Source organism: Cohnella algarum (assembly GCF_016937515.1).
Taxonomy (GTDB): domain Bacteria; phylum Bacillota; class Bacilli; order Paenibacillales; family Paenibacillaceae; genus Cohnella; species Cohnella algarum.
In genome coordinates, this window is sequence record NZ_JAFHKM010000002.1 from 6,043,995 (window position 1) to 6,101,665 (window position 57,671).

The 57,671-nt window shown below is 59.5% G+C and carries 50 protein-coding genes, 2 tRNA genes and 1 pseudogene (1 of these 53 only partly in view); 7 read left to right on the forward strand and 46 right to left on the reverse strand.

The genetic code is table 11. From position 1 onward, the window contains the following. Window positions 1–254: the start of a LysM peptidoglycan-binding domain-containing protein gene (locus JW799_RS27425; RefSeq protein WP_205432680.1), read on the reverse strand. Its footprint begins 1,258 nt before the window's first position; only the first 254 of its 1,512 coding nucleotides appear in the window; its start codon is at window positions 252–254; its stop codon lies beyond the left edge, outside the window. Window positions 255–429: 175 nt separating this feature from the next. Next, on the reverse strand, window positions 430–1,731 hold the full coding sequence (gene hemL, locus JW799_RS27430) for a glutamate-1-semialdehyde 2,1-aminomutase (RefSeq protein WP_205432682.1): 1,302 nt from the start codon (window positions 1,729–1,731) through the stop codon (window positions 430–432). Between the two features lie 89 nt (window positions 1,732–1,820). Between hemL and JW799_RS27435 the strand changes: the two genes are divergently transcribed. After that, window positions 1,821–2,483, forward strand: coding sequence for a Crp/Fnr family transcriptional regulator (locus JW799_RS27435; protein WP_080836994.1), 663 nt, complete (start codon window positions 1,821–1,823; stop codon window positions 2,481–2,483). Between the two features lie 38 nt (window positions 2,484–2,521). On the opposite strand, the gene hemB is transcribed toward JW799_RS27435, so the two are convergent. From hemB to JW799_RS27555, 24 genes are all read right to left on the reverse strand, one after another. Then, complete coding sequence (gene hemB, locus JW799_RS27440; protein ID WP_205432683.1) at window positions 2,522–3,514, reverse strand: porphobilinogen synthase; 993 nt, start codon at window positions 3,512–3,514, stop codon at window positions 2,522–2,524. 17 nt (window positions 3,515–3,531) lie between these two features. After that, the gene (gene cobA, locus JW799_RS27445; RefSeq protein WP_205432684.1) at window positions 3,532–5,097 is read right to left on the reverse strand and encodes a uroporphyrinogen-III C-methyltransferase; all 1,566 of its coding nucleotides are present in this window, start codon (window positions 5,095–5,097) and stop codon (window positions 3,532–3,534) included. A gap of 4 nt (window positions 5,098–5,101) precedes the next feature. Beyond that, complete coding sequence (hemC, locus tag JW799_RS27450) at window positions 5,102–6,040, reverse strand: hydroxymethylbilane synthase (RefSeq protein ID WP_205432685.1); 939 nt, start codon at window positions 6,038–6,040, stop codon at window positions 5,102–5,104. 30 nt (window positions 6,041–6,070) lie between these two features. Next, window positions 6,071–6,718, reverse strand: coding sequence for a precorrin-2 dehydrogenase/sirohydrochlorin ferrochelatase family protein (locus tag JW799_RS27455; RefSeq protein WP_080836988.1), 648 nt, complete (start codon window positions 6,716–6,718; stop codon window positions 6,071–6,073). Window positions 6,719–6,799: 81 nt separating this feature from the next. After that, window positions 6,800–7,615, reverse strand: a complete 816-nt coding sequence (gene ccsA, locus JW799_RS27460) for a cytochrome c biogenesis protein CcsA (RefSeq protein ID WP_205432688.1) — start codon at window positions 7,613–7,615, stop codon at window positions 6,800–6,802. A 54-nt stretch (window positions 7,616–7,669) separates the two neighbouring features. After that, window positions 7,670–9,076: a glutamyl-tRNA reductase gene (gene hemA, locus JW799_RS27465; protein WP_205432690.1), complete on the reverse strand. Its 1,407-nt coding sequence runs from the start codon at window positions 9,074–9,076 to the stop codon at window positions 7,670–7,672. A gap of 267 nt (window positions 9,077–9,343) precedes the next feature. Next, a complete protein-coding gene (speD, locus tag JW799_RS27470) occupies window positions 9,344–9,742 on the reverse strand; it encodes an adenosylmethionine decarboxylase (protein ID WP_080836981.1) in 399 nt (132 codons plus the stop codon). Between the two features lie 379 nt (window positions 9,743–10,121). After that, window positions 10,122–10,712 (reverse strand): non-ribosomal peptide synthetase module, encoded by a 591-nt coding sequence (locus JW799_RS27475; protein WP_080836979.1) that lies wholly within the window; start codon window positions 10,710–10,712, stop codon window positions 10,122–10,124. 154 nt (window positions 10,713–10,866) lie between these two features. Next, on the reverse strand, window positions 10,867–11,511 hold the full coding sequence (yihA, locus tag JW799_RS27480) for a ribosome biogenesis GTP-binding protein YihA/YsxC (RefSeq protein WP_080836977.1): 645 nt from the start codon (window positions 11,509–11,511) through the stop codon (window positions 10,867–10,869). A gap of 18 nt (window positions 11,512–11,529) precedes the next feature. Beyond that, window positions 11,530–13,965 (reverse strand): endopeptidase La, encoded by a 2,436-nt coding sequence (gene lon, locus JW799_RS27485; protein WP_080836975.1) that lies wholly within the window; start codon window positions 13,963–13,965, stop codon window positions 11,530–11,532. Window positions 13,966–14,108: 143 nt separating this feature from the next. Further along, window positions 14,109–15,902, reverse strand: coding sequence for an ATP-dependent protease LonB (gene lonB, locus JW799_RS27490; protein WP_080836973.1), 1,794 nt, complete (start codon window positions 15,900–15,902; stop codon window positions 14,109–14,111). A gap of 280 nt (window positions 15,903–16,182) precedes the next feature. Next, window positions 16,183–16,644: a DUF2269 family protein gene (locus JW799_RS27495; RefSeq protein WP_080836972.1), complete on the reverse strand. Its 462-nt coding sequence runs from the start codon at window positions 16,642–16,644 to the stop codon at window positions 16,183–16,185. Further along, window positions 16,641–17,255: a TetR/AcrR family transcriptional regulator gene (locus JW799_RS27500; protein WP_205432692.1), complete on the reverse strand. Its 615-nt coding sequence runs from the start codon at window positions 17,253–17,255 to the stop codon at window positions 16,641–16,643. Before JW799_RS27500 ends, JW799_RS27495 begins: the two co-directional genes overlap by 4 nt. A gap of 184 nt (window positions 17,256–17,439) precedes the next feature. Continuing rightward, window positions 17,440–18,003: a PCYCGC motif-containing (lipo)protein gene (locus tag JW799_RS27505; protein WP_080836967.1), complete on the reverse strand. Its 564-nt coding sequence runs from the start codon at window positions 18,001–18,003 to the stop codon at window positions 17,440–17,442. A gap of 10 nt (window positions 18,004–18,013) precedes the next feature. After that, window positions 18,014–19,111, reverse strand: coding sequence for a flavodoxin-dependent (E)-4-hydroxy-3-methylbut-2-enyl-diphosphate synthase (gene ispG / locus JW799_RS27510; RefSeq protein ID WP_080836965.1), 1,098 nt, complete (start codon window positions 19,109–19,111; stop codon window positions 18,014–18,016). Window positions 19,112–19,229: 118 nt separating this feature from the next. After that, on the reverse strand, window positions 19,230–20,486 hold the full coding sequence (clpX, locus tag JW799_RS27515; RefSeq protein ID WP_080836963.1) for an ATP-dependent protease ATP-binding subunit ClpX: 1,257 nt from the start codon (window positions 20,484–20,486) through the stop codon (window positions 19,230–19,232). Window positions 20,487–20,498: 12 nt separating this feature from the next. Next, window positions 20,499–21,089, reverse strand: coding sequence for an ATP-dependent Clp endopeptidase proteolytic subunit ClpP (clpP, locus tag JW799_RS27520; RefSeq protein ID WP_080836960.1), 591 nt, complete (start codon window positions 21,087–21,089; stop codon window positions 20,499–20,501). A 191-nt stretch (window positions 21,090–21,280) separates the two neighbouring features. After that, the gene (gene tig, locus JW799_RS27525) at window positions 21,281–22,570 is read right to left on the reverse strand and encodes a trigger factor (protein WP_080840874.1); all 1,290 of its coding nucleotides are present in this window, start codon (window positions 22,568–22,570) and stop codon (window positions 21,281–21,283) included. A 169-nt stretch (window positions 22,571–22,739) separates the two neighbouring features. Next, the gene (locus JW799_RS27530; protein ID WP_080836958.1) at window positions 22,740–23,648 is read right to left on the reverse strand and encodes a hypothetical protein; all 909 of its coding nucleotides are present in this window, start codon (window positions 23,646–23,648) and stop codon (window positions 22,740–22,742) included. 163 nt (window positions 23,649–23,811) lie between these two features. Beyond that, a tRNA-Gly gene (locus JW799_RS27535) sits at window positions 23,812–23,885 on the reverse strand. Between the two features lie 234 nt (window positions 23,886–24,119). Further along, entirely contained in the window at window positions 24,120–24,344 is a 225-nt protein-coding gene (locus JW799_RS27540; RefSeq protein WP_080836956.1) for an alpha/beta-type small acid-soluble spore protein, read from the reverse strand. Window positions 24,345–24,450: 106 nt separating this feature from the next. Next, the gene (locus JW799_RS27545; RefSeq protein WP_080836954.1) at window positions 24,451–26,319 is read right to left on the reverse strand and encodes an ABC transporter ATP-binding protein; all 1,869 of its coding nucleotides are present in this window, start codon (window positions 26,317–26,319) and stop codon (window positions 24,451–24,453) included. Then, window positions 26,303–28,045 (reverse strand): ABC transporter ATP-binding protein, encoded by a 1,743-nt coding sequence (locus tag JW799_RS27550; RefSeq protein WP_205432694.1) that lies wholly within the window; start codon window positions 28,043–28,045, stop codon window positions 26,303–26,305. The genes JW799_RS27545 and JW799_RS27550 overlap by 17 nt, the downstream gene beginning before the upstream one ends. A gap of 140 nt (window positions 28,046–28,185) precedes the next feature. Continuing rightward, a complete protein-coding gene (locus JW799_RS27555; protein ID WP_205432696.1) occupies window positions 28,186–29,655 on the reverse strand; it encodes a cobyrinic acid a,c-diamide synthase CobB in 1,470 nt (489 codons plus the stop codon). 188 nt (window positions 29,656–29,843) lie between these two features. On the opposite strand from JW799_RS27555, the gene JW799_RS27560 reads away from it, so the two are divergent. After that, window positions 29,844–29,920: transfer RNA gene (locus tag JW799_RS27560), tRNA-Arg, on the forward strand. A gap of 104 nt (window positions 29,921–30,024) precedes the next feature. On the opposite strand, the gene JW799_RS27565 is transcribed toward JW799_RS27560, so the two are convergent. Further along, window positions 30,025–30,222, reverse strand: a complete 198-nt coding sequence (locus tag JW799_RS27565) for a hypothetical protein (RefSeq protein ID WP_080836948.1) — start codon at window positions 30,220–30,222, stop codon at window positions 30,025–30,027. A gap of 175 nt (window positions 30,223–30,397) precedes the next feature. On the opposite strand from JW799_RS27565, the gene JW799_RS27570 reads away from it, so the two are divergent. Further along, window positions 30,398–30,682, forward strand: coding sequence for a hypothetical protein (locus tag JW799_RS27570; RefSeq protein ID WP_080836946.1), 285 nt, complete (start codon window positions 30,398–30,400; stop codon window positions 30,680–30,682). A gap of 37 nt (window positions 30,683–30,719) precedes the next feature. Here the strand turns inward: JW799_RS27570 and JW799_RS27575 are convergent, their stop codons facing one another. Together JW799_RS27575 and JW799_RS29855 are read right to left on the reverse strand one after the other, a co-directional pair. Then, on the reverse strand, window positions 30,720–31,070 hold the full coding sequence (locus tag JW799_RS27575) for a copper amine oxidase N-terminal domain-containing protein (RefSeq protein ID WP_139787237.1): 351 nt from the start codon (window positions 31,068–31,070) through the stop codon (window positions 30,720–30,722). A gap of 99 nt (window positions 31,071–31,169) precedes the next feature. After that, window positions 31,170–31,482 (reverse strand): annotated as a pseudogene (locus tag JW799_RS29855) (M23 family metallopeptidase); the annotation flags it as partial. Between the two features lie 311 nt (window positions 31,483–31,793). On the opposite strand from JW799_RS29855, the gene JW799_RS27580 reads away from it, so the two are divergent. Further along, window positions 31,794–31,898, forward strand: coding sequence for a sporulation protein YjcZ (locus JW799_RS27580; protein ID WP_139787353.1), 105 nt, complete (start codon window positions 31,794–31,796; stop codon window positions 31,896–31,898). A 499-nt stretch (window positions 31,899–32,397) separates the two neighbouring features. On the opposite strand, the gene JW799_RS27585 is transcribed toward JW799_RS27580, so the two are convergent. From JW799_RS27585 to JW799_RS27620, 8 genes are all read right to left on the reverse strand, one after another. Then, window positions 32,398–33,387 carry a Gfo/Idh/MocA family protein gene (locus tag JW799_RS27585; RefSeq protein WP_080836939.1) on the reverse strand — a complete coding sequence of 330 codons (990 nt, stop codon included), beginning with the start codon at window positions 33,385–33,387 and terminating at the stop codon, window positions 32,398–32,400. Between the two features lie 283 nt (window positions 33,388–33,670). Then, window positions 33,671–35,308 (reverse strand): extracellular solute-binding protein, encoded by a 1,638-nt coding sequence (locus JW799_RS27590; RefSeq protein WP_080836937.1) that lies wholly within the window; start codon window positions 35,306–35,308, stop codon window positions 33,671–33,673. Next, the gene (locus JW799_RS27595; RefSeq protein ID WP_080836935.1) at window positions 35,305–36,702 is read right to left on the reverse strand and encodes a response regulator transcription factor; all 1,398 of its coding nucleotides are present in this window, start codon (window positions 36,700–36,702) and stop codon (window positions 35,305–35,307) included. Before JW799_RS27595 ends, JW799_RS27590 begins: the two co-directional genes overlap by 4 nt. Continuing rightward, a complete protein-coding gene (locus tag JW799_RS27600; RefSeq protein ID WP_205432698.1) occupies window positions 36,659–38,443 on the reverse strand; it encodes a cache domain-containing sensor histidine kinase in 1,785 nt (594 codons plus the stop codon). Before JW799_RS27600 ends, JW799_RS27595 begins: the two co-directional genes overlap by 44 nt. A gap of 120 nt (window positions 38,444–38,563) precedes the next feature. Beyond that, window positions 38,564–40,354 carry a type 2 periplasmic-binding domain-containing protein gene (locus JW799_RS27605; RefSeq protein ID WP_240353432.1) on the reverse strand — a complete coding sequence of 597 codons (1,791 nt, stop codon included), beginning with the start codon at window positions 40,352–40,354 and terminating at the stop codon, window positions 38,564–38,566. A gap of 101 nt (window positions 40,355–40,455) precedes the next feature. Then, window positions 40,456–41,349: a carbohydrate ABC transporter permease gene (locus JW799_RS27610; RefSeq protein WP_205432699.1), complete on the reverse strand. Its 894-nt coding sequence runs from the start codon at window positions 41,347–41,349 to the stop codon at window positions 40,456–40,458. Between the two features lie 22 nt (window positions 41,350–41,371). After that, window positions 41,372–42,328, reverse strand: coding sequence for an ABC transporter permease (locus JW799_RS27615; RefSeq protein WP_205432700.1), 957 nt, complete (start codon window positions 42,326–42,328; stop codon window positions 41,372–41,374). 176 nt (window positions 42,329–42,504) lie between these two features. Then, window positions 42,505–43,362, reverse strand: a complete 858-nt coding sequence (locus JW799_RS27620; protein WP_205432701.1) for a serine/threonine protein kinase — start codon at window positions 43,360–43,362, stop codon at window positions 42,505–42,507. Window positions 43,363–43,504: 142 nt separating this feature from the next. On the opposite strand from JW799_RS27620, the gene JW799_RS27625 reads away from it, so the two are divergent. After that, window positions 43,505–43,711: a hypothetical protein gene (locus JW799_RS27625; RefSeq protein WP_205432702.1), complete on the forward strand. Its 207-nt coding sequence runs from the start codon at window positions 43,505–43,507 to the stop codon at window positions 43,709–43,711. Window positions 43,712–43,886: 175 nt separating this feature from the next. Here JW799_RS27625 and JW799_RS27630 read toward each other — a convergent pair whose 3' ends face one another. Continuing rightward, complete coding sequence (locus JW799_RS27630; RefSeq protein WP_080836925.1) at window positions 43,887–44,780, reverse strand: fumarylacetoacetate hydrolase family protein; 894 nt, start codon at window positions 44,778–44,780, stop codon at window positions 43,887–43,889. Between the two features lie 113 nt (window positions 44,781–44,893). Between JW799_RS27630 and JW799_RS27635 the strand changes: the two genes are divergently transcribed. Next, complete coding sequence (locus JW799_RS27635; protein WP_205428726.1) at window positions 44,894–46,342, forward strand: transposase; 1,449 nt, start codon at window positions 44,894–44,896, stop codon at window positions 46,340–46,342. Between the two features lie 29 nt (window positions 46,343–46,371). On the opposite strand, the gene JW799_RS27640 is transcribed toward JW799_RS27635, so the two are convergent. From JW799_RS27640 to JW799_RS27670, 7 genes are all read right to left on the reverse strand, one after another. Then, window positions 46,372–47,142 (reverse strand): SDR family NAD(P)-dependent oxidoreductase, encoded by a 771-nt coding sequence (locus JW799_RS27640; protein WP_080836923.1) that lies wholly within the window; start codon window positions 47,140–47,142, stop codon window positions 46,372–46,374. Window positions 47,143–47,181: 39 nt separating this feature from the next. Then, window positions 47,182–47,946, reverse strand: a complete 765-nt coding sequence (locus JW799_RS27645) for an SDR family NAD(P)-dependent oxidoreductase (RefSeq protein WP_080836921.1) — start codon at window positions 47,944–47,946, stop codon at window positions 47,182–47,184. Between the two features lie 68 nt (window positions 47,947–48,014). Further along, window positions 48,015–48,671 (reverse strand): RraA family protein, encoded by a 657-nt coding sequence (locus tag JW799_RS27650; RefSeq protein ID WP_205432703.1) that lies wholly within the window; start codon window positions 48,669–48,671, stop codon window positions 48,015–48,017. A gap of 37 nt (window positions 48,672–48,708) precedes the next feature. After that, on the reverse strand, window positions 48,709–49,707 hold the full coding sequence (locus tag JW799_RS27655; RefSeq protein WP_205432704.1) for a Gfo/Idh/MocA family protein: 999 nt from the start codon (window positions 49,705–49,707) through the stop codon (window positions 48,709–48,711). Further along, window positions 49,704–50,705 carry a Gfo/Idh/MocA family protein gene (locus JW799_RS29860; protein WP_338026336.1) on the reverse strand — a complete coding sequence of 334 codons (1,002 nt, stop codon included), beginning with the start codon at window positions 50,703–50,705 and terminating at the stop codon, window positions 49,704–49,706. The genes JW799_RS27655 and JW799_RS29860 overlap by 4 nt, the downstream gene beginning before the upstream one ends. A 73-nt stretch (window positions 50,706–50,778) precedes the next feature. After that, window positions 50,779–51,771, reverse strand: coding sequence for a zinc-dependent alcohol dehydrogenase (locus JW799_RS27665; RefSeq protein WP_205432706.1), 993 nt, complete (start codon window positions 51,769–51,771; stop codon window positions 50,779–50,781). Between the two features lie 1,203 nt (window positions 51,772–52,974). Beyond that, entirely contained in the window at window positions 52,975–54,408 is a 1,434-nt protein-coding gene (locus JW799_RS27670) for an extracellular solute-binding protein (RefSeq protein ID WP_080836914.1), read from the reverse strand. 178 nt (window positions 54,409–54,586) lie between these two features. Between JW799_RS27670 and JW799_RS27675 the strand changes: the two genes are divergently transcribed. After that, window positions 54,587–55,564: an aromatic ring-hydroxylating oxygenase subunit alpha gene (locus JW799_RS27675; protein WP_205432707.1), complete on the forward strand. Its 978-nt coding sequence runs from the start codon at window positions 54,587–54,589 to the stop codon at window positions 55,562–55,564. Between the two features lie 328 nt (window positions 55,565–55,892). On the opposite strand, the gene ggt is transcribed toward JW799_RS27675, so the two are convergent. Further along, window positions 55,893–57,443, reverse strand: a complete 1,551-nt coding sequence (gene ggt / locus JW799_RS27680) for a gamma-glutamyltransferase (RefSeq protein ID WP_205433128.1) — start codon at window positions 57,441–57,443, stop codon at window positions 55,893–55,895. Window positions 57,444–57,671: the final 228 nt, after the last annotated feature.

A 57,671-nucleotide genomic window follows, 5' to 3' on the forward strand; every position in this document is an offset into this window, starting at 1 on the left:
ACCCGGCTGAGCGGCAGCGAGATTTCCACGGGAATCCAGTGCTCCAGCTGGCTGAGCGCGGAAGGCTCTTCCTGCGATCGGTAAACGCCCGTCAGCAGCAAATGGCCTTTCAGCAGCACCTGATCCTCCTGGGGCAGCGCCTGCATGTGGGGAACGAGTTCGATCTCTTCCAGCTGATCGATGGACGCCGCGTCTTCAGACAGTTGAATCCGTTCGTAAATATCGAATCGCAAGCCGTTTAACGATTCCGTCACGACTTCAGTCCTCCTTTCGGGGTTAAAGCGCCCCGCAAAAGGACGGGGCCTGCACAGCTCATTAGTTATCTATATGCTGTCCGAAGTCGGGCATGCCTGCGGAAACGAAAAACAACACCCCGGCGCGCGGCAGCGAAGCCAAAACGCACGGGGTGTCGACGGATTTCAAAAAAAATTAAATTTTCGCCAGCGCCGCCGCGAACGCCTCGACGGTAAAATCGATATCCGCCTCGGTATGCGCGATGGAAAGGAACCAGCCTTCGAACTGCGAAGGGGGGATATTGACTCCCGCGTCAAGCAGCCGCGCGAATACGGCGCGAAACCGCTCCAGATCGGATCCTTTGGCCGCTTCGTAGTTGATGACGGTCTTGTCCGTAAAAAACGGGCAAACCATCGAGCCGACCCGATTGATCGTCAAGGCGACGCCGCGATCGGCCGCCGCTTGCTGCAAACCGTTTTGCAGACGGATCGCAAGCCGTTCCATGTACGCGTAGGACGCCTCGTTCAACAGCTTCAAGGTGGACAATCCCGCCGACATCGCGAGCGGATTGCCCGACAGCGTTCCGGCTTGGTAGATCGGCCCGACCGGGGCCATCTTTTCCATGATGTCGCGGCGGCCGCCGTACGCGCCGACCGGAAGCCCGCCGCCGATCACCTTGCCGAGACACGTCAAATCCGGCGTAATGCCGTACAGGCCCTGCGCGCAGTTCAGATGCACGCGGAAGCCGGTCATCACTTCGTCGAAAATAAGCAGCGCCCCGTATTTCGAAGTCACTTCGCGCAGGCCGGCAAGAAACCCCGGCAGCGGAGGGACGACGCCCATGTTGCCGGCGACCGGCTCCACGATGACCGCGGCGATCTCTTCGCCGAATTTCTCGAACGCGACCTTGACGGCATTCAGATCGTTATACGGCACCGTCACGGTATGGCTCGCCACGCTGTCCGGCACGCCGGGGCTGTCCGGCAGGCCGAGCGTCGCGACGCCCGAGCCGGCCTTGATCAGCAGGCTGTCGGCATGGCCGTGGTAGGAGCCTTCGAATTTCAAAATTTTGCTGCGTTGCGTGTAGCCTCTCGCCAGGCGCAGGGCGCTCATCGTCGCCTCGGTTCCGGAATTGACCATCCGAACGACCTCGACCGACGGCACCCGCTCGCACACGAGCTCCGCCATTTCCGTTTCCAGCTCGGTCGGAGCGCCGAAGCTCGTCCCCTTTTCCGCCGTCCGCTTGATCGCTTCGACGACTTCGGGATGCGCGTGGCCGGCGATCAGCGGCCCCCACGACAAGACGTAATCGACATACGCCTGTCCGTCGATATCGTAAATGCGGCTGCCTTCGCCGCGTTCGACGACGAGCGGCGTCAAACCGACCGATTTGAATGCCCGGACCGGGCTGTTGACGCCGCCCGGAATCGAGCGCTTGGCTCTTTCGAACGCTTGCTTCGAGCGCGAATCGGAGCGAATTCGACTATTTTCGGTCATTTTCGGCACATCCCCACTATCTGATTTGGAAAAGCCTGTGGTAAACTATTCAGGATATGATTGGATACTGACATTACGGAGGAACCCCGATGATCCAATGGATCAGAAACGTCGCCCTGTTCGACGGCCTTAGCGACAAGCAGCTCGAACATGTGTACAAAATCGCAAACAGCCGCAGTTACGCTCCGGGCACGGTGCTTTTTCACGAAAAAGAGCCCGGCTCCACGTTCTATATCGTGCTCAGCGGCTCGGTCAAATTGTTTACCCGCAGCTCTTCCGGCGAAGAAAAGGTGCTCACCGTCGCCGCGGCCGGCGACAGCTTCGGGGAGCTCGCCCTGCTGGACGGACGTCCCCGCTCGGCTTCCGCCCAGACGCTGGAGTCGACGCTGGTGCTCGAAATCTCTTATCACGATTTCATGGCGTTGCTGGAAGCTCATTTCGACATTACCCGAGGCATTTTGAGCGAGCTGTGCAACCGGCTGCGCGAGACGAACGAACACGTGAACGACTTGACGTTTCTCGACGGCCGGACCCGCGTCCTTAAAAATCTCATCCAGCTCGCCAACAAGCACGGAAAACGAGACGGCCTCCAAATTTCCATCCACGTGGCTCTCAATTTCGACGAGCTCGCCCAGAAGGCGGGCGTTACGAAAGCGCTGCTGTCCGACGTGCTGCGAGAGCTCGAAAGCAAAGGCGTGCTTTCGTTCGGCATCAACGAATACAAGCTGAACCTCTCCAAGCTCAAATCCTGATTCCCTGCCGGGCGGCCGGGAGAGCCGGGCCTTCCGGCTTACTCCCCCCGCAGCCAGCGGGCCGCGTCCTTCGCGTGGTACGTGATGATCATGTCCGCCCCCGCCCGCTTCATGCCGGTCAGCGTCTCCAGGACGATCGGCTTTTCGTCGATCCAGCCGTTTTGCGCGGCCGCCTTGACCATCGAATACTCCCCGCTGACATTGTAAACCGCGAGCGGCAAGTCGAACCGTTCCTTCAGAAGCTTCACAAGGTCCAGGTAAGCGAGGCCCGGCTTGACCATCAGCATGTCGGCGCCTTCGGCTGCGTCCGACTCGGCTTCCCGCAGCGCTTCCCGCGCGTTGGCCCAGTCCATCTGATACGATTTGCGGTCCCCGAACTGGGGCGCCGAGTCGGCGGCCTCGCGGAACGGACCGTAGTAGGCGGACGAATATTTGACGGCATACGACAAAATCGGAATATGGTCGAATCCCGCCGCATCGAGGCCTTGGCGAATCGCCGCGACGAACCCGTCCATCATATTGGACGGGGCGATGATGTCGGCCCCCGCCGCGGCCTGCGAAACCGCCGTGCGCACGAGCAGCTCCAAAGACGCGTCGTTGTCGACGAAGGCATGATTGCCGCCGTCATGGCGCAAAACGCCGCAGTGCCCGTGATCGGTGAACTCGCAAAGGCACGTATCGGCGATGACGACAAGCTCGGGGGCGATTGCCTTGATTTTGCGCGTCGCAAGCTGTACGATGCCGTTTTCCTCGAACGCTCCCGTGCCGACGTCGTCTTTATGCGAAGGAATGCCGAATAGAAGGACGGCCTGAATGCCGAGTTCCTGGATCGAACGGATTTCTTCTTCGAGCCGGTCGACCGACCAGTGATAAACGCCCGGCATTGACGGAATTTCGTTTTTGACGTTTTCCCCGTGAATGACGAAAATCGGAGCGATCAGGTCGTGAACGTGCAAATGCGTCTCCCTGACCAGATTGCGCAGCGCTTCGGTGCGCCGCAACCGGCGGTGACGATGAATCGGAAAAGCCATAATGGACACGCCTCCTGCTAGTTGATGGTTCGGGACTGCCGAAGCAGCTCCCGTCTGCGGTCGACGATCGCTTGAACGAGCCCGTCGATCGTCGCTTCCTTTGGCGCGATCGTCACCTTAAGCCCCAGTCCCTCCGCCGTCATGGCGGTGACCGGGCCGATGCAGGCCGCTTCGACGCCTTCCAGCAGCGCGAGCGGGTCGTCGATGCCGGCTTGGCGCAGGGCGGCAAAAAGGTTGGTCACCGTCGACGAGCTCGTAAACGTCACGATATGAATGGCGCCCTCCCTCAGCAGTTCGGGCAGCAGCTCGTCCTGCACGACCGGCAAAACCGTTTCGTAAAGATCCAGCTCGACCGTTTCGATGCCCAGCGCCTTCAGCTCCTTCGGAAGCTGCTTGCGGGCCAGATCGCCGCGAGGAAGGAGCGCCTTTTGCCCGGAAACGAGCCTGCTCTTCAAGCTTTCGAGCAAATGCTCCGCCTGAAACTTTTCGGGCAGCACGTCCGCCACGATGCCCCGGGCTTGCAGCGCTTCGGCCGTTTTCGGGCCGACCGCGGCGAACGACGCCCGGTGGAATCTCCGGATATCGACCCGATTGGCCTCCAGCCAGCGGAAAAAAAATTCGACGCCGTTGACGCTCGTCAAAATGATCCAGTCGTAAGTTTCCGCTTCCGCAAGCGCCGCCCCGATCCGTTCGACCCTTCCCGGATTCTGCTGCGGCCGGGTTTCGATCGTCGGAAACTCGTACGCTTCCCCGCCCAGCTCGTCGATTTTGCCGGCGAGTTCGCTCGCCTGCGATCTCGCTCGCGTCACGAGAATCCGGCAGCCGAACAGCGGCTTGTCTTCGATCCAGCGCAGCGTCTCCCGCTGGCGAACGACTTCGCCCACGACGATAACGGCCGGCGGCTCGAAGTTCGCCTCGATCACCTTCCGCTCGATATCCTCGAGCGTGCCGACTAGCGTCTCCTGTTCGGCCCGCGTTCCCCAGCGCACGAGCGCGACGGGCGTATCGGGCGAGCGTCCGTGCTTGATCAACTGCTCGCTGATGTAGCCGATCTTGGCCACGCCCATCAGAAAAAGCAGCGTGCCGGTCGCGTTCGTCACTTTATCCCAATAAATCGACCGGTCCAGCTTGTCCGGGCTTTCATGGCCGGTCACGATCGAAAACGAGGAAGCCAGGTCGCGGTGCGTGACCGGTATGCCGGCATAGGCGGGCACCGCGATCGCGGACGTGATGCCGGGAACGATCTCGTAGGCGATCCCGTTCTGCTTCAGCAGCTCCGCCTCTTCGCCGACCCGGCCGAACACGGTCGGATCGCCGCCCTTCAGCCGGCAAACGGTTTTGCCCTCCAGCGCCAGCCTCACGAGCAGCCGGTTGATCTCTTCCTGCTTCATCGTGTGGCGGTCCGGCCGTTTGCCCACGTAAATTCGCTCGGCGTCGGCCCGCGCCTGCCCGAGCAATTGCGGTCCCGCGAGCCGATCGTAGACGATCGCGTCGGAGCGCCGCAGCGCTTCCAGCCCGCGCACCGTAATCAGCTTCGGATCGCCGGGGCCCGCTCCGACCAAGTAAACTTTCCCCACGCCCATCGTCCTATTCCCTCGCTTCCGCCAGCAGCTTGTCCGCTCCCCGTCCGATCAGCTGCCGTGCGACGTCGTCGCCGACCGCAAACGGGTCGGCGCCGTCGGCTTCGGCGCGCAGCAGCGTCGCGCCGTCGGGCGAAGCCACCATGCCCGTCATGCGGATGCGGGCATCCGGCAGGTCGGACTCGGCTTCCGCATAGGCGCCGATCGGCACCTGGCAGCCGCCGTTCAGCCTGCCGAGAAAACGCCTCTCGGCCCGCACGGCGCGCTCCGTTCGCGGATCGTTCAGCCGCGACAGCAAGTTCAGCAGCGCCTCGTCGTCCCCGCGGCATTCGATCGCAAGCGCTCCCTGTCCGACGGCGGGCAGGCATTCGTCCGGCTCGACGTACGCCGTGATCCGCTCGCCCCAGCCCATCCGGCGCAGTCCCGCCGCGGCCAGCACGATCGCGTCGAGGCCTTCGGTTTCCAGCTTGCGCAGCCGGGTATCGATATTGCCGCGGAGCGACTCGATGCGCAGATCGGGCCGAAGCGCCGCCAGCTGCGCGGCGCGGCGCAAGCTGCTCGTGCCGACGCGCGCGCCCTGCGGCAGCGTGGCTACCGTATACCCGTGCAGATTGACGAGACAATCGCGCGGGTCTTCTCTCGGCGGCACGGCCCCGATGACGAGCCCCTCCGGCAGATCGAACGGCATATCCTTCATGCTGTGGATGGCGCAGTCGATTTCGCCGTCCAGCAGCGCCTGTTCGATCTCTTTGACGAACAGGCCCTTGCCCCCGACTTTGGAGAGCGTGACGTCCAGAATGCGGTCGCCCTTCGTGACGATCGGTTTGACTTCGAATTCGAAGTCAAGTCCGGAGGCGGCGGATGCCGCTTTCAGAAGTTCGATGGTTTGTCCGGTTTGGGTCATGGCGAGCGCGCTTTGACGGCTGCCGACGATAATGGTGCGCATGGCGTCCTCCCGTTGCTTAGGCGATAAGTATTAGGTTTCGGATATCCGTTCAAGGTGGCGCAGCAGCGAAGCCGCGTCCGGTTCTTCTTCTCCGTCAGCGAAGCGCCGCCATAGCTCGAGCGCCTCGTCGCTGACGGCCGCCCGCAGCAGCCGGCGGCGCTCCGCCGCGTCTTCGACGGCGGATTTGACTTCGCCGCGGACCGTTCGCAAAAGCCGCGCGATTCCTTCATATTCCGCCCCGTAACGGGCTTCGAGCTCCTTCGCGATCCGCGACGACAGCGCGGGCCCGGCGCCGGTCGCGCTGACGGCCAGCACGAGATCCCCGCGGCGAACGACGGCGGGCGTCAAAAAATCCCCGCTTTCCCCGTCGCTCGCAACGTTTGCCGGGATTCCGCGCGCGCGGGCGTGCTCCGCGATCCACCGGTTCGTCTCCGGCCGATCCGTCGCCGCGAATACGAAATCCGCCTCGTCCAAATCCGCCGCTTCGACCGGCCGCTCGCAAGCTCGAATCGCGCCCGCGGCCGCCCATTCCCGCAGCTTCGGGGAAAGGGCCGGGCCGACGACCCGCACGTCGGCGGCGGCGTCGAGCAGGCCCGCGGTTTTTCGCTCCGCGACCGCCCCTCCCCCGGCGACGAGGCAGCGTTTGCCTTGCATGTTCAGCATGACCGGATACCACATGCCGGCTTTCCTCCGTCCGAACGCAAAATCGATTACCTCTCATCTTAGCCTATGACGTCGCCGGGAAGCAACGCGTTCCTCTTATTTATGAAACGAAGAGAACGAATTGACGAAAACACCGGCGATCAAAATCAAGTAGCCCGTCAAATTCCAAACGGCCGACCTGGGGGCGTCGTCGCGGCTCGCGCCTCTCGCGAACAAATAATAGGCATACACGCAAGAAGTCGCGACGGTCAATAGCACTTTCGCGTCGAGCAGCTGCGCGTACTCCCCTTGCTCCAGCAGCGCCGCAAGCCCGGTCGACAGGGAGAGCAGCAGCAGCGGAACGCCGAGCAGCACGGTGCGGAACGAATAGCGGTCGATCGCCTCCAGGCTCGGCATCCGGTTCATGACGTCGCCCCACTTTTTCTTTTTCAGCCTCCAGTGGAGAAACAGGTACATGCCGGCGAGAATGGCCGCAACCGTCAGTATCGCAAAGGACAGCGTGATGAGTCCGATATGCGCGTACAGCAGTCTTCTCGCCACTTCCCACGATTCGAGGGCGATTTTCCGGTGCGGGCGCTCCAGCAAATTCAAAAACAGCACCGCGAAGCCCGCTACGTTCACGAGCAGGACGAGCACCTCCGCCCTCACGAAGCGCAACAGCGCAAGCGAAAAGCTGACCAGCAGCCAGGAGATAAAAAAGACGAAATCCCTTAGCGCCACCTCGGCGGAAGCAAACCGGGTGACAAGCAGATCCAGCAGAAAGCCCGTCTGCAAAATCCATACGAAAACAAGCAGCCCTGTTCCTATCCGTTTCCCGTTCCGTTTGCCGTAGGCGGCATCCGATACGAAAAACAGCAAGCTCAGGGCGTAAATATACAATACGGCATCCGTTAACCAATCGTTTGTCAGCATGGGGGCATCGCCTCCCCGTTTCCATTCCGCTTCGGATCGATTGCGAACCGGCTGCTAACGCAGCGCTCCGGCCAATTGCGCCAGCAGCGAGGACGGATCCGCGTGCTTCTCCGGAGTTTTCGCTTCCGCCGCTTGGGCGGTAACGTCGAGACGCGCGCGCTCCTCCGCGTTCATTTCCTTCTGGATACGGTCGACATCTTCCTCCAGATCGAACAGCTGGACGAACAAATTCATCGCGGCCTCGCCGCGCTTGTCCGCGGACATATCCTTGATCCGCAATATCGGATCGTGAATGACTTGATTCAGCATGCTCTTCGTCAGTTTGCGTATGACCTTGATTTGCCGGTCGTCCAGTTCCGGAAGCTTGCGCAGCAGGCTTTCGAACGTCGCCTGATGGATGGCGGCCGTCTTTTCCTGCAAGCCGCGAATGAGCGGCGTCACGCCGAGCGTCGCATACCAGTGAAGATATTCGTTCTCTTCCTCCGCGATCATCCGTTCGATGACGGCGGCTTCCTTTTGGCGTTTTGCCAGGTTCGTTTCGACGATGCCTTCCAGATCGTCGATATCGTACAAATAGACGTTCGCCATCTCTTCGCAGGACGGCTCGATATCCCGCGGCACGGCGATATCGATCAGGAACAACGGCTTCTTCTTCCGCTTCTCCATCGCCCGCTCCACCGTCTTGCGCGTAAGGACGAACCGGTCCGCGCCGGTGCTGCTGATGACGATATCCGCTTCGTGCAGCCGGTCCAGGGCTTCGTTCATCTCCATCGCCTTGCCGTCGAACTTGGCCGCCAGCTCCCGGGCCCGTTCCAGCGTGCGGTTGACGACCCAAACTTCCTTTGCGCCGTTCGCGCTTAAATGCTTCGCCGTCAGCTCGCTCATTTTGCCGGCTCCGAGAATCATCACCCGCTTGTTGTCAAAGCGGCCGAAAATCCGTTTGCCGAGCTCTACCGCGGCATAGCTGACCGATACGGCGTTTTCCCCGATGGACGTTTCGGAGTGCGCGCGTTTTGCGAGGGTGACCGCCTGCTTGAACAGCTTGTTGAACAAAGTTCCGGTCGCTTTCTGCTCTTGCGCGAGCAGGAAAGCGTCCCTGACCTGGCCGAGAATCTGGGTTTCCCCGATGACCATCGAGTCCAGTCCGCAGGCGACCCGGAACAGATGCTCGATCGCCCTTTCGTCTTCGTGCATGTATAGATGATGGTTGAATTCCGCTCGCGGAATGTTGAACCATTGTTCCATAAAGGACCGGATATAATGACCGCACAGCGTATGGCGGTCCACGACCGCATACAGTTCCGTCCGGTTGCAGGTGGCGACGATGACGCCTTCCAGAATGCCCGTCGTCCGCTTGAGCGCCTGAAGCGCCGATGCGAGGTCTTGCTCCGATATGGCGAAACGTTCCCGCACTTCGACGGGAGCCGTACGATAGTTGAGACCGACCACGATCAGATGCACGGATCATTCACCTGCCTTTCTGCCATATTCCCGATGAAAAAAAACCGGCGGAAAATCAAGTAGCTTCGAAATTCCGTAACCCATTATATCACAGTTAAACTGCCTGTTCGACAATATTTATGAACACTTTGCGAACGCGCTTTCCTTTTATTGTCGTCCAGTTCGGTTTGCGATATTCCCGATTTTTTCATGTTTTTCCGGGTGAAAATAGGAAAGCCATGGGGCACGCCCCATGGCGGATTAGCTTCATATCGCGTTTGCCGCGCCTTACACCAACTCGGCTTGCTTGATCGGCGCTTCTTCCACTTTCAGCTCGCCGAGACCGCGAACCAGTTTCTTGGCGAAGCAACGTTCCGGTTTGAGGACGCTGACCATGTAGTCGATCGCGAGCTGCGGATCGACCGTTTCGCCGCACGTATAGCAATCGATGGCCGCAAAGCCTCTTTCAGGATACGTGTGAATGGACAGGTGGCTCTCCGACAGCATCACGAGCACCGTCGCGCCTTGTGGTTCGAATTGTTTCGCTTGAACCGAGAGAACGGTGGCGCCGCAAGCTTCGGCCGCCTCGATCATGTGCGATTGCAAAAGTTCAACGTTGTTCAGGGCATCAAAGTCGACTCCCCAAGTGTCAACTGCAACGTGTCTTCCGAAAGTAGAGTATTCCATCTTCCGGTTCCCCCTTCCTAGGAATAAAATGTGAAGCTGATTTCATCCGCTAGGACCTACGTCATTCACTTCTCGAGGGTATTTGCATTCTCGCACGCAATCCATTCCTGAGTGAATCCTGGTTCCTATTGTGTTGTCAACGAAACTAAAAATACCATCTATTCGCCCTAATTGCAACTGTTTTTTTCTGCGGTCCGAAATCCCGTTCGAACGCTCGTCCCGCCGGCGGTCGCAACCGGGCGCAATCGGGCGCCACAAACGCCGGATCGCCAAAGAGCGGGTTTGAACTTTCAGCGTTTTTTTGCATATTGTAGAGGGGAAAAAGAAAAGCCCGCCGGCATCCGGCAGGCCTTGCGCCAACGCTGTTTGTGAAAGGAATCTATGCTTCGAGAGCGAACAAAACCTGGCTGTGATGCCTGAGTCTCTCGTCGATGTCGGAAATTTCGGCCAGGCCGGTCGCTTGATTGCGGCGGTCCAGAAGCTCGTTGACGGCTTGGCGAACGATGCGAATTTCCTCTTCGACCGTAAGCCGCTTGAACTGTTCTTCGAGCCAGCCGAGGGTATCGCGATGCTCGAACACCGTTTTCAATTCGTTGCCCTTGCACTCGACGATTCGGACGACCATGCCTTTCATGTAATGGTAGACCATCGTAAAACTCGAATAAATCCGATTGACGACCGCGTCTCCCTTAAAGGTCGATACCAGCTTCCGCAACGCATTGGTCAGTTTGGGCTTTACGACTTTGCAGGATAAAACGCAGGTGAATTTGCCATTGCTACGCTCAAAGGTCAGGCGGATCGTTTCGCCGCTGTCGCCGTCTTCAAGAACCACCTCGTGATTGCCGTTGTCCAGAACAAATACTTGCATTCGCAGCTGCTGCGCCTCGCACAAAGCAAAAAACACCGGCATCTCGGCTTCCGATAAGGTAAGACTAGCGTTGACATACTCCGTGGCTACCCGTTGAGCCATAAAAATCTCCTCTATTCCGTTTTGTTACGAAGGTGTCTGACAATTTGCCTTAACCTAATTATACGCTATTCTTCCCTCCGTTTCCTCCCGCCGAAACGCGATTTCCCCTTGAATATCCGTAAAAACCGAGATAAAACGGAATTTGCGCAGCCTATTACCCGTTATCCTCGCTTTCCTGCGGGTCGTTCTGCGGATTTTCCGGGGAGTCTGCGACTAGATCTGCTTTTTGCTCGATCAGGCTCCATAATTCATCCCTTCCCATTCCCGTCTCCGAAGAAAACAGGATAAACGGGACGGACTTGGACAATTGCAAATGTTCGCGAATGATTTTCGTGTGTTTCGGCCAGGCGCTGCGATTCACTTTGTCCGCTTTCGTCGCCACGACGCAAAGCGGGATGCCGTAATGGGAGAGCCACTCCGCCATCGAGCAGTCCTGGGCCGACGGCGGATGGCGCAAATCGACGAGCAGGATGACGAGCCGGAGCGTTTCCCGCTCGCGCATATAGCGTTCGATCATGCGCCCCCACGCTTCGCGCTCCGTCTTGGACACTTTGGCATAACCGTAACCGGGCACGTCGACGAAATAAAGATCCCGATTGACGAGGTAGTAGTTCAGCTGCTGGGTTTTGCCGGGCTGCGAGCTCGTCCGCGCCAGGTTGCGGCGCAGCAGCATCCGGTTGATGAGCGAGGACTTGCCGACGTTGGAACGGCCTGCCAGAGCGATCTCCGGCAAGCCGTCCTCGGGATATTGCTTGGGCGAAACGGCGCTGATAATAAATTCGCTTGTTTTGATCTTCATTTGCTGGCTCTTCTCCGATCAGTGGGTGCCGATGGGCGGAATATCCTCCGCGTCGGGTTTCGTTGAAGCTCCGATCGCGGCGTTCTCCGCCACGAGGTTGTTCTCGTCCTCGGACGGATGCGGGCCCGGCGTATCCGAAAGCGCATGCTCCAGTACCTCGTCGATATGGGAGACCGGGATGAAGGTCATCGCTTCCTTCACGCTGTCCGGAATGTCCTTCAGATCGCGCTCGTTATCCTTCGGAAGGAGCACTTTTTGGATGCCGGCGCGGTGAGCGGCAAGGGACTTTTCCTTGAGGCCGCCGATCGGCAGCACCCGTCCGCGCAGCGTAATCTCGCCGGTCATCGCCACCTCGCGGTTGACGCGGCGCCCGGAAAGCGCCGAAACGAGCGCCGTCGCGATCGTAATGCCGGCCGAAGGACCGTCCTTCGGAATGGCGCCTTCCGGAATATGAATATGAATGTCGTTTTTCTCGTGGAATTGCGGGTCGATCCCCAGCTCCTCCGCCCGGCTCCGGGTGTAGCTGAACGCCGCCTGCGCCGATTCCTTCATGACGTCGCCCAATTGGCCCGTCAGCGTCAGCTTCCCGGTGCCCGGCATGACCGTCACCTCGATGACGAGCGTATCGCCGCCGACTTCGGTCCACGCCAGCCCCGTCACGGCGCCGATCTGATCTTCCTCCTCGGCCATTCCGTACCGGTATTTGGCCGGCCCGAGCCATTCCTTGAGCGTATCGGCATCGACCTCGATCGGCGCGGCCGAAGGATCGGCCACGATGCGCCTCGCCGCCTTGCGGCAGATCGAAGCGATTTGCTGCTCCAGGTTGCGGACGCCCGACTCGCGCGTGTAATCGCGGATCAGGCGAAGCATCGCTTCCGGCTCGATCGTCAATTGCTCCTCGCCGAGCCCGTGGTCCCGCTTCTGCTTCGGAAGCAAGTGGCGGCCGGCGATTTCCTGCTTCTCCAGCTCCGTGTAGCCGGGAATGTAGAGCACTTCCATCCGGTCCAGCAAAGGCCGCGGAATGTGGTGGACGGCGTTCGCCGTCGTGATGAACATGACGTTCGACAAATCGAACGGCAGCTCGATGTAATGGTCGCTGAACGTGGCGTTTTGCTCCGGATCTAGCACCTCGAGCATGGCCGAAGCGGGATCCCCGCGGAAATCCATCGCCATTTTATCGATTTCGTCGAGCAGAAACACCGGATTTTGCGTGCCGGCAGTGCGCATCCCCTGGATGATCCGGCCCGGCATCGCGCCGACGTAGGTGCGGCGGTGTCCGCGGATTTCCGCTTCGTCTCGAACGCCCCCGAGCGAAATGCGGACGAATTCGCGGCCGAGCGATTTCGCGATCGAGCGGCCGAGCGACGTTTTGCCGACGCCGGGAGGGCCGACCAGGCACAGGATCGGGCCTTTCAGCTTTTTGACGAGTTGCTGGACCGCCAAATACTCGAGCACCCGCTCCTTCGGCTTCTCGAGGCCGAAATGCTCCTCGTCAAGCAGCTCCTCCGCTTTGGCCAAATCGAGGTCGTCTTCGGTGCTCTTGCTCCACGGAAGCGCCAGCAGCCACTCGACATAAGTGCGGATAACGGCGCCTTCGGCCGACGAGGCGGGCATTTTCTCCAGGCGGTCGATTTCCTTCGCGACCCGGGCCGCGATTTTCTCCGGGAGCTCCGCCTCCTTCATCTGATTGCGAAGCTCCTCGGCTTCTCCCGCCCGGCCTTCCTTCTCGCCGAGCTCCTTCTGGATCGCCTTCATCTGCTCGCGAAGGTAATACTCCTTCTGGGTCTTCTCCATTTGCTTCTTGACTCGCTGGCTGATTTTCCGTTCGAGCTCGAGCACCTCGCGCTCGTTGTTCAGGAAATCGAGCAGCTTCTCGAGCCGCTCGCGCACGTCAACCGTTTCGAGAATTTCCTGTTTGTCCTTGATCTTGAGCGACAGATGGCTCGTGATGACGTCCGCGAGCCGCCCGGGCTCCTCGATGTCCGAGACCGCGGCCAGCGTCTCGGGGGTCACCTTTTTCGACAGATTGATGTAGTTCTCGAATTGGCTGAGCACGGCCCGCATGAGCGCGTCCAGCTCCGAATCCTCGGCGGGCGGCTCGTGCAGCTCGCGGGCCACGACTTCGTAAAAGCGGTCGTTCGGCAAATATTGCTCGATTTCCGCGCGGACGACGCCTTCGACGAGCACGCGTATCGTTCCGTTGGGGAGCTTGAGCATTTGCCGGACTTTCGCGATCGTGCCAACCCGGTATATATCTTCTTCAGTCGGCTCCTCGATGTTGATTTCCGACTGCGAGCAAAGCAAAATCATGTGATCGTCGACCATGCATTGTTCCAGCGCCTTGACCGACTTCTCGCGGCCTACGTCCAGATGGAGCACCATACTGGGGTAGACGAGAAGCCCGCGCAAGGGCAGCAGGGGCAGGGAACGGCTTCTGGATTTGTTCAAACCCATGTCCGGCACCTCCTGGGTTGTAGTGAACCGCTAAATTGAATACTCCGTCATTGTATCAAATGTTACCGCCCGCCGCAAAATGGACACAAAAACATCGCCGCCCCGATGAAGGTCGGCGATGCGCGACAGCGGCCGGAACCCGGTTATCCCGAAACCGGCCTCGAGATCGATCCGGACGGCGGAACGTGTCCTTCCCTTTGGCTCTGCGGGCGCGGCGATTCCGGATGGACGGGGTTCGCGTGCAGCACCGAAACGGGCGCGGCGGCAAAAGGCGTTTCGGCGGCGACCAGGCGATCCGCCGCCTCCGTTTCGTCCGCGGCGGACGGCCGCTCGCCGAACACGCGCGAGAACACCTCGTCGACCGTTTCGACCGGGACGACGGCGACGCCTTGCAGGCCCTCGAAGATCGCCTGCCAGTTCTCCTTCGGAATGAGCACCGTTTCCGCCCCGGCCTGCAGCGCGGCCTCCACCTTGGCGATGACGCCCCCGACGGGCTTGACGCGGCCGTGGATGCTGACCTCGCCGGTCATCGCCAGCTTGTTGTCGACCGGCCGGTTCAACATGGCGGATGCGATGGCGACCATCATCGCCACTCCCGCCGACGGCCCGTCGACCGGCGTGCCGCCCGGGAAATTGATATGCAGGTCGAAATTTTCCGGCTTCAGGCCGAGCCGCCTCAGCACGGTAAACGCATTTTCGACCGAGCCTTTGGCCATGCTTTTGCGGCGCAGCGTGCGCGCGCCTCCGCCCAGCTCTTCCTCGTCCACGACGCCGGTAATCGTAAACTGCCCTTTGCCGGGCGCCGCGGGAATCGCCGTCACCTCGATTTCCAGCAGCGCGCCCATGCTGGGGCCGTACACGGCCAGCCCGTTGACCAGCCCGACTTGCGGCTGCCCCGGAATTTTGCGGTCCGGACGCGGCGGCAGCTGGCTGCTGTTGACGACCCATTCCACGTCGGCCGCGGAAATGCTGTCGCGGCTTTCCGAGAGCGCAAGCCCGGCCGCCAGCTGAATGATGTTGACGGCTTCGCGGCCGTTCGTCGCATACTGCTTGACGACCCCGACCGCTTCGGGCTGCGGCGGAAACCCGATTTTGGCGATCGCGTTCTCGGCGATCTGGCCGATTTCGTCGGGAAGCAGCGGCCGGAAATAAATTTCCATGCAGCGGCTTCTCAGCGCCGGCGGCAGTTCGTTCGGCGAGCGCGTCGTCGCCCCGACGAGGCGGAAATCGGCGGGCAGGCCGTTTTGAAAAATGTCGTGAATGTACAGCGGGATGTTCGGGTCCTCCGCATGGTAGTACGCGCTCTCCAGAAACACTTTGCGGTCCTCGAGCACCTTGAGCAGCTTGTTCAGCTGCACCGGATGAAGCTCTCCGATCTCGTCGATGAACAAGATGCCCCCGTGCGCCTTCGTCACCGCGCCGGGCTTCGGCTGAGGAATGCCGGCCACTCCCATCGCTCCCGCGCCCTGGTAGATCGGGTCGTGAACCGAGCCGATCAGCGGATCGGCGATGCCGCGCTCGTCAAATCGCGCGGTCGTCGCGTCGATCTCGGTAAACTTGGCGTCTAGCCGGAACGGGGAGGACGGGTTTTTTTTCGCTTCCTCCAGCACGACGCGGGCGGCGGCCGTTTTGCCGACTCCCGGCGGCCCGTAGACGATGACGTGCTGCGGGTTGCCGCTGCACAGAGCGGCTTTGAGCGCCCTGAGGCCTTCCTTCTGGCCGACGATATCGGCCATCGACACCGGCCGCGTCTTCTCCGCGAGCGGCTTCGTCAGCGTAACCGATCGCAGCTTGCGCAGTTTGTCCATCTCTTTGCGGGACTCGCGGTCGACCGCCGTCCGGTTGCTCTTCTGATTGCGCAGCAGATTCCAGAAATAGATGCCGATCACGATGGCGAAAAATACTTGAACGAGCATTAAAACCGAGCTTAACGTCATATGCTCCCTTCCTCTCCGTCCGAACCTAGCCTTTTGGACAACGTATTAAAGGCTTATACTGGATAGTATTGCCCGGTTTGCCTTCGGCGTAGTCATCCGAAATCGGAAAGTTGCAGGGCCCTATGCGTTTCCGAACCCCGCGGCCAGAGTCGCCCCCAAAAAAACGATTTGCAAAACCGTCCGTGGAAAAACCGGCATGACCGGCTTGCCCGCGAGCTTGAGCCTGTTGCGGGCTGCGTAGACGTTGGCCGGGAACATCGCCACGAGTAGTTGTTTTCGTTCAGACTTTTTTAAAAACCATCAAATATAAAATGACGACCGGCAGCAGCGTCGCCGCGATGCCGAAAACGGCCCAGCAGCGGGACGCCTTCCGATAGGCCGGGGTAACGGCGCCTTCGCGCAGCGCTTCCGCGCTCGCGCGAATCATCTTTTTTTGCAGCGGAATGAGCGCCACGAGCCAGATGATGCCGGTAAGCGCGAACAGCAGCAGCGAAAACGTCAGCCAATTCAAGCCTGCAAGCGAATAACCTCCCCGTTCGGCCATCAGCGCTCCCGACACGACGAGCAGCGCGAGACCCGGAATCGTGAAGGCGTAATCCGCCAGCATCACGTTCCTTGCCGTCAGATGGATCGCGCGCACATCTCCGCTCGCGTCCGCCCTCACCTTCCAAAAAGCCGCGGTCACGATATTTCCGACGAACAGAATCGCGCCGAGCACATGCAAAAACAAATAAACGTTCATCCTTGTCGTTCTCCTTTCGTCTGGCCGGGCTGCAGCACCGAGCGAATGAACGCCGCGACATCCTCCGGCGCGAGGACTCCTTCTTTCGCCGGGAGTCCGCTGCGCATGCGAAGGCCGTTCGACAGCAGCACGAACGTTTCCGCGGCGCGCCGGGCGTCGATCGAAGCCGGAATGACGCCGTGGCTTTGTCCGGCTTCGATCCACGAGACGGACGTTCGAACGGTTTTATCGTAAAACCGAGCGACCAATTCCCCGACTTCCGGCTCGTCGCTGCGGCCGAGCAAATAACGGAAAATCCGGTTGGCGACGTTGTTCTCCGCGACGGCCGGCAAGCCGCTCGCGATTTCGCCCATCGGTCCTTCGAACGTCGGTCCGCCTTTCTCGATCGCCTCGCGAAACCGACGGTCCGTTTCGGCCATCTGCTGCTCCAGCACCATCGACAGCAGCTCGTCCTTGCTTTTGACGTAGTGGAAAATCGCGCCCTTGGACAGTCCCGAATGCCGCATGATTTCGCTCATCGTCGTCTTGACGCAGCCTTTCTCCTCCACCAGCCGGCTGGTCGTGTCCAGCAGAAGCCGGAGCGTCTGCTCCCGTTTCCATTCCCTTTTCATGCCCGTTCCTCCCCCGGTTCAGCTTGCAAATGAAACCTCGCTCGATTCCCCTCCAATGTTTGCCAAACGCCTTTGACACCGATATAATAACAGACCGATGGTCGGTTTGTAAACAGACAAAAAAACACCCTGCGGAAAATTTCCGCAAGGCGCTGTGCGCTGCAAAAAAATGAGGGGGACGGCTTCAAGCGGACGGCGGCAACGGCGTGTCCGTCGCTTTGCCCAGACCTTGGCCGTACGTTTCGTCGACGAAGCGGCGGATTTCGGCATCCGCGGCGCCCTCGCTCTTCAGCTTGGCGGCCTGGAGCGCGATTTGCTGGCAAACGCCGCAGCGCGTGCCGTGATCGTCCCACAGGACGGTCCCGTCCTCCCGGACGGCTGCGATAAAGCAGTCGAGATTGCTCTTATGGCCCGCGCTCTCGCCGCAGCCGCAATAACACGGCATATATTGCAGCGTATCCCGAAGCTTCGCGGCGGCCGTATAAGAAAGCTTCACCTGCGCGCCCTGCCCGTCCAGAAAAGACGGCATGTCCGCCAGGGAGGCGGTTTCCTCCCGCAAATCGCCGTTCTCCGTCTTCGCGGCATGCTCCGCATGGTCATGTTCGCTCGCCGGGGCCGAGCCCTGCGATTCGCCGCCGCCCCCGCATGCGGCCAGCAGCAGGGCAAAAACCCCCGCCATCAGCAGCGCGTACAGCGGGAGCGCGCGTTTGCCGGCCTTGAATGCATCTTCCGTCGACCGATTCGTCATGGCCGCTCCCTCAATGCTTCCGGCCGGGGATAACGCCGGTTTCGCCGTATACCCGGGCGATTTCGTCGATCTCCCGCTTCAGTTCGCTGACGAGTTCGCTCTCCGGCACTTTGCGGACCATTTCGCCGTAGCGGAACAGCATGCCTTCGCCGCGGGCTCCTGCGATGCCGATATCGGCTTCGCGCGCTTCGCCCGGCCCGTTGACCGCGCAGCCGAGCACCGAAACCTTGATCGGAACTTTCAGCTTGGACAAATACTCCTCGACCTCGTTCGCCACCGAAAACAAATCGATATCGAGGCGGCCGCAGGTCGGGCACGAAACGAGCGTCGGCGCGTCGGTAATGAGGCCGAACGTTTTAAGCAGTTCGCGGGCGACTTTGATCTCTTCCACCGGGTCGGCGCTCAGGCTGATGCGCATCGTGTTGCCGATTCCCGCGTTCAGCAGAACGCCGAGGCCGGCCGAGCTTTTGACCGTGCCGGAAAACAGCGTCCCCGCTTCCGTAATCCCCAGGTGAAGCGGATATTTGATCACTTCCGCCGCTTTCATGTAGGCGGAGATGGCCATCGGAACGTCCGACGCTTTCAAGGAAACGATAATGTCGTGAAAATCGAGTTCTTCCAGAATGCCGATATGAAAAAGGGCGCTCTCCACCATCGCTTCCGCCGTCGGGTAGCCGTACTTTTCGAGGAGGTGATTTTCCAGCGAACCGGCGTTCACGCCGATCCGGATCGGAATGCCCCGCTCTTTGCAGGCTTTGACGACGGCCTCGACCTTCTCGCGGCGTCCGATATTGCCCGGATTGATCCGGACCTTGTCGATGCCGTTCTCGATGGCCGCCAGCGCCAAACGGTAATCGAAATGAATATCCGCGACGAGCGGAATGGAGATTTCCCGTTTGATCGCTTTGATCGCTTCGGCGGCTTCCTTGTTGTTGACGGTTACGCGCACCAATTGACAGCCGGCTTCCTCCAGCCGCTTGATTTCCGCTACGGTCGCCTTGACGTCCGCCGTCTTCGTCGTGCACATGCTTTGCAGAAGAACTTGATTGTTTCCGCCGATCGTCAGGTTCCCCACGCGAACGGGCACCGTCTCGGTTCGTAAGAACATATTCTCCAATCTCCCCGTATACGCCGAATCCACCCTCCGCCCGCGCCGTGGCGTAGGTAAAGGGTGGATACGGCAAACTTAAAGCCGTAAGCGGACTGTGCTCACTTCTGAGACAACCTTACGCGCTTTCTTCTTTTTTCTTGCCTTTCTTGAGCGTCAGCTCGGGAGCGATTTTTTCCTGGACGACCTTTTCGGTAATGACGCAGCTCGTCACGTCGTCGCGGGACGGCACTTCGTACATCACCTCAAGCATAATGCTCTCGATAATGGCGCGAAGTCCCCGAGCTCCCGTGTTGCGCTTGATCGCTTCCTTCGCGATTTCCTCGAGCGCCCCGGTTTCGAATTCGAGCTTGACGTTATCCATTTCCAGCAGCTTTTGATATTGTTTGACCAAAGCGTTTTTCGGTTCGGACAAAATGCGCACGAGCGCGGCTTCGTCCAGCGGCTCCAGCGAAGAAATGACCGGCAGGCGGCCGACGAATTCCGGAATCAGGCCGAATTTCAGCAAATCCTCCGGCTGCACAAGCGACAAATATTCGCCCGGCTTCAGCTCGCGCTGTCCGTCGGATCCGGCGTTGAAGCCGATGACCTTCTTGCCGATGCGGCGCTTGATGATCGATTCCAGACCGTCGAATGCCCCGCCGCAAAGGAACAGGATGTTCGTCGTGTCGATCTGGATGAATTCCTGATGCGGGTGCTTGCGTCCGCCTTGAGGAGGAACGGAAGCGACCGTGCCCTCCAAAATTTTCAGCAGCGCCTGCTGCACGCCTTCGCCGGAAACGTCGCGGGTGATGGACGGGTTTTCCGACTTGCGCGCCACCTTGTCGATTTCGTCGATGTAGATGATGCCGCGCTCGGCCTTTTCCACGTCGTAGTCCGCTGCCTGAATGAGCTTGAGCAAAATATTTTCGACGTCTTCGCCCACGTACCCGGCTTCCGTCAAGGAAGTCGCGTCGGCAATCGCAAACGGAACGTTGAGAATTTTCGCCATCGTCTGGGCGAGCAGCGTCTTGCCGGAACCGGTCGGACCGACAAGCATGATGTTGCTCTTGGACAGCTCGACGTCTTCGATCTTGCTGTGGGAGTTGATCCGCTTGTAGTGATTGTACACGGCAACGGACAACGATTTTTTCGCTTGTTCCTGGCCGATGATATATTGATCCAGAATCGCGCAGATTTCTTTCGGCTTCGGAATGTCCTTCAGATCGAGCTCTTCCTCGTGGCCGAGCTCCTCCTCGACGATTTCCGTGCACAATTCGATGCATTCGTCACATATATAGACGCCGGGACCGGCGACCAATTTGCGTACCTGCTCTTGGGACTTGCCGCAGAACGAACATTTCAGCTGGCCTTTCTCATCGTTGTACTTAAACATGGTTACCCTCCTTTATCCGCTGACGGGAGCGGAAATGACCTTGTCGACCAATCCGTACGCAAGCGCTTCTTCGGCGCTCATAAAGTTGTCCCTGTCCGTATCCTTCTCGATTTTCTCGTACGGTTGACCGGTACGGTCGACGTAGATACGATTCAGTTTCTCCTTTGTCTTGATAATCCAATCCGCGTGGATTTTGATGTCCGACGCCTGGCCTCTTACGCCGCCGAGCGGCTGGTGAATCATGATTTCGCTGTTCGGCAGGGCGAAGCGCTTGCCTTTGGCTCCGGCCGTGAGCAGGAGGGAGCCCATGCTCGCGGCCATGCCGACGCAGATCGTGCTGACATCCGGTTTGATATACTGCATCGTATCATATATACCCATCCCGGCCGTTACCGATCCGCCGGGCGAATTAATGTAAAGACTGATATCCTTCTCCGGATCCTCCGCCGCCAAAAACAGCATTTGGGCGATGATGAGGTTGGCGACATCGTCATCAATCGCGCTGCCCAGAAAAATAATTCTGTCCTTCAGCAGCCGGGAATAGATGTCGTACGAGCGTTCCCCCCGATTGGTTTGTTCGATGACCATTGGCACCAGGTTCATGATATCCAACCTCTTTTCTTTAGTGGACTTCGAGCATCGGTAATATTCTAACACGTTACCATTCGAATGTCATGTTGGCGGGTTTGCCGCGGCCGCAAAGGCCTCGCGCCTTTATTATGTATTATATGCAAGGTGAAAAACAAGGCACGCGTCGAGCACGTGCCTTGTCGGGTATGCGGGTAAACCGTTTCTTAAGCTGTTTTGCTGTTCTCTACGACGAACTTAACCGCTTTGCGCACTTTCAAATCGCTTTGCAGCGTTTCGATGTAGCCGTTGGAGGTAAAGATCGCCCGAAGCTCGTCCGCGGGGCGGTTGTACATCTTCGACAGGTTTTCCAGTTCTTCGTTCAGCTCTTCGTCGGACACTTCGAGATTTTCGGCTTCCGCTACCGCTTCGAGCACCAGGTTGTTGCGAACCCGCTTTTGGGCATCGGCTTTCATCTGGGCTTTGAGCGCCTCTTCGTCCTGTCCGCTGAACTGGTAGTACAGGTCGAGATTCATGCCTTGCATTTTCAGGCGGTTTTCGAAATCCTTCAGCATGTTTTCGACTTCGTTGTCGATCATGACTTCCGGGATATCGATTTCCGCGGCTTCGGAAGCTTTGGAGATGACTTCGTTTTCCTTCTCCGCTTCGGCATCTTTGGCTTTGCGTTCTTTCAGCTTGCTCGCCAAATCGGCTTTGTATTCGTCCAGCGTTTCGAATTCGCTAACGTCCTTGGCGAATTCGTCATCCAGCGCCGGCAGGTTTTTGCGCTTGATTTCGTGCAGCTTCACCTTGAAGACGACCGCTTTGCCGGCCAGATTCTCCGCGTGGTATTCTTCCGGGAACGTGACGTTTACGTCTTTCTCTTCGGCGATGTTCAGGCCGACCACTTGCTCTTCGAAGCCGGGGATGAACGTCCCCGAGCCGAGCTCGAGCGAATGGCGCTCGCCTTTGCCGCCTTCGAACGGCTCGCCGTCCATGAAGCCTTCGAAATCGATAACGGCGATATCGCCTTGCTGGGCGGGACCTTCGTCCACGACGACCAGCTCGGCATGGCGCTGCTGCAGGCGCTCCAGTTCCTGCGCGATTTCTTCGTCCGACACTTCAAAGTCGGGAGCGGAAACTTCGATGCCCTTGTACTCGCCGAGCTTCACTTCCGGCTTGACGGTCACTTTCGCTTTGAACTTGAACGGCTGGCCTTTCGCGAATTGCTCGACGTCGACATCCGGACGATCTACCGGGTAAATGCCGGTTTGTTCGACCGCTTCGCTGTAAGCGCTCGGCAGCAAGATGTCGATCGCATCCTGATACAGGCTTTCGACGCCGAAACGGGCTTCGAAAATCGTGCGCGGCACTTTGCCTTTGCGGAAGCCCGGAACGTTGATTTTGCTGACGACTTTCTTGAACGCCTTGTTAAGGGCCTCGGCTACCTGTTCCGCTTCGACTTCTACCTCAAGGACGCCTACGTTCTTCTCTATTTTTTCCCAGTTTGTTTTCAACATTTCTGCTTTCCCCTCCGAAGGTACTTGCCGCTCCAATGCGACCGATTTACATAAACCATTCTATTATATACAACTATTTGAAGCATATCAAGACCGGCTTGACTTCTACCATTGTCCGCAACCCGCGCGAGCGCCGATCGCGGCGAAGCCGCCCCCGTCTCGACCCCTACGAAACGGGGCCGGGTTCGCCCGCGAACTGCCGCATCCAGCGAAGCGACTGCTCGTATTGAAAGCGGAGCTCGTCCGTAATTCCGTACTGTTCCCGGATATCCTCGTCGTTCTGCCGTCCGTGAAGCTTCTCGATCAAAAACTGGTGCAAAGCCGCCGCCCACAGATCGCACGAAGTATCGTCATCGCTTGCCATACGGGCGTATGCGGACGTTCCGTAGGCAACCTGCACGCATTCCTTCCACATCTCCTCGGCAAAGTAGGAAAGCGTCGGGTCGGAAACTTCCGCGGCCATCCGGACCCGCTCGAGCACCCGCTGAACGGAGGCCGGAAATTCCTCGTAGGACAGCGGCGTCGTTTCGACCTCGACGGTCAGCCATTCGCCGTCCCTTCCGATCCGCACCGGCCCCGTCAAGCCCGATTTGCGCAACAGCTGCAGCGCTTTGAACTGGACGGACGGGTAACGTTCGTCCGATTCCAGAAAACGCAGCAGGCTCGGCTCGACGTCCGGGTGGTCCAAATGCGACAATTGGCCGAGCATCAGCATCTGCTGCTCCGGATCGTCCGTTTCGATCAGCGTTCGCAGCAGCCGCGGAACGTAATCCGCATCCGCTTCCGCCCGCTCGTTCAGTCGGCGGCGCAAGTCGTCCTCGGCCTCCTCGAAACCGTCCAGGCCGTCCGGCAGCCGTCCTTCCCCCGCTTCGGGAAAAGCCGCCTCGAGCCAGCCGAGCAGCGCCTGCCATTCGACGTGGTGCTTCTCCGCTTCTCCGCCGCACTGCAGAAGAAATTCGAGCAGCGCCTTGGCATCGCCGTACCGTTCCGTTTCCAGCATGCGGGTCAATTGGATTTGATAATAATCCAACGTCTTGGGGAATAAGACCAGGTTGTCTTTGTGGGAGTCGGTCACGAAGCGCCCCTTCCTGCCGGCCGCCCGGCGTTCTACCGATTCACCCGCATTATAACACGAACGCCCGCCAAAATGGAAAATCCGCTCATGCCTTGCCGGGTTGGTCGATTTTTGTCCATGAAAAAGAAAAAACCTTGCAAGCAAGGCTTCACAGGTGCAATATTGGAGCGGGTGAAGGGAATCGAACCCTCGCCTCAAGCTTGGGAAGCTGGCGTTCTACCATTGAACTACACCCGCAAATCGGACTGCAAAGAAAATAATAGCACAGCCTGGAGCGAGAACGCAATATCGTTCGTTCCGACGCCATTCTTTTTTTCTACTATTTAAATAGTATTAGTCCTTTTGCATTACGAGCCATACGGACTCATGGCGCGGGCGTTCCGGCGAAAGCGGATTAACAAAAAAGGAAAGGAGCTCTCCCGCCGGCGAACGATCAGCCGGCAGGCCAAGCTCCTTGTCGTTAGGTACGGATTAGAAACGGCTGCCGCCAGCAAGCTGCTGTTCAGCCATTTCCACCAGGCGGCGGGTGATGTTGCCCCCGATGCGACCGGTGTCCTTCGTCAGCATGTTGCCGTAGTATCCGTCTTGCGGAATTTGGATGCCGAGTTGTTGGGCGATTTCGAATTTCATTTGGTCCAGTGCCGCCCGCGCTTGTTGAATCACGAGTTGATTCGAATTGCGGTTGTTATCAGCCATGATTATCACCTCCATGTTGTACAGGTTATTATGCTGCATCTTAATTCCTGCTATGCAAACTTTTTGCGAACTTTTCGATTTTTCGCCGGCCCGGGTTCGCGCGGTTTCAACCGGCCGGCGGCTTCGCGAGGTTGAACTGGCTCGCGAACATGCCGGCGTAGATGCCGTCCTCCTTGCGGACAAGATCGTCATGTGAGCCCTGCTCGACGATCCGGCCGTTGTCGACGACCAGGATCCGGTCCGCGTCGCGAATCGTGCTGAGCCGGTGGGCGATGATAAACGCCGTCCGCCCTTTCATCATTTCCAGCAGCGCGTTCTGAATATGCAGTTCGGTTCGGGTGTCGATGCTGCTGGTCGCTTCGTCCAAAATCAAAATCGAAGGCTCGGCCAGCATCACCCTCGCGATCGCGAGCAGCTGCCGCTCGCCCTGGCTCAAATTGCTGCCGTTTTCGGAGAGCTCCGTATCGTAACCGAGCGGCAGGCGGCGGATGAACCCGTCCGCATTCGCCGCCGCGGCGGCTCTTTTCATTTCGTCGTCCGACGCCTCGGGCTTCCCGTACTTGATATTGTCGCGAATCGTTCCCGAAAACAGGTACGTATCCTGGAGAACGATGCCGAACGTTCGCCGCAAGCTGTCCCGGGTATAGTCGCGAATATCGCGCCCGTCGATTTGAATGCGTCCTTCCGTCGCTTCGTAAAACCTTGTCAGCAATTGAACGATCGTCGTTTTCCCCGCTCCCGTGGGCCCGACCAGGGCGACGCTCGTGCCCGCCGGAACCTCGAACGAAATTTCGCCGAGAATCCGGGCTTCCGGACGGTAACCGAACGAGACGTTTTCAAAAACGACGCGTCCTTCCGCCTCCTCCAATTGTCGGGCGCCTTCCTTGTCTTCCGGCTCCTCCCGCTCGTCCATGACCTCAAGCACCCGCTCCGCTCCGGCAATGCCGGCTTGCAGCGTGTTGTAGACGCTCGCGATTTCGTTCAGCGGACGGACGAATTGCCGGGAATAGCTCAAAAAGCTGGCGATGACCCCGACCGACACGTCGCCCCCGACCGCAAGAGCGCCCCCGACGATCGCGACCGCCGCAAACCCGATATTGTTGATAACGCCGAGCAGCGGCATCAGAAAGCCCGACCAGATTTGCGCCTTGATGCCGGTTTCGGCCAATTTCGCGTTCGCCTGATCGAACCGGCGAACGGCGTCTTCCTCCCGGTTGAACGCCTTGACCGCCAGCATCCCGGAGACGGTCTCCTCGATATGCCCGTTCAAGGCGCCAAGCTGCGCCTGCTGTTCTTTAAACAGGATCTTCGTCCGTTTGGCGATCGTCCCGGCAAGCAAAAAAACGAGCGGCACGGTAACGAGCGTCGCGAGCGTCAGGAGCGGGCTGAGCGCCAGCATCATGACGAGAGACCCGGCGATCGCGAAGACGCCGGACATGAGCTGCGCGGTCGTTTGGGAAACGGTCGTGCTCACGTTGTCGATGTCGTTGGACAGCCGGCTCATCACTTCGCCGTGGCTGCGGGTATCGAAAAAGGCGAGCGGCAGCTTGTGCATTTTGGCAAAGAGAGCGCCCCGCAGCCGTTCCACGACCCGCTGGGAAACGCCGGACATCAGCCAGCCCTGAAGAAAAGAGAATCCGGCATCCGCCACGTAGGAAACGATCAACGCGATCAGCGCCAGATCCAGCAGCCGGAAATCGACGCCTCCCTCTTTCGCGATCGCGTCTACGGCAACGCCGACGAGGTACGGCCCGAGCAGCCCCAGCGCCGAGCCGGACAGCACGAACGCCAGCACGGCCGCCAGCCGTTTCCGCTCGCCGGAGAAATAGCTCCATAGCCGGCCGACCGTCGCTTTGAAGTTTTTCGGTTTTTGCACGGGGCCTCCCCGCAACCCGCCGTGGCCCCTGGGACCGCCAGGGACGGCCGCGTTCGCGGCGGGCGGCTCTCTCCTCCCCGATTCATTCGCCGGAGGCATGGGCGTCCATCTCCTTGTCGATCTGGGAGCGGTAAATTTCCCGATAGATCCGATTTTGCGCAAGCAGTTCGGCGTGCGTGCCGATGCCGGCGATTTCCCCGTTTTCCAAGACGACGATCCGGTCCGCGTCCATGACGGAGGCGATTCGCTGGGCGATGACGAGACAGGCGACGCTCTTCGAATACGCCCGCAAAGCCTCCTTAAGCCGCTCTTCCGTCGCCGCGTCGAGCGCGCTCGTGCAATCGTCCAATATTAAAATATCCGGCTTGCGGACGAGCGCCCTCGCGATCGAGATCCGCTGCTTCTGGCCGCCCGACAGGTTGACGCCGCCTTGGCCGAGACGGGTCCGGTAGCCGTCGGGGGTTCCGACGATGAAATCGTGCGCTTGCGCGATCCGCGCCGCAGCTGCGACTTCTTCCATGGACGCCTTGTCGTTGCCGAACCGGATATTGTCCAGAATCGTCCCCGAAAAAAGGACGGTCCGCTGCGGCACGATCGCCACCTTTTCCCGAATCAGCCTGGGATCGAGCTCCTTGACGTCGACGCCGCCCAGCCTTACTGCCCCTTCCGCCGCATCGTAAAAACGCGGAATCAAATGAACGAGCGTCGTCTTGCCGGCGCCGGTGGAACCGATGATGCCCACGGTTTCGCCGGGCGAGCACGCAAGCGATACGTTTTTCAGAACGGGCTCGCCGTCATTTTCGCCATAATGAAAGCTGACGCCGTCGAATTCGACCTTCCCCATTCCGTCCTTCGGCCGCTTGCCTTCCCGCCATTTCATCGGGTTGGACTCGGCCAGCACTTCGCCAATGCGGGACGCGGAAGCTTTCGCGCGCACGAACATCGTGAACACCATCGAAATCATCATCAGCGAAAACAAAATTTGCGTCATGTAGTTGACGAAAGCGACGATATGCCCGACTTGCATGCCGCCTTCGCCCACGCCGACTCCCCCGAGCCAAATGACCGCGACGATGCCGAAGTTGACCGTCAGCGCGATAAGCGGATTGAATACCGCCATCGTTCGCAGAGCCGTTTCCGATTTCCGGCGATAGTCGGCGTTGACGCCGCCGAATTTCTCCGACTCGTAGCCGAAACGGTTGAACGCCTTCACGACCCGGACGCCGGCCAAATATTCCCGCATCATGCCGTTCAGACGGTCCAGAGCTCCTTGAACCTTCGCGAACAGAGGAAAGCCGACCTTTAAATTCACCGCGATCAAAAGGCCGACGACAGGCACGACGACCGCGAACACCCAGGACAGCGACGGGCTGAGCCGGACGGCCATGATCAGACTGCCGATTCCGAGAATCGGGGCTTTGGCGAAAATCCGCATCATGCCATTGGCGAAATTTTGCACCTGCGTCATATCGTTCGTCAGCCTTGTCACGAGCGAAGCTTTGTCGAAGCGATCGAGATCGGAAAATGAAAGCGTTTGAATTTTGCGAAACAAATCGCCGCGCAGCTCCGCCGAAAACCGCTGGGACACGTGGCTCGCCACGATGTTGCGTCCCGAAGCGAAAACGGCTCCCGCCGCCGTGACGAGAAGCATCCATCCGCCCAGCCGCAGAACGGCGCCCATGTCCCGGTTCGCGACGCCTTCGTCGATTACCCGGGAAATGAGGGCGGGCTGCAGCAGGTCGCACAGCGCCTCGCAAGAGACGAACAGCAGGGCGAGGCTGAACGGCTTGCCGTATTTGCGTATGTATTTTGCCAAAAAAACCATGCGATCGTCTCCTCACACGGAAAATGCGCGCCTAACGATCAGTATACATCCGCGGGCGGAAGCCGGACAATCCGCATCGGCCGCGCTTGGAAGTTTCTTCGTTATTCCGTCGCCCGGAGAGGCATGGCGCGCATCGCCGCTCAAAGCGGCCGCTCCCTGCTCGCGCGATAAGAACCGCATGCCCGTACGAAACGGCGGGCTATGTCCGGATTGGACGCGAAATGCAGATGCGTATATCCCGCGACCAGCTGGGGCAGCCGATAGCCTTCGCGCTTCGTTCCGCGCATCCCCGTCGTTTCGTAGGCGTAGGGGAGCTCCCGCTCCGCCGGCGCCTCGTAGACGGAATAGTGGAACTCGTGACCTCGCGCCCGCTCGTTGGGCGCAAGCAGGAAATTCCCTTGCGAGCCGGCTGCCTCGCGGTAGCCGAGCGCCGCAAGCCGGGGCTGCATTCGAACCCGTCCGGGAACGACGCCGACCATCGGGTATCGTTCGCCTCTCGTATTTTCGATGCTTTCCGTCAGGAACATATAGCCCCCGCATTCCGCCAGCGTCGGAAGGCCGCCTTCGATCCGGGCGCGGATCGATTCCTTCGCCGCATGCCGCTCGGCCAGTTGCGCCGCGAATTCCTCCGGAAAGCCGCCTCCGATGTAAAGTCCGTCGGCCTCTTCCGGCACGCCCTCTCCCGCGAGCGGCGAAAAATAAACGAGCCTGGCTCCGAAGCGCTCCAGCAGCTCGAGATTTTCCGGGTAGTAAAAATGAAAAGCCGAATCCAAAGCGATCGCGAGCGCCGGCGCCGCTGATGCGGCGGCGGCACGGACGTCGGGCGGCGCGACTTGGGCGGACTCCGCGGCCGTCGGTTGAACGGAGGCGGCATAGCCTGCGGGCGGCGCGAACAAATCCGGCGCAACGTCCAGCTCGGGCGCGGTCGCGAGTTCGACGAGGCGATCCAGGTCGGCGTTTGCGGCGATCCGCCCGGACAAACGCTCGATCAACGGCTCCAGCTCGCCGCGCTCGATGGCCGGAACCAGCCCGAGATGCCGCTCCGGCATCTCGATTCCTTCCTCCCGCAGCATGTAGCCCAGCACCGGAATGCCGCACTCCTGCTCGACGGCTTCCTTGACGAGCCTGAAATGATGTTCGCTCCCGACCTTGTTCGCGAACACGCCGACGATCCGGCTTCCTTCCTCGCTCATCAGCTGGAAGCCTTTCACGATCGCCGCCGCGCTGCGCGCGACGCTTTGGCAGCCGACCACGAGCAGCACCGGCGCATTGAGCAGCCGGCTGATATGAGCGGCGCTGCCTTCGTTCGAGCGCGGGTCTTTGCCGTCGTACAGCCCCATGACGCCTTCGATGATCGAAATGTCCGCGCCCGCGCTCCCGCGAACGTAAATTTCCTTCACCGCTTCCGGACCGCACATCCAGCTGTCCAGATTTCGGGATTTCCTGCCCGTCACGTATGTATGATAGGTCGGATCGATATAATCGGGCCCGCATTTAAAGCCTTGAACCGTAAGCCCGATGCGGCGCAGCGCCGCCATTAGCCCGATCGTGACGGTCGTCTTGCCGACGCTGCTGCCGGTTCCGGCCACGACCAATCGTTTTGCCGGCATCCCGCGGCCTCCTTTTTTATACCAATTGTCTCATGGCAATTGTGTCGTTTTTCCAACAGGGCTACATTGTACCATCGGGTTCTTTTGGTTGTCCATTTCCATTATAAGAGGGCCGAAGCTCATTTTGAGCACTTTTTTTGCAAAAGCCCTTGAGAAGATGAACGACAGTATGTTAAAATAATCAAGCTGTCCCAGTAGCTCAGTTGGATAGAGCACTCGCCTTCTAAGCGAGTTGTCGGGGGTTCGAATCCCTCCTGGGACGCCAGTTTTACTTAAATAACGCCGATAAAACGCAAAATCCCGAACCCCTCCGCATCGAGGGTTTCGGGATTTTTTTCGTCAGCGGCCCATTTTATCGGATCGCCGCGTTCACGAAGCTCGTCCCTCGATCGCAGGAACAGCCGCCAAAATCCGATTGACGCTAAGCGTCCGGAACGATTTCTTGCCCCAGTCCAAAACTCGGGCCTTCCCGTTGCGGATCGAATAAATCGTCACCAGCCGTTTCGTGGTCGTTCCCTTGCTGTCTTCGTATATAATTTCGACTCGACGACCGATGTATTTGTCCATTACGCTTGCCTCCATATAGAACGTTTGTTCTTATTATAAGAGAACAAACGTTCCTTTTCAAGAATAAAAAAACGCCCGCGCCCGAGGGAAAGATAGCCGACTATCGCGAAAACGGGAAGTTTCATGTAAAATGTGAGGACATGATTTCTCCGGCAAGGGAAATGGAGGGAGCGTTTTGGACAGCATTCTGAAAGGGCTTTCGGTTGCGACGGTTATTCTTGCCGTCATCGTCGGCGTCGTGCAGGCGGATCACTACGGCTGGGGGATCGGTTTCTTTTGGTGGGCGGGCGGCATGATGGGCGGAATTGTCCTTTTTGCCTTTGGCGTTGCCATCGAGCATTTGCAAAATATTTCTCACAACCTGCATGTGTTGGCCAGCCATCTGGCGCCTTCCAAGCCTCAACCTAGACTGGGCAACTCCAAAGCCGACATTTCCAAACTGAAGGATTTTAAAATTTGACGCGTTCCCGCCCGGCCCAGGCCAGGCGGGGATTTTTCTACAAATAAACGAACACCTTCTCCGCTCCGGGGTGCCACGACACGACGGCCCCGAGCAGCTCCGCGGCCGCCCGAACGCCGACGAAGGCCATTCCGTCCGCGATCCTAAACGCAGCAACCGCCTTTCCGTCGACATAAGGCTTTTTGGCCTCATGGTCCCAATGGACGGCCTTTCCCAGCGCTGCTCCGAGCTCGCGCAGCGGCAAATAGACATGACCGTCGATAACTCGGCCGTAGCCGGCGAGTTTATCGTTAACGACGACTTTGACGCCCTCCTCTTCCGGCTCCTCCCGCTCGTCCGGTCTCGGCTCCCGGGCGTAATAATCGGCCAAGTATTGCGCCGGCTCCACCACTCCCGCTTCCGTAGGCGTATAGCCGTAAGACGGGCCGGACGTTTTCCTGATTTCATAATGAAGATGAGCGCCGGTGCCGACGCCCGTATTGCCCTGATTCCCGATCCGCTGGCCTTGCTTGACCTGCTGTCCCGACGACCGCTGCCGACGAAAGATGAGCGTAGCAATGCAAATACCCGTATTTGTCGCGAATCGCCACCACGATGCCGTAATTTCCGAAACCGCTGCCGGGAACGCCCATCTGCGCATGCAGGACTTCGCCGGGAGTAAAGGCATGGATCGGCCCGTTTGCGGGCGCCACGACCAGATCGACGCCGCGATGGAACCTGGGAACGCCGTAAACCGGGTGCAGCCGCATCCCGAACGGGCTGGTCAGCGTAAAACGAGAATCGAACGGCCATTTTGACATTTCCGGTCCCTCCGCAACGGATAATAGACTGTATCCTATTGTGGCAACCGTACTACGTCATGCCTGCGCCGCGCTAGCTCCTTGTGGATTAATCGCCGCAATCGGCGGAGAACCGTTAAGGACAACGGCGCTCCGGCCGAACGCGTCAATCGCCCGCACGGGCAATACCGCAGGGCGCCATGCCGCAACGCGACCGCTTGGGCATGCGCGGATTTGCGGATGCGGTAGGCATGCGTACTTGCCATGCAAGGCTGCCGACATATATTGACAAGGTGGCGGAAGTCACAAAAACGGTTCCGGTGGTGATATCGATGAGTTATGCTGGTGGAGCTGGGTACGGCGGCGGTGCTGCATTCGCTCTTGTTCTGTTTATCCTCCTTGTCATTATCCTGAAAGCCGGTTGGGGCGGCTACTAAAAATCGGGGCCTCATTCCTCCTTCAATCCGACTTGCTTAGCCGAGCATGGCAGGATGAATGACTTTCCGCTTTCCGCTTGACGGAAGCGGATTTTTTTATGCGGTTTGGCCCGCCCGCATCCTCATCCTTCAATGGAAAACGTCCAGACCTGTGGATTAGCGAATGACGGAACAAGAAAAACGCCTGTTGGCGTCCGGAATGGCAGCTCTCCCGGGGATCATGGACATAGGCGGCACTCAAGAACGTATGGCCGGTCAAGATGAGCAGCCGAAACTCGGGCGGCCCCCATGAAGGCCGAGCCGACTTCCCGAGGGGAGGGGGAGATATCGCAGGAAAAATGCTTCGCACGGCCCGAACGGCGCACCCATGCCCGAAACGCCGAAAAAAAGCCGGAACCGCGTATGCAGCGGCTCCGGCGTCTGCCCGGCTTTTCCTCAGGCTATCTCCCGATTCTTTCGTCTCTCGCCAGGCGATCCCCTTATCCCCGGGCTATTCCCCTTACTCGAACGGATATTTCAAGCCCCACTGCGCGCGAATGCGGTCGAGCGTCCGCATGATCGCCAGCGTCTCGTCGAGCGGCATCGCGGCGCTTTCCGTCCGCCCTTCGCGCAGGCAGGCCATCGCCTCCCGGGCCTCGAACGCGTAGCCGATCGACGTCCGGTCGTCGGCAAACGCGACCGGTTCCTCCCCGTTGACGTGCAAGGTTGCGGAACGGGTGTTCAGAAACAGCGACGGAATATGGATATGGCCTTTCGTTCCGGATATGTACGCTTCGTTCGGCAGCGCCAACTGCACGGCCCCGCCGAGCGACGCGCTTCGGCCGCCCTCGTATTCGAACAGCAAGGCGAACCGTTCGTCCACGCCCGTCTCGCCGATATGAACGGAGCTGGCGATTTTGTCCGGCTGGGCGCCGAAGACGAACGACGCGAACGAAATCGGATAAATGCCCGCGTCGAGCAGCGCTCCCCCGCCAAGCGCGGGATCGAGCAGGCGATGTCCGGGGTTCCAGCCGAAATCGAACCCGAAATCCGCGCGCAGCGCCCGGACCTCGCCGATCCTCCCTTCGTCCAGCCATTCCCTTACTTTGCGGATCGCCGGCAAATACCGCGTCCACATCGCCTCCATCAAAAACACCTTATGCTCCTTCGCACAGGCGATGATTTCTTCGGCTTCCGCCGCGTTCATCGTGAACGGTTTTTCGCAGAGGACGGCCTTGCCGGCGCGAAGGAACGCAAGCGCGTTCTCCTTATGGGCGGGATGGAGCGTTCCGACATAAACGATTTCCACCTCGGGATCGTTCGCAAGCTCCTCGTAGCTCCCATACGCGCGCGCGGCCCCGAATTCGCTGGCGAACTTTTGCGCCCTTTCCGCAGACCTGGAACCGACGGCGACCAGCTTTGCATCGCTCAGCCCGGCCAAGTCCTTGGCGAAGGAAGAAGAAATGCCCCCGGGTCCGGCGATTCCCCATTTAATCGTGCGCTCTGACATCGAACATCATCCTTTACATTAGAATGAGTCATTCTTCGAAAAACCTGACTTTCCCGCTATATTATCTCATAAATTTCCAGACGTTTGAACCCGTATCGGCAGAGCATTCGTTTTTTTCGCGCGTTCGCGATTCGCGGCTTCTCGGGCCGACTCCCCGCCTCCTTTGCGGCTTCTCGGCCGCGTCTTCCCCGCCTCTTGCGGCTTCTCGAGTTGATTCCCGCTTCCTTGGCGGCTTCTCGGCCGCGAACATCCCCGCCCCGGCCAATCACGCGGCGGATGCCCGCTACCTTGCGCCCACCGCCTCCGCTACTTCCTGCGTGATTTGCTCGCCGCCTTCCCGCTCCCACTGCAGGACGAACAAGTCGAACGCTTCCGGCGGAAGCTCCCCCGTGATGAGCTTCAAATAGGTGTCCTTCTCCAGCTTCTGCAGCCGCTCCCATTTTTGTTCCATCGCGGGCGTCGTCCCGTAGAACAAGCCCGGAACGTACGCCTTGTCCGCCTTGCTCACCTCGCCGCCCTGCAGGTAGGCTTGCGTCATGCTCCACGCCTCCATGTTTTTGAGCGGCGCTTCCCGCTCTTGCATGGCGCTGTCGTACAACCGCTTCGTCTCGGGATCGAGATCCTCCGGGTCGACTTCCCCGTTCAGCGCCTTGACCAGCCATTCGTGCCGTTTGACGACCGCATCCGGGTAGTCCAGCAGCAGGTTGAACGGATAGTAATTGCGCAGCTGTACACCGGTTTGCTGCGAAATATCGCGCAGCGGCTTGTCTTCGGGAAGCAGGCTGCGCTCGAGCCGGGTCATCGCATTAAGCAGCTTGACCGCCGCCTCCGGATTCGGAAAGCCTTTGCGCACGACGAGATACCGGTCCGTGGCGGGCGCCGGGTTCGCGACGAAAACGCCCTGCGCATCGACGGGAGCCGCGTACACTTTCCATTCGGCTTTCGTGTCATTGGATACCGACTTGCTTAACGGGTAGTAAGGCGCCCACCACGGGCCGAAAAACAAGCCGGCCCGATTCGTCGCAATGAGCTCCTGCGCATCTTTGCGGAGCGCGAAATCCCGGTCCAGGATGCCTTCCCGGTACCAGTCGGCCAGCTTGGCGAGCGCGGCTCCCGCTTCCGGCTGGACGGAGCCGTAAACGACGTTGCCTTCCTTATCCCGAATCCACTCCTTGGGGAAGGCGCGAAACGAAGCGAACACCCCGTTCAGTCCGTTCACTCCCGTCTTTTCCCCGTACACAAGCTCCTGATCGACCGGAATGCCGACGGTGTCCGCTTCCCCGTTGCCGTCCGGGTCGGACGCGACGAACGCCCGGGCGATCCGCCCGATGTCGCCAAGCGTCCTCGGAGCCGGCAGCCGAAGCCGGTCCAGCCAATCCTGGCGCACCCACACATAGGTCGGCGCGTCCGCTTCGATCGCGATGTTCGGCAGACCGTACAGCCGATCCCCCACCGACGCGTCCTCCAGCGCCTTGCCGCCGGTAGAGTCGTAGAGCGACTTTACGAGGTCGGAGGCGTGCGCTTCGTACGTTTCCGTCAAATCCTCGAGGCTCCCGCTTTCCGTCAGCAGCCGGAACTGCTCCCGGTTCGCCACGAAGGCGTCCGGCAGATCGTTGCTGCGAATCGCGAGATCCAATTTCGTCCAATATTGCACTTCGTCGATCGCTTCCCACGCGTAGCGTACGGTGACCCCTGTTTGCTCCGTCAAATACCGGGTGAGAAAATGGTCCTCGTTCGTATCGCCTTCGGGAAGCTGGGCGTCCGAATACAGATGCGCGATGTTCAGCGTGACGGGCGGACCGGCGGCTTCGGCGCGCGTTGCCGGGTCCCCGCCTTGCGGACCGCTTCCGAGCGAACAGGCGCATAATGCGGCCAGCAGCGCGCAGCCGGCCAGGCCCCGAACAGCCCGTCTTCCGCTCATCGGTCTCGCCCTCCCGCGCCTCGTCCCGCCCGGTATTCGGTCGGGTAGACGCCCGCATGCTCGCGGAACACTCGGCTGAAATGCTTCTCGTCCTCGAAGCCGATGCGGTTCGCGATGACGCTTACCTGCAGATCGGACGACCGCAGCAGCTCGGCCGCCCGTTCGAGCCGCAGCTTCCGCAGCACGTCGCCGAACGGCAGTCCCGCGAATTTTTTGAAGCATTGGCTGAAATAGCTTCGGCTCATGCCGGCATGGCGGGCGGCCTCCTCCTGGTTGAGCGAAGCGCAGGCCCGACTTTTCATGAACAGCAGCGATTTGACGAGGCTGGCGAACACTTCCCGGGAAAAACCGAGCTCGGCCATCCGCTGGCTGACGCCAAGCGCGGCGTCCGCCAGCCAGCTTTTGCCTTCCTTCCAGCTCCGCATGTTCGACAGCGCTTCGAGCCTCGCGCCGCGGTCCGCTTCCCAGCCGAAATACGGCGCCCAATCCGCGACAAGCCGCCGGCCAAACGCCCTGATCCGCTCCGGATCCGGCCTCCATTCCTCGATCCTGCGGATGAGGCGCTTGAACTCCTCTCCGTAAACGAGCCACCTCAGCTCCAGCCATTCGTCGAACGCTTCGTTCAGCGCTTGCTCCGAAGGCTCGGCGACGGGCTGCAAATCCTCCAGCCGGACGGGAACGTTCGCCTCCCTTTCCTGTCCGTAAAACAGGTAGGAAAGCAAATGGCGGCCGATGACGGCTTCCGCCTCCTTGACGGAAGGCCGGCCGGCGGACACGATGCGAACCGCGCGCCATTCCTCGGCGAGATGGGCCGGAAGCTCCCTCAGCCAGTCCCCGGCATCGCGATCCTCCAGCGGCAGCAGCCAAATCCGGTCGAACGCCCGCTCCGGCTTTCGGCCGGGAGCAAGCCACTGAAGCAGCTCTTCCGCCTTCGCCTCCGCCCGGAACGACACGAAAGCCGCAGCCGACCGAAAAACGCCGGCTTGCTCGTCCGAAGCCGCCTGTTCCCTCCGTTCCCAGGAAAACCGTTTGACGATCCGCTGCAGCGTTTCGTTGACGTTGCTTTTGTTCAGCAGCGTCTTGACGATGTAATCGATCGCTCCGAGCCGAAGCGCCTCCTGAACGTAATCGAACTCGTGATGGCAAGTGAGCACGACCGAACGGGTGCGCGGGTGCCGGACGCGAACCTGCTCGATCAGCTCGAAGCCCGACATGCCGGGCATGCTGATGTCGACGAACATCAGATCGATGTCCTGCTTCCCGAGCGCTTCCAACGCTCCGTTGCCGTCCCGGGCTTCCCCCACGATCTGAATGTCGTACGCCTGCCAATCCGCAAGCGAGATGAAGCCTTTACGCACCCGCTTCTCGTCGTCCACGACCAATGCCTTGATCATGCAGCTTCCCTCCGTTCCGAATCGGAATTTCGACCGACAGCACCGTTCCTTCCCCCATCCGGCTCCGGATACGTATGGCGTCTTTCGCTCCGTAAAAGCTGTCCAACAGCCGCTTGACGTATTGAAGGCCGATGCCCATGCCCCGCTTCGGCCTTCCCTCGCCGCCGGCTTCGAGCAGCGCCCCGATCGTCGCCTCGTCCATGCCCGGACCGTTGTCCGTGACGGTCAGCAGCAGCGTTTCCTTCTCCGTTCGGCGGATGGCGATCGCGATAACGCCGTGTTCCTCGTTTTTGCCGTGATAGATCGCGTTTTCCACGAGGGGCTGAAGCAGAAAACGGGGAATTTCGACCGCCTCCGCCTCCGGATCGACGTCCAGCACGAAATCCAGCTCGTCCTCGTACCGGTACCGCTGCAGCTCGATGTAATTGCGCAGCGCATCCATTTCTTCCCTGACCGTCACGATCAGGCTGTGTTTTCCCATATTGTAGTGCAGTACCTGGACGAGCAGCGTCAGGATCCGGTCGATCTCGTCCTGCCCGTTCGACCGGGCCACCCATTGCACCGTGTTCAGCGTGTTATGGAGAAAATGGGGATTGATCTGGCTGAGCACCTTCTCCGTCTCGAGCCGGCTCTTCATCCTTTCGCTTTCTCCGATTTCCGCAATCAGCTCGTTGACGGTGTTTTTCATCGTTTGAAAATTGTTGAGCAAAAAATCGAACTCCTCGACCTGCAGCCGCTGGACGGGCGCTTCCCGGTCTCCGGTCATCCGCACGATCTCGCGGTTGACCTTGCGGATCGAGCCGTATACCTTGCGCCAGATCAGCATGGCCAGCACGATCGCGAATACGATCGATCCCGCGAACAGCAGCACCATCCGGCCGATCCACACGTCGATCTCATGATTGAAAACGCTTTTATCGACGGCGGTCACAAGCTTCCAGCCTTGCTCGCTTTCGTAGCCGAACAGGTAATGGCCGAAATACGTCTTCCGCTCGGATCGCGTTTGCTCGAACGAAAGCGCTTGCGGGTCGAAGGGCGCTTCGCCCTCGTCGACGTACAGCGCCTCCCCGCGCTCGTTCACGAGAAAGTGCGATACTTTCATCCCGTACCATTCGCTATTCAAAATATGGCGGAACGAGTTGTAATTCGACTCCAGGTAAATGTACACCGTATGCCGTTCCGTATTGACTTCGCGCACCGAGGAAAACACCATGTTTTCGCTGTTTTTGTACTGGGTTCGATGCGGGCCGTAAATCGCCGCCCCCTTGTACGGAACGAACAGCGGCAGCCGCTCGATCCCGAACTCCGCGCGGACGCCCAAATTGTTGAACACGATCGGCTCGTCGGCTTCCGGCATGTAATAAACGGTCAGGCCCAAATCCGGATTCGTAAAATTGACGACGTTGAAGCTGTCCTCGATATCCTTCATCAGCTCGGCGCGTTCGGAATTTTTGGACGTTTGCAGGTAGGCGTTCATCAGGTCGTAAATGCGGCCGTCCAGCGCGAACTGCTTGGAAACGAAGTCCAGGTTGTCGAGCACGTTTTCGAGGCCCGTCGCCTCCTGCTCGAGGCTCGCCTGGATGCCGCTTCGGATTTTGTTCGTCAGCACCGAGTGCAGCGAAGAATACGTAAAGAGCGAAAAAAAGACCGGCGGAAACAAGCAGGCGATCAGCAAATAGACGACCAGCGTGCGCCGCAGCGTGCCTTTTTTGAAAGGATGCGGAATACGTAAAACCGCCATGTCGTCCTGCCGCACTCCCTTCGACCGATGGCGCTGTCTTGCATCTGCCTATCATTCTACCAGTACGGACAAAGGTATGAAAGACCTTTGTAAGCGCCTTCCATACCTTTGCGGCCCAGCCTATTGCTTCCGGTATTCGAATACTTTCTTGTTCTGTTCGATGTTCCAGTTCAGCACTTCGTCGTAGCCGAGCCCTTTCGCCTTGTCGATCATTTCCTGCTTCAGCTTTTCGAATTCCTGCTCGTTTTTGGCGAAAATCATTTGCCACGAATATTGCTTGATGACCGTCGCCACCTGGCCTTTCTTCTGCTCCAGCTCCGGGCTCATCACCGCCGGCGCCGTGCCGGTAAAGATCGGCTTCACGACGGCGAGCATATCGTTTTTCTCCAAATATTCCTTCGCCGTCTGCGCTCCCATCGCCGCGCGCCAGCTTTCCTCCATTTTGTCCGGAGCCTTGGCCAGCGTCGAGCTCCACAGCATCCAGTCGTAAGGTTCGCCGGTTTCCGGATTGGTCGCCGTAATTTTAAACGTCGTGTTGTTGATCTGATTGCGCCCGTCCTTCCAGTTGCCGCCGCCGAATTCCTCCGGAATCGGCGTTTCGTTGGAAGGCATCGCCGCGGCGCCCAGCTCCGTTAGCGCCGGCTTCCCGTCCTTGAGCTCCCAGGCCATGCCTTCCGGCCCGTAGTTCGACAGCATATAGCCTTCCGGACTGTACATCCAATCGAGGAACTCCATGACCCGTTCCGGGTGCTCGGCTTTCGCGCCGATCGCCCAGACGCGCGAGCCGCCGTACGGATCGAAGCCGTAGGAATACGTCCGCTCCTCCTTGAACGGCACGAGGTGGAATCCTTTTCCTTCCGCGAGCCGCTCCGGCGTGTTATACGTGTCGTCGAGCCACGGGAACCAGGAGAACAGAATTTGCCCGTCTTTGATTTTGTTGACGACGTCGTCGAATTTTTGCGTCGGAGAGTCCGGATCGACCAGCCCCAATTGATTCGCGTCGAAGTACAGCTTCAACGCGCGCAGATAGTACCCGTCCTCGTCCAGGATGCCCTGCACCTCGTCGGTGTCGGCCGAAATGAGCGAGAAGCCTCCCGGGTTGAAGCCGTCGGTTTCCTCGAAGCCGTGCAGCCCAGCCCACGCCTTGGCGTTCATCATCATGTTGCCGTCCCAGTCCGCCCACATCGAGAACGCGTACGTCGGGCGGCCGGATTCGCTTTTCGGCTCGAGCTCCTGCATCTGCTTCAGCACCGGCAAATAATCTTCCATCGTTGCAATTTCCGGGCGGCCGATTTTGTCGTACAGATCCCACCTCAGGTTCGGATGGTACGTCAGCTCCTTCGCCTCGGAAGGACCGTCCTTGTCTTCGCCGACGTCGAAGCCGATGCCGTACACGCCGGTGCCGCCGCCGAAGTTCGCTTTGTTTTTCTCGATCGCTTTCGGGGCGTATTTCAGCATGTTCTGCCCGTATTTGTCGAGCAGGCCGTCCTTTGTCCAGTCGAGCAGCATGCCCGTTTGGATCGCGTCCAAATATTTCTGGCCGTCGTCGCCGAACACGACCAGGTCGCCCAAATCGCCGGACGCCATCATCGCCGCGAACTTGACGTCTCCGCCCCCTTCGAGGTTGGAGGAAATGATATTCAGGTTCAGGTTGAACTTGTCTTTGACGAGCTTGGCGAACCAGCCCTGCTGCTCGCCCGAGAAGTTCGCCAGCATCGAGAAGACGTCGATCGTATACTCTTCCCTCTCCGGTTCGGCCGACGCCTCTGCCGACCCGGAAGCGGCGGGGGACGACGAAGACGGGGACGAAGGCGACGGCGATGCCCCGTTGTTTCCGTTCGAACAAGCGGCGAGAGCCGCGGCGAGCAGCATGACGATCAGCAAATGCAGCGGTTTACGAATCGATTTCAAAGCGGATTGCCTCCCTTTTTTAGAAACGTTTTTACAAAACGCGGCTTGCGAGAGTCCGTTCCTCACCTCCCTTAAAGCGGAACGCGCCGGCAGGCGGCCGATCAGCCTTTTACCGCTCCGATCATGATGCCTTTGACGAAATACCGCTGAAAAAACGGGTAAACGAGCAAAATCGGGAGCACGACGATCATCGACACCGTCGTCCGGATCGAGTTGGCCGTCTGCATGTTCGACAGATCCATGTTTTGCGCGCCGGAGCTGCGAATGATGGCGGCCAGCGAGTTGCTTTCGTTCAAATATTTGTACAGAACGAACTGCAGCGTGTAATAGGTTTTGTCCGTCATCAGAAACACCGTGTCGATAAACGAGTTCCACTGGGCGACGGCCGCGAAAATCGCGATGGTCGCGGAAATCGGAACGATTAGCGGAAGGATGATCCGGAAAAAGAGCGTCAAATAGCCGGCCCCGTCGATTTCCGCCGATTCCTGCAGCACTTCCGGGATCGACTCCACGAACGTTTTGGCCAAAATGACGTAAAAAGGCGACACGACGGCCGGCAAGACGTACGCCCAGAAATTGTTGGTCATTCCCAGCCTCAGCATGACGACATACCAAGGAATGATGCCCGCGTTGAAATACATCGTGACGACGAGAAAACGGTACCAGAACCGGCGTCCCCACATTTTTTGCTTCGTAAAAATAAACCCGAGAAACGCCGAGCCGAGCACGGTGGCGATCGTTCCGACGACGGTCCGCAGCACGGATATGAGAAACGCCTGGGACAACCCGTCGAGCTGCAGCACCTTGCGGTAGTTTTCGAAGTGGATGCCTTTCGGGTAAAACGTCACGAGCCCCCTGGCGCTCAGATCGTTGTCGCTGATCGTCTGGATGAACAAGTAGTAAAACGGCAAAATGCAGATGAGCGTGAACAGGCCGAATACGGCATAATTGGTCACGTTAAACGCGATTTCGCCGGCCGATCTTCGCTTGAGCATGGTCGAACCTCGCTTCCTGAAATCAGATGATGGATTCTCCGCGAACGATTTTGGACATTCGGTTGGCGATAAAAAGCAGCGCGATGCTGACGAGCGATTTCAGCATGCTGACGGCGGTGGCGAAGGAGAAGTTCGTGCCCAGCATCCCGATGTTGTACACGTACAGGTCGAGCACTTCGATATGGCTCTTGTTCATCGGATTTTGGAAGACGAAATATTGCTCCAGCCCGTTGTTGATAAAATTGGCGATCGACAGCAGCAGCAGCACGAAGTACGTCGGCATAATGCCCGGCACCGTAATGTGCCAGATCATCCGAAACCGCCCCGCTCCGTCCACTTTCGCCGCGTCGTACAGCTCCTGGTCGATCGACGTGATAGCCGCGATGTACATGATGGCGCCCCAGCCGAGCCCTTTCCACGTCGCCCAGGCGATCATCGAAAGCCAGGTATGGTTGTTCGTCGCCAAATAATTGACGCCCTGCTCCTGAAAGCCGAGCCCGATCATGATTTTGTTGATCAGCCCGTTGTCCACGTTGAACATCATGAAAGCGATTGCGTAAACGAGCACCCAACTGATGAAGTTCGGCAGCGTCGTCAGAACCTGAACCGTTTTCTTGTACCATTGCGACTTGATTTCGGACAAAAAGACGGCGAACAGCACCGGCAAAATCGAGGTCGCGATGCCGAGCAGGCTCATGACCATCGTGTTGCGCATGACGCGCATCACTTCCTGCGTCTGCGTCGGATTGGAAAAAATCGAGCGGAACCACTGCAGCCCGACGAACGGGGTATCCGAAAGCGCGAAGCCCGGCCGGTAATTATAGAACGCATAAATCCAGCCGTACAAAGGCAAATAGCTGAAAATAAATACTAAAACAAGAAATGGAAGCGCGAACAAAAATAATCGGTAACGATCCGGGATGAGGCTCGAAGGACTTGATCTTATCCTTTTCGTTTGGCTTTGGGCAACCGGTTCCATAAAACTCCTCCCGTTATGTCCGCAGGAAATAAAAAAGCGGAAAACGTTTTCGAAATGAATGCCGATCGGCCTTTCGGCCGTTCGGGCAATTCCATCGTAACGGATTTTCCGCCCGGGAGGGGATAGATGCGGGTTTCGCCTTCGGCCGTTTCCGTTCGATCTTTGCGAACGAAAATCTAACCCGAGCGGACGAAATTCCAACCTTCCAATATTCGGTCGAGCTCCCGCTCGCATTCCGCGGCCGACGGCCATTCGTGCTCCAGCAAGCCCCGAACGAAAGCCCGAACGTCCGGCTCGAGCGCAAGCTCCTCCTCCCAGCTTCGCTCCTCCCGATTTTCGCCGGGTTCGTATGAAGCGTACATCATGAACAGAAAGAGATGGCCGAGCCCGTACAAATCGCTCGTCGGACACGGAACGCGCATGCGCTGCTTCACCGGTCCCCAGCTGTCCGCAAAACCGGCGGGCTGGCCGTCCTTCGTTTCTTCCGGCCTTTCGTCCCTCGTCTGCTCGCCGATTCGGCACGCCAAACCGAAGTCGATGAGGCGAACGAGATCTCCGCATACGAGAACGTTCGGGATGCGCACGTCCCGGTGAACGTAGCCGGCTTCATGCAAGGATTTGATCGGCCGCAGCAGCTCGCGCACGACGCGCAGCGCTTCCGGCTGAGCGTACGTTTTGCCGCGCTCCATGATCAGCTGTTCGACGGTGTCGCCTTCCGCGAATTCCATGACGAGCGCCGTTTCGTTCCGATGCCCGGCTTCGCCCAGCCATTTCGGAATTTGGGGATGAACGAGCCGCCGCATCGTTTCGCTCTCCCGCTCCAGCATTCTCCGCGCGACTTCCCCCTTGCTCGGCTTGGCCCGCTTCAGCAGGACGGCGGAACCGGTCGCCGTATCCGTGCAGCGGTAAGCTTGCCCGTAGCTCCCCATGCCGACAAATTGCTCGATCCGATACGTCCCCGCCCATTTCAACCCTTGCCGCAGCGGATAATCCATCCAATTGCGTCTCCATTGCCGCCAAGTCGCGCCCTTCATCCGAATCCCTCCTCCCTTCACATACGGCGGTCGAAGGGGCGGGGTTCCCGTTCGGAAGCAAATTAGGCTGCGAATGGCGAAACCTGGCGGATTTCTTTTCGTATTAGTAACAAGCAACGATTAATCTGCGGGAGGTCCGAATATGATCAGACACTTGGTGAAACGGCTCCTCGGTTCGGTAACCGGGAAGCATTACGGGCATAACGGACATTACGGCCACAACGGGCCTTACGGTCATGGGCGTTACAGCAGCAGCGATTACAAGAAAGGCCCCTACTATCCGCCGCAGCGTCCGACCTACGGTCACGGACATTACAAGAGGAAACACAGCAGCTACTTCAGCAGCTAAGCGGATAAGGCTGCGCGCCCGAAATGGCGGAATGCCGATCTTCGAAAAAAAACCGCCGGAACGAGCCTTGAGTTGCGACTCGCAAGCAAGCGAGCGCACGATCGTGGCCGTTTCGGCGGTCTTTTTGCGTTTTTCGGGAAACACCGCGACGGCTCGGAGCGCCCGCGGCGCCGGATTAGTCCCGTTCCGCGACCATCCGGTTCGTGATGGCGCCCAGCTTCTCGATTTCGACCGTGACGACGTCGCCCGGCCGCAAATAAACCTGCTTGTCTTCGGGATATCCCATGACGACGCCCTCGGGCGTGCCGGTCAAGATGATATCGCCCGGAGACAGCGTCATGCATTGCGAAACGTAGCTGACGATTTGCTTGCAGTCGAAAATCATGTCCGACGTATGCGAGTTTTGCCGGAGCTCCCCGTTGACCGTGCAGCGAATGTAAAGGTCGTTCGGATCGCCGACCTCGTCGGCCGTCACCAGGTAAGGCCCGATCGGCGAAAAACCGTCGCACGATTTGCCGGCCAGCCATTGGCTCGTCCGCATCTGCAGGTCGCGTGCCGACAGATCGTTGGACGAGCAGTAGCCGAACACGTAATCGAGCGCTTCGTCTTCGCCGACGTATTTGGCCGTCTTGCCGATGACGATGCCCAGCTCCGCCTCGTAATCCACTTTGGCGCTCGTGCACGGAAGCGGCACGTCGTGCCCGTGGCCGTTCAGCGTATTGTTAAACTTGTTGAACAGGATCGGGTACGCCGGGATCGGCATGTTCGTCTCTTCCGCGTGCCGGCGGTAATTGAGCCCGATGCATATGATTTTGCCCGGATCGGTTACGCAAGGCCCGAAGCTCAAGTCGGCTTCGTCCTTGAGATAGGGCTTCGCGGCTTCGGGCGCAAGACCGGCTACGAACGACTCAAGAGCCGCCGCGCCGCCTTCCAGCGCTTCGCGCATCGAGACCGGCACCTTGGCGCCGGCGGCCGAAGCGGCCGCCGCGACGTCCAGCACGCCGTTTTCGGTGCGAACGCCAAGACGCGGCTTGCCGCTGCCGTTTTCGATATAATTCAAAAGCTTCATGTCGAATAACGAACCTCCTTTAGAAGTCCGGTGATAAAGTCCGCGTAAGCAGGCTTTTATCACGGTTTTGTCGAATTAATATCGTAACACGACTATCGAAAGAGTGATTAGGTATGAAAGCCCGCAAGTCATCGGCTATCCAGCCTCAGATGTTCCAATTCGTGGATATGGATGAACTCGTGCCGAAAAAGCACATCCTGCGCCAACTGAACGAAGCGCTTGATTTTTCCATCGTTCATGATTGGGTGGCGCCTCTATATACGGAACGTACCGGCCGCCCGGCGGCTGACCCGGAGCGGATGGTTCGACTGATGCTGCTTTCGTATTTGTTCAACCATTCCGAACGGGAATTGTATCAACTGTTGCCCATGCATGCGGGCTATTTGTGGTTTTGCGGACTGGATTTCGAATCCGTCGTGCGCCCGGACTCATCGCGGCCGTCCCTGCCGGATCGGACGACCTTGGTGAAGACCCGGAAATTGTGGCGAACGCACGGTGTTTTTGAGAAGCTGATGAAACATGTCGTCGATCAGTGCATCGCCGCGGGACTGGTCCAACCCGATGTGCATGTCGGCGTCGACGGCACCCAGGTACGGGCCAACGCATCCATTCACAGCTTGAAAGAAATCACCCTGGCCCCGGTGGAGTCGATTGAAGACTATTTGGCTCGCATGGCCCGGCAAGATGAAGAGACCGGTGGTGTCGCCCATGATTCCGATGATGACCGACAGCCGCCCGCACCGCCCGCGCAAAAAGAGCGGCTGCTGGAAGACGAAGCGACGCATGAAGATTTTCATGGCAAAACGTTCTCGAACAAGACCCACCGCAGCGTAACGGATCCGGATGCCCGCTTGTACAAAAAGAGCAACGGTCAGGAAGCGCATTTGCGGTATTTGGTGCATGATGTGACGGATATCAAATCCGGCGTCATTCTGTCTACGCAAGCGAGCATCGCGTCCGGAACGGCTGAGCGTGAAACGAGCTTGCGGCAGCTCTTCGCGATCCGTTTTGCCCATCCGCAAATCCGGATTCGGACGCTTTCTGCCGATAAAGCCTACGGTACGACAGATTATCTGCAAGCGTTGTTCGAGCAAGGGATTGTTCCCCTGGTTTCGCTTCGCAACCTGACACTGGAAGATGTACCTGCTTGGAAACGTCAAACGAACGATCCGGAGAAACAACGCAAACGGCTGGCCAAAATCCGGGAAATCCAAATTCGAAACAAAGCCAAACGAATTCAGCTTATGGGTTCTTACCGTCATCTGCAAAAGTTGCGGACGCGGTGCGAGCATGTGTTTGCCGAAAGCAAAGTCGCGCATGGCCTGGGCCGCGCACGGAGCCGTGGATTGGACTGCATGCAAGAGCAGGCGGTGCTCACGGCCATCGTTCAAAATCTGAAAAGACTGTGCCGGTTTAAGAAAAAGCGACCACAAACCGGTGTTTTGGCATGTCCAAAACCGAAATCCGTGATGATGGAGGCAGTGTCGGACCTGCTCATTTCGGCGCTGGTTGGGTTGTTTTCCTCTTTTTTTATGCCGAAGAGACGGTTACAACTGACCTAAATCACCGGACTTTTAGATAACTGGTGCCGTCAGGCATTTTTGCCGAAGACGAGCCCTCCGTCCACGTAAAGCGGCGAGCCGAGCACGAACGACGATTCGTCCGAAGCGAGAAACAGCGCCGCGCGGGCGACGTCTTCGGGCCGGCCGAGGTCGCCGCTCAACTGCCGTTTTTTGATCGAGGCGATCGCCGCTTCCGGGTCCGCCGATTGCTTCAGGTACCCTTCGACGAACGGCGTCAAAATCGTTCCCGGCAGCAGCGCGTTAACCCGGATGCCGAACGGCGCGTAATCCACCTGCATCGCCTTCGTCAACGCCAGCACCGCGCCTTTCGAGGCGGTGTAGGATGCCCGTTCCGCCACGCCGATTTCGGCGATGCTTGACGACATGTTGATAATCGAGCCGGATTTTTGCTCCAGCATTTGCGGAATGACCGCCCGGCAGCTTAAATACACTCCCCGCACGTTGACCTTCATGACCCGGTCCCACGCTTGCGGCTCCACCTCGTGCAGCTTGCCGACCCCGCTGATGCCCGCGTTGTTGAACAGCACGTCGATGCGCCCGTACGCCTCGACCGTCCGGCGGGCCATCTCCTCGGCTCCTTCCGGCTCGGCGATGTCGCCGTGAACGAGCAGCGCTTCGCCTCCGGCCGCCTTGACCGCCTCCACCGTCTCGCGGCCGCCGGCCTCGTTCGCGTCCGCGACGACGACGGTCGCGCCTTCGCCGGCGAATAGCAGCGCCGAGCTTCTGCCGATGCCGGAACCGGCGCCGGTAATGATCGCCACTTTATTTTTCAAACGCATCGCGATGTCCCTTTCCTTTTGAATTGGGCGCGGGCCGGCCTACAGCTCGCTTCCGTTCGCCAAATGCCCGCCGTCGATTCGAAGCGTCGTCCCCGTCACGTAGGACGCTTCGTCCGACGCCAGAAACAAAAACGCGTTCGCCACTTCCTCGACCGTCGCCGCGCGCTTCATCGGCGTATGCGCCGAAAAGGCGGGCAGGTTCGACTGCTCGCGCAGCTTGCGGTCGAGCGGCGTGTCGACGAAGCCCGGCGCGACGGCGTTCACGCGGATGCCGTGCGGCGCAAGCTCCACCGCCATCGATTCGGTCAGCAAGATGACGGCGGCTTTCGACGCGTTGTAATGCGCAAGCTCGGAGCTTGCCGCAAGCCCGTTTTTAGAGCTCATGTTGACGATCGCGCCTCCGGTCCCTTGCCGGATCATCCGCCTGGCCGCAAGCTGGCCAAGCCGAAAAACGGCCCGGACGTTAATGTCGAACACCGCGTTCCAATGCTCCGCCGGGATATCGAGAAACGGCTCGCGAAACGCGATCCCCGCGTTGTTGACGACGATGTCGATGCCGCCGAGCCGCCCAAACGCGCGCTCGGCGGCCTCCTCCAGGTCCGCGTCGGCGCGGAGATCGCAGCGTTCGGCCGAAACCCGGTCCGCCGCGATCGTCCGGCACTCCGCAAGCGCTTCTTGCAGTTCCGCCTCGCTGCGGTCGAGAAGCGCGACGGCCGCGCCCTCCTCCAAAAACCTGCGGGCGATGCCGAGCCCGATACCGCGGGCCGCGCCGGTGACAAGCGCCCGCTTTCCCTGCAGCCTCATGCCTTTCGCCTCCTGTTCAGCAGGATCAGATGCCGCCGATCGAATGTTGATGCCAGCCGTTTTCCTTGCTACAGCACGCCGTACTTGTCGTATACCTCGCGGAGGGTGCGGCCCTCCAGCAGCTCGTTGCGCGTATGGTTTTCCCTTGTCGCCTTGTCCAGCGCGCGCCGGAACACTTCGTCCGCCAGGGCGGACGGAATGACGACGATGCCGTCGCGGTCGCCGAACACGATATCTCCCGGGTGGACGAGCACGCCGCCGCAGAGCACCGGGATATCGTAATCGATGACCAGCCCGCGCCCTTGGGAATCGACCGGCTTCGTGCCCGTGGCGAATACGGGGAAGCCGAGCTCGAGAATTTTTTTCGTGTCGCGGATCAGTCCGTCGACGATCGCTCCCCTCGCCCCCCGCATTTTCGAAGCGGTCGAGAGCAGCTCGCCCCACAGGCCGTTCTGGCGCGACTCGTTCGTGCAGCCGATGACGACTTCATTCGGCTTCACGCTGTCGACCGCCGCGATTTCCTTCTCGTACGGATCGGCCGGCAAGTAGTGCACGTCGACCGACAGAATCGTTTTGGCGCGCCCCGCCACGACCCAGTTCGGATCGAGCGGGTTGATGTTTTCGCGCATGACCTGGTTGCGGTAGCCAAGCTCGTCGAGCGTATCGGAAATGACCGCGGAATAAAGCGTTTCGCTCATGCGGTCGAACAATTGTTTATCGTTCATCGGATTTGCCTCCAGTTGTCGGAATGATTGCCCGCCTTCACAGCGCGACGGGAGCGCCTTGCGCCGCGGACTCGTAAGCCTTCAGCGCGACGATCGTCGAGCGGAGGCCGTCCTCGCCGGTAACGGGAACGGGTTCTCCGTTTCGCAGCGCCTTCGCGAAAGCTTCCAGCATGAGCGCGTTCATGTCGTCGCCCCAGAATTGCCAGTTGCCGCGGGCCGGGGACCGGCTGTAGACGCTGTTTTTCTGATTGAACGCGTCGATCGAAATGACGCCCTTCGTGCCGACGATTTCCATCGTTACGTCGCCCCAGGTCGGGAAGCCCGGGTTGCGGGACCAGCTCGGATCGAGCACCGCGAATACCCCGTTTTCGAATTCGACGTGCACCATGCCCGCGTCGTCGATCGTTCGCTTCCGTTCGGGGTCGAACAGCGTATCCGCGTAAGCGTAAACGCCGGACACCCGGGAGCCGGTAAACCAGTTCATCAGGTCCATCACGTGAACGGTATGGTCCAGCACCGCCCCGCCGCCTGCCAGCGCGGGGTCCGAAAACCATTCCGCGCCGGGGAAAGACCCCCGGTTCGTCGCCTTGAAGGCGAGAATCTCGCCGATGTCGCCCCGGTCGAGCGCTTCCTTCGCGCGCACGACCGGCGTCAGAAACCGGCACGGAAACGCGGTCATCAGCTGGACGCCCGCAGCGCGGCATTCCGAGATCATGCGCTCCATTTCGCCGACGGAGATGCCCAGCGGCTTCTCGCACAGCACATGCTTGCCCGCCCGCGCCGCCGCGATCGCAAGCTCGGCGTGCCGGGCGTTCTCGGAGCAAATGATTACGGCGTCGATCGCCCGATCGGCGAGCAGCTCGCGATAATCCTCGTAATACGGAATGCCGTGACGGGCGGCCAGCTCCCGCACCCGCTCCGACTTGTCGTCGGCGATGGCCGCCACTTCGACGTCCTTCATGACGAGCAGCCCGTCCAAATAATCGAACGCATGGCCGTGCGCAAAGCTGATCATCCCGATCCGCAAGTTGCTCATGCCGGCTTCTCCTCCTTTCGCGGCTTGACCGGGCGCTTCTCTCTGGCCGACTCCAGCGCCGCTTCCGCCCAGCGGACGGCTTCGAGCGCGTCGAACGCGGTTACGAGCGGCCCCTCGCCGGTTTCGATGCAATGCAGAAAATGCGCGAGCTCCCGGTAATAAGGGTCTTCGAGCAGCACGCTTTGCGGCGTCTCCACGAAGCCTGAACCGGCCCCCGGGGGCGCGGACCGGCGAACCCGCAAGCTTTCGGAGCTGTCGCTCTCGCCGCGGACGATCCCGCCGGCGGCCGCGTATTCGAACGACGTATGGAACGCGCCCGGATACCCCCAGAACGCTTCGAGCTGGGCGATCGTCCCGTTCTTGAAACGGAACGTGGCCGAAGCGTAATCGATGTCGTTCGTCTTGCGGTTGAAGGCGAACACCTCGACCGCCTCGCCGAACGTTCCCAATATAAAATCGATGTCGTGAATCATCAGGTCGAGAATGACGCCCCCGCTTTTATCCGCGTCCTTGAACCAGGGCTGCACGAGCCCGGGATGGCTTCCGGCGCGTTTGGCGTGATACACGCCCCCAGCTTCGCCGCCAAGCGGACGGACCTGCCCGGCCAGCTTTTCATAGCTCGGAAAAAAACGCACCACATGGCCGACGAACAGCCGCACGCCGCGGTCGGCGCAGTATCGGACCGCTTCCTCCGCCTCTTCGGACGTCAAGGCCAGCGGCTTTTCGCAAATGACATGAACGCCGCGGTCGGCGACCTCTTTAATGAGCGCGGCGTGCAAATAAGTCGGGACCGCAATGCTCGCCGCGTCGGGCTTCGTCGCTTCGAGCAATTCGGCCGCCGTGCGAAACCAGGGAACCCCCGCCGCCGCGCCGAGCGCGGACGCGGCCGCCTCGTTTACGTCGCAAACCCCGACCAGCTCGGCTCCCGGCATGGAGCGATAGCGGTCGGCATGAATGTTGCCCATGCCGCCGCAGCCGATGACCGCCACTTTCGTCACTTTCGCTATCCCCTCTCGTTTTCGTTTTCCGCTAATCCGTTTCCGTTAAACACCCGTTTCCGAACAAGGCCGATCAGCCGCCGTAACGGACGACGACTCCCATCATGTCCTGCGGCGAACGCTCGTAACGGGGATAAATGCCGGGAAGCTCGTCGAACGCGATGCGGTCGGTCACGAGCGAATTCAGCTCGATCCGGTTTTCCTCCAGCATGCGGAGAAACGCCTGCACGTTGCGGCCTTCGGTCCAGCGGACGTAGCCGACCGGGTAATCGAAGCCGCGCTGCTCGTAATCGGCCTCGTAGCGTCCGGGACCTCCGGCCCGCGAAATATGCACGCTGGCCTCCTTCGCGAACAGCAAATCGCGGTCGAACTCGCAGCCCGTATCGCCGACGATGACGACCCTGCCGCGATCCCTCAGCCAGCCGATGGCGGAATCGATCAGATTGTCCTTCCGGCTGCTTGCGCATACGAGCACGGCATCCGCTCCTTTTCCGTCGGTAAGCTTGCCGATCGTCTCCGTCATTTCGTCCTTATCCTTGCAGACGTGGCGGATTCCGCCGGCCCGCAGCCTGTCTCTCCGCGTCTGCAGCGGCTCCAGCCCGACGACCCGGTAGTTCGACGCATGGGCGACGCGGGCGATCAACTGGCCCAAAATGCCGGCGCCCACGACCGCGACCGATTCCCCGAACTGCAGGCCGGCTTGCCTGAGCGCATGGATCGCGATGGCGCCGAGTCCGCCGAAAGCCGCGTCTTCGGACGACACGCCGTCCGGGATCGGGACCGTCAGGTGCTTGGGCGACAGCATCGTTTCTCGGTGGGCGGAAGTCCCGTAGCACGCTACCCGGTCCCCCGGGCGAACGCCGGTCACGCCTTCGCCGACTTCGATCGCGACGCCGGATGCGCTGTAGCCTAGCGACGATTGCGAATTTTTCCGGATCATCAGAAGTTCCGTGCCGATGCTGACGGATGAAAAATCGTTTTTGACCTTTACGTACTGCGGCTTGATTTCGGGATCGGGCAGATCCGCGATGACCGCCGCGCCGTTTCGGGTTTGCAATGCTCGCATAGGCGCCTCCTGATTTATTTCTGATTTACAACTGATTTACCTTTTGTAGCCAAGCATAGATGATTCCGTAATTTTGATGTATTACTGATGTACTGATTATACACACCCTGCAAAAAAGGCGTCAACCATAAATGACGTATTCTTGAGGTTTTATTGATTTTTCCTATTTTATCGTCGTATCCGGGGGAGTGTAAGCGCTATTACTTATCGTCGAAAACGAACCCTATACCCTTTGACCGAAAGCCGCCGGGCTTCAGTCTGGGCGACGCAGGATTAGGCGAAGCTTGAAAAGGATGTATGCCAAACTTCCACTTTCTGAATCGCGAAGAAAAATGGACTCAACCGGATGTTTAACATACGTGCGGAGGCGATGAGATGAGTCACCATGACTCAAATGGATCGTTAGCGCGCGTGCGGTGGCGATGAGATGAGTCACCATGACTCAAATGAATCGTTAGCGCGCTCTGCGGTGGCGGCGAGATGAGTCACCATGACTCAAATGAATCGTTAGCGCGCTCTGCGGTGGCGGCGAGATGAGTCACCACGACTCAAATGGATCGTTAGCGCTCGTGCGGTGGCGGCGAGATGAGTCACCACGACTCAAATGGATCGTTAGCGCGCGTGCGGTGGCGATGAGATGAGTCACCATGACTCAAATGAATCGTTAGCGCGCATGCGGTGGCGGCGAGATGAGTAACCACGACTCAAATGGATCGTTAGCGCGCGTGCGGTGGCGGCGAGATGAGTAACCATGACTCAAATGGATCCGCTGAGGGTCGAACCGACTATCGGCGTGGACGAGGAATATCGCTGGAGAAATGGTTTACGTCGTCCGAGCGTGCGCCCGCGCCCGCAAGCTTGCTCAGCGCTTTCGAACGGCGATGAATTTGAACATTCTTTTATACGAAGAAAACGTCAGGGTACATCGCCTGTGGCATTCGCTCAGAAGAGCGAACTCCAAAGCAGAAGAACTTTCAATGGATCGAATGCCTGTCATGCCGAGTTGCGGTACTTGGGCACAGAGGAACACGAACGGAGAATAGCCCCGCAAGCGGTCGGCTTGGCGGGCAACCCGGAAGACGTGCGCTTCGTTCGAAGACGCGCGCTCTCCCGAACCGCCGTTCAAGCCCGGCCTGCGGGGCGACGTTATCGTGCCTGATTGCATCTGACCGTATCCGATCGAATCTATCGGTCCGGAACCGATTATCCGCGTTCTCCCGACGGAACTTCCCGGCCTTCCCCGCCGGGAACGCTCGCGGGCGCGAACAGCGTCCTGAGCTTGCCGTGAAGCTCGGGTTCGTCGATCATGCCGGACCAGTATTCCTTCAAGCCTTTCGTCAGTTGCCGCAAGTCGTCGATTCGCAGCCCGATGTCCCGGTGGTAGGCAAACGAAGGAAACATCTCGCGGAACATGGAGTAGCGGGACGGACGTTTCAAGCCTTCGCCGAGCGGCCGTTCCGCCGACTCCTTCCGCGCGGGAATGCTCACCGTCCGGTCGCGGATCAGATTTTGCGCTTCGGCCGACGTCAGAAACTCGACGAACCGCCGGGCCGCTTCCTTCGCGTTGGAATGGCGCACGAGCGACACCCCGATCGACAGCAGCAGCGTCCGCTGCGGGTCGCCCCGCCGCAGGCTCGGGAGCGGACAAATATCGTATTCCAGCGGCAGGTGGGCGAATTCGTTCAAGTTGAAGTACGTGCACAAAATCACGGAAACTTGCCCGTCGGCGAACAGCTGGACCGTTTCGTCGTTGCCGTGCGCCCAATAATTCGGAAACACGTCGCGGCTCGCGATGAGCCCGTTCAGCGTATCGAGCCCTTCGATCACTTTCGAATCGATCGGAACCGCCCCGCCCGGGGCGTTCGTCCGGTTGCCCATGCCTTGCAGCAGAAAGACCGAATACCGGTTTTCCGACGTCGGCAAAAAGTAAATGCCGTGGCGGCCGCGGGTTTCGGCCAGCTTGGCGGCGGCGTTTTGCAAATCGTGCCACGTCCAGTAGCTGTCCGGCTCGTGCAGCCCCGCTTCGCGGAAATGGGCCTTGTTATAGCACAATACGACGGGCGAGAACGAGACCGGCTTGGCATAGGTCGCCCCCTCGAACTGAAACGCCTCCTCCGCGATCGGGTACAGCTCCCGGTCGGGCTCCAGCTCCTCGAGCAGCGGAGCAAGTCCGAGTTCGGTCCATTCCTGGAATTGCGGGCTGTTGAACGTAACGATGTCCAGCAGGCCGTTCGCGATCATTTCTTCGGCGGATTGCACGTAGCTTCCATGGTTAAGCGTAATCCGCCGGACGTGAATGCCCGGGTTTCGGCGGCTGAATTCCGAAATCAACTCGTCGATGCGAAAATCCGTCGGCAGCGAAATCGGACAGCCGAAATTGAGCGTGATCGCCTCTTTCGCCCTGGGCGTTACCATGCTGCCGACCCTGTCGATCTTGACGATCAGCTGCTCTTCGACGAGCTGGTCGAGCCCTTTCCGGATCGATTTGTTGCTCAAGTTGAACTGCTTGGCCAGCGCGCTCTCCGAAGGCAGGTAGGTTCCCTCCTGGCGGATGCCGTTCAAAATTTCCATCCGGAGCACGCTGACGAAATGGTCCAGCCGTTCCTGGAAGGACGGGCGGTCTGATTTATAACTCATGTATACTTCACCTATTTCTCGCATCATAAACATCAGAATTTATTTTTAAGCATTTCCTATCAAATGTCAACTCCTCGACCGCGTTCGGAAGAAGCCCCTTGACGCAGGCCTCTTATGTGATTTAAATTGACACAAACCGAACCTGTTTTTATATCGCTCGAATGAAGGAAGTGGTCGCATGCTTAAAGAAAAAAACGCTCTGTCGAACGACTGGCATCCGGTCATCATGTCGGCCGATCTGGCGGAACGCCCCGTGTCCGCCGTCGTCTTCGGCGAGAAAATCGTCGTGTTCCGGACGAGCGGCGGGGTTCATGCCTTCAAGGATTTATGCATCCATCGCGGCGTCCCGCTGTCGCTGGGCAAGGTGGAAAACGACGAACTCGTCTGCCCTTACCACGGCTGGCGGTACGACGGCTGCGGAGCCTGCGTGCGCATTCCGGCGCTGCCGCCGGAGCAAAAAATTCCCGCCAAGGCGAAAGCGATCGCCTATTCGTGCGTCGAATCCCGGGGCATCGTCTGGGTATGCCTCGGAACGCCAAGCGGCGCCCATCCGCTGGTCGGCACGGAGCCGGAGCCCGGCTTCAAGGATTTGCCGATCGGCCCTTACGACCTTCAAGCGGCCGCGCCCCGTTCGGTGGAAAATTTTCTCGACGTTTCCCATTTGATGTTCGTTCACGAAGGCCTGCTCGGCGACAGCCAATTTCCCGAGATCAACGATTACCATGTGCATGAAATCGACGGCGTTCTCCGCTCGGACGAAATCGTCGTCTACCAGCCCGATCCCGACGGGCGCGGCAAGGGCGTAAACAGCATTTACGTTTACGAGGTGTTCGGGCCGTTCTGCGTCGCGTTTACGAAACGCAGCGACGACTCGGACGAAGTCATGCGGCTGTACATGATCGTCCTGCCGGAAAGCGAGAAGAGCAGCCGGGCGTTCATGCTCCAGCAGCGGAATTACTCGTTCGACGTGGACGACGAGGTGTTCATCCGCTTTCAGGACACGCTGCTCGAGCAGGACCGGGTCATGCTGGAGAACCAGAAGCCGGAGCTGCTTCCGCTGGATTTGCAAGCCGAGCTGCACCTGAAATCCGACCGAATGAGCATCGCCTACCGGAAGAAACTCAAGGATTGGGGCGTCACGTTCGGAACCGAATGAATGCGGCCTCGATTGTTACGGCCGATCTCGCCCCCCGGACCGATCCCGGGAAAATCTTTACCGTTTTTATGTCTTCGCGGGAATCGGAATCAGCTTTGGCTTCATTTATTACGTGGCCAAAGGCATTCATTTCTCATCCGGCTCCAGAGGCAAAAAAACGCAAAAAGAAGCCTCCGGCCAAAAGGCGGCCGAAGGCGAGGTCGCGACCGAACGCGGCGAGTAACGGGTACTTCCATTGCGAGCAGCCGGGGCCTCTCGCGCTCCCGGCTTTTCTCGCAAGGCGTCAAGCTCCGCGGCCGCAAAAGCCGGGCGATCGTCCCCGCTACGCTCACCACCCGATCGCCGCGCCGTCGCACCGGGGATCCGTGCCTCCGACCCGGAAGCCGTTGTCGTCGATTTGAATCGCATGGGCGTGGCCGACGACGCCGTCGTACGCTTCCACGGTCCGGACGAGATGGCCCGCCTCCGCGAGCGCCTGCCGAACCGGTTCGGATATCCGGCTTTCCAGCCGCAGCTCCCGAGTCGGTTCCCCCCACGAACGTCCCCATAACCATCGCGGCTCCGATACGGCCTGCTGCGGGTTCATTCCGTAGTCGATCATCCGGGTGAGCAGCGCCGTCTGCGTTTGCGGCTGACCCTCCCCGCCCTGCGTCCCGTACAGAATATAGGGCTTGCCGTCCCGGCACGCCATCGCCGGCATAAGCGTATGGAACGTCCGCTTGTTCGGCTCGAGCCGGTTGACGTGATTCGGATCGAGAGAGAAGAAGGAGCCCCGGTTTTGCAGCAAAATGCCCGTATCGCCGGCCGTAACCGCAGAGCCGAATTCGAAATACAGACTTTGGATAAAAGACACCGCATTCCCTTCTCCGTCGACGACCGCCGCGTAGGCCGTGTCGCTCCCGATCGGATTGGCGGCGTATTCGAGCGCTCGCGCCCGGTCGATTTGCCGGGCCAGTTCCTCGGCGTACGTTTTCGAGAGCAGCCGCTCGAGCGGAACTTCGGCGAATTCCGGATCGCTCAAATACCGGTCGCGATCCTTGAACGACAATTTCAGCGCCTCGATAAGAAGATGATAATAATCGTAGGAGCCGTGTTCGATGGACGGCAAATCGAAACGCTCCAGCATGTGCAGCGTCATAATGCCGGTAAAGCCCTGCGAATTGGGCGGCAGCTGGTACAGCTCGTGCCCGCGGTACGAGCCCTTCGCCGGCGCGACCCAGTTGCCGGCATGCCGCTCGAAATCCTCGAGCGTCAGCAGTCCGCCCCGATCCTTAAGCGAACCTGCGATGCGCTTCGCCAGATCGCCTTTGTAGAAAGCGTCGCGGCCTTTCGTCGCGAGCTCTTTGAGGCTCTTCGCCAGCTGCGGCTGCTTCCACTTCGCGCCGGCTGCCGGCACGCTCCCGCCCGGCAGGAAAATATCCGCCGTGAACGGCTCGGCGGCCAAAACGGCGAACCGGCTCACCGTATTTTCGTGCTGGTCCGGCGAAACCGGAAAGCCTTCCGCCGCATACTCGACGGCCGGCTCCAGCACCTCGCTCCAGGGCAATCTGCCGTATTCGCGGTGAACCGCATCCCAGCCGTCGACCATGCCGGGCACGGTGACGACGCTGCGGACGCCTCGCTGCGGAATGGCGTCTTCGCCGGCAAACGTATCCCGCGTGACGAGCCGCCCGGACCGTCCGCTTCCGTTGTACGCCCTGACGCCGCCTTCCCCGCTATCGTGCAACAGCCAAAAGGAGTCTCCGCCTAGCCCGGTCATATGCGGGTAAACGACGGCGAGACAGGCGCTGACCGCCACCGCCGCATCGAAGGCGTTGCCTCCTTTTTGCAGGATGCGCGCTCCGGCCGCGGAGGCCAGATGATGGGGGCTGACGACCATCGTTTTCGTTCCGGTTATCGGTTTAGGGATCAAGTTCGTTCGCTCCGTTCGTCGGTTAATAAAAATAACGGTCTTCCGAACCGTTTCGGTTGTCCCATGATGCTTGCTGAAACGATCATTGGGGCCTGACACTTGCTTTTCATCTTACCTTCTTTTTTTCGCAAAGTCATGACCCCCGAAACGTCCTTGTACAGGTTCCTAAAAAACGGGAACCCGTTTGTGGCGCAT

Excerpts from the sequence above, each read along its gene's own strand:
- JW799_RS27620 (WP_205432701.1), bottom strand. The coding sequence starts at position 43,362 with ATGAAGGGCGCGACTTGGCGGCAATGGAGACGCAATTGGATGGATTAT.
- JW799_RS27645 (WP_080836921.1), bottom strand. The coding sequence starts at position 47,946 with ATGAGGCTGCAGGGAAAGCGGGCGCTTGTCACCGGCGCGGCCCGCGGT.
- JW799_RS27600 (WP_205432698.1), bottom strand. The coding sequence starts at position 38,443 with ATGGCGGTTTTACGTATTCCGCATCCTTTCAAAAAAGGCACGCTGCGG.
- JW799_RS27665 (WP_205432706.1), bottom strand. The coding sequence starts at position 51,771 with ATGCGAGCATTGCAAACCCGAAACGGCGCGGCGGTCATCGCGGATCTG.
- ispG (WP_080836965.1), bottom strand. The coding sequence starts at position 19,111 with ATGTTCTTACGAACCGAGACGGTGCCCGTTCGCGTGGGGAACCTGACG.
- JW799_RS27655 (WP_205432704.1), bottom strand. The coding sequence starts at position 49,707 with ATGAGCAACTTGCGGATCGGGATGATCAGCTTTGCGCACGGCCATGCG.
- JW799_RS27640 (WP_080836923.1), bottom strand. The coding sequence starts at position 47,142 with ATGCGTTTGAAAAATAAAGTGGCGATCATTACCGGCGCCGGTTCCGGC.
- JW799_RS27675 (WP_205432707.1), top strand. The coding sequence starts at position 54,587 with ATGCTTAAAGAAAAAAACGCTCTGTCGAACGACTGGCATCCGGTCATC.
- JW799_RS27495 (WP_080836972.1), bottom strand. The coding sequence starts at position 16,644 with ATGAACGTTTATTTGTTTTTGCATGTGCTCGGCGCGATTCTGTTCGTC.
- JW799_RS27540 (WP_080836956.1), bottom strand. The coding sequence starts at position 24,344 with ATGGCTGATAACAACCGCAATTCGAATCAACTCGTGATTCAACAAGCG.
- hemL (WP_205432682.1), bottom strand. The coding sequence starts at position 1,731 with ATGACCGAAAATAGTCGAATTCGCTCCGATTCGCGCTCGAAGCAAGCG.
- JW799_RS27550 (WP_205432694.1), bottom strand. The coding sequence starts at position 28,045 with ATGGTTTTTTTGGCAAAATACATACGCAAATACGGCAAGCCGTTCAGC.
- JW799_RS27500 (WP_205432692.1), bottom strand. The coding sequence starts at position 17,255 with ATGAAAAGGGAATGGAAACGGGAGCAGACGCTCCGGCTTCTGCTGGAC.
- ccsA (WP_205432688.1), bottom strand. The coding sequence starts at position 7,615 with ATGCTGACAAACGATTGGTTAACGGATGCCGTATTGTATATTTACGCC.
- cobA (WP_205432684.1), bottom strand. The coding sequence starts at position 5,097 with ATGGGCGTGGGGAAAGTTTACTTGGTCGGAGCGGGCCCCGGCGATCCG.
- JW799_RS27580 (WP_139787353.1), top strand. The coding sequence starts at position 31,794 with ATGAGTTATGCTGGTGGAGCTGGGTACGGCGGCGGTGCTGCATTCGCT.
- hemC (WP_205432685.1), bottom strand. The coding sequence starts at position 6,040 with ATGCGCACCATTATCGTCGGCAGCCGTCAAAGCGCGCTCGCCATGACC.
- JW799_RS27455 (WP_080836988.1), bottom strand. The coding sequence starts at position 6,718 with ATGTGGTATCCGGTCATGCTGAACATGCAAGGCAAACGCTGCCTCGTC.
- JW799_RS27585 (WP_080836939.1), bottom strand. The coding sequence starts at position 33,387 with ATGTCAGAGCGCACGATTAAATGGGGAATCGCCGGACCCGGGGGCATT.
- clpP (WP_080836960.1), bottom strand. The coding sequence starts at position 21,089 with ATGAACCTGGTGCCAATGGTCATCGAACAAACCAATCGGGGGGAACGC.
- JW799_RS27505 (WP_080836967.1), bottom strand. The coding sequence starts at position 18,003 with ATGACGAATCGGTCGACGGAAGATGCATTCAAGGCCGGCAAACGCGCG.
- JW799_RS27635 (WP_205428726.1), top strand. The coding sequence starts at position 44,894 with ATGAAAGCCCGCAAGTCATCGGCTATCCAGCCTCAGATGTTCCAATTC.
- JW799_RS27565 (WP_080836948.1), bottom strand. The coding sequence starts at position 30,222 with ATGGACAAATACATCGGTCGTCGAGTCGAAATTATATACGAAGACAGC.
- lonB (WP_080836973.1), bottom strand. The coding sequence starts at position 15,902 with ATGACGTTAAGCTCGGTTTTAATGCTCGTTCAAGTATTTTTCGCCATC.
- JW799_RS27650 (WP_205432703.1), bottom strand. The coding sequence starts at position 48,671 with ATGAACGATAAACAATTGTTCGACCGCATGAGCGAAACGCTTTATTCC.
- JW799_RS27670 (WP_080836914.1), bottom strand. The coding sequence starts at position 54,408 with ATGAGTTATAAATCAGACCGCCCGTCCTTCCAGGAACGGCTGGACCAT.
- JW799_RS27625 (WP_205432702.1), top strand. The coding sequence starts at position 43,505 with ATGATCAGACACTTGGTGAAACGGCTCCTCGGTTCGGTAACCGGGAAG.
- clpX (WP_080836963.1), bottom strand. The coding sequence starts at position 20,486 with ATGTTTAAGTACAACGATGAGAAAGGCCAGCTGAAATGTTCGTTCTGC.
- lon (WP_080836975.1), bottom strand. The coding sequence starts at position 13,965 with ATGGGTTTGAACAAATCCAGAAGCCGTTCCCTGCCCCTGCTGCCCTTG.
- JW799_RS27610 (WP_205432699.1), bottom strand. The coding sequence starts at position 41,349 with ATGCTCAAGCGAAGATCGGCCGGCGAAATCGCGTTTAACGTGACCAAT.
- hemB (WP_205432683.1), bottom strand. The coding sequence starts at position 3,514 with ATGGCTTTTCCGATTCATCGTCACCGCCGGTTGCGGCGCACCGAAGCG.
- ggt (WP_205433128.1), bottom strand. The coding sequence starts at position 57,443 with ATGGTCGTCAGCCCCCATCATCTGGCCTCCGCGGCCGGAGCGCGCATC.
- JW799_RS27545 (WP_080836954.1), bottom strand. The coding sequence starts at position 26,319 with ATGCCTCCGGCGAATGAATCGGGGAGGAGAGAGCCGCCCGCCGCGAAC.
- JW799_RS27435 (WP_080836994.1), top strand. The coding sequence starts at position 1,821 with ATGATCCAATGGATCAGAAACGTCGCCCTGTTCGACGGCCTTAGCGAC.
- JW799_RS27590 (WP_080836937.1), bottom strand. The coding sequence starts at position 35,308 with ATGAGCGGAAGACGGGCTGTTCGGGGCCTGGCCGGCTGCGCGCTGCTG.
- yihA (WP_080836977.1), bottom strand. The coding sequence starts at position 11,511 with ATGAAGATCAAAACAAGCGAATTTATTATCAGCGCCGTTTCGCCCAAG.
- JW799_RS27615 (WP_205432700.1), bottom strand. The coding sequence starts at position 42,328 with ATGGAACCGGTTGCCCAAAGCCAAACGAAAAGGATAAGATCAAGTCCT.
- JW799_RS27555 (WP_205432696.1), bottom strand. The coding sequence starts at position 29,655 with ATGCCGGCAAAACGATTGGTCGTGGCCGGAACCGGCAGCAGCGTCGGC.
- speD (WP_080836981.1), bottom strand. The coding sequence starts at position 9,742 with ATGGAATACTCTACTTTCGGAAGACACGTTGCAGTTGACACTTGGGGA.
- JW799_RS27595 (WP_080836935.1), bottom strand. The coding sequence starts at position 36,702 with ATGATCAAGGCATTGGTCGTGGACGACGAGAAGCGGGTGCGTAAAGGC.
- JW799_RS27630 (WP_080836925.1), bottom strand. The coding sequence starts at position 44,780 with ATGAAGCTTTTGAATTATATCGAAAACGGCAGCGGCAAGCCGCGTCTT.
- JW799_RS27475 (WP_080836979.1), bottom strand. The coding sequence starts at position 10,712 with ATGGCTCAACGGGTAGCCACGGAGTATGTCAACGCTAGTCTTACCTTA.